The sequence below is a fragment of the Pseudoalteromonas sp. APC 3495 genome (assembly GCF_030407645.1).
Taxonomy (GTDB): domain Bacteria; phylum Pseudomonadota; class Gammaproteobacteria; order Enterobacterales; family Alteromonadaceae; genus Pseudoalteromonas; species Pseudoalteromonas tetraodonis.
Map to the genome: position 1 here is coordinate 1 of NZ_JASDDA010000025.1, position 57671 is coordinate 57671.

Consider the following 57671-nt stretch of genomic DNA (forward strand, 5'->3'; position numbering starts at 1 on the left):
TAAAAGATCAGTTCGGGGTTCGGGGTTCGGCAGTAGGGTAAAACGTAGCGTCTCATACAAACATACCTTTATTTTATTGTAATCGAGAGTTTATCTCCCGCATATTTAGGGTCTAGGTTAAAGATCAAAGGTTTTAAGCCCGTTGCTCATTGCTCGTAGCCCGCCGACACCAAGCTAAGCACAGTGCTTGGCTTAATTTCTACCTAATACCTAGAACCTAACCACTGCTTTTTAACTTAAACCACCAAATAAAGTCATTAAGGCAATTAACACTAAGTAAAAAAGTACATTTCGCTTAACCAGTTTGATCATACAGGTGGCTTCAAAGGTGCAACCATAATAGCGCTCTTCAACTTGCTCGGCGGCCAATGCAGTATAAGTAACCACCTTGCGATTAGGACTTGAAAAGTCAAACACGTAATGTAGCCAACAGCTAGTCCCTTTATTAAAGTTACCAATCACTAAATAGCCAAAACTGGTAATACGCGCTGGGAGCCAATCAAGCCAAAATAGTAAACGGTGGAGGAGTTTAAAGTGCTTAGCAATGACTTCATCACGATTGTCACTGACTAAGTCGGCAAGGGTGCGCACTAGCGCATAAAAAACAGCTCCGGCAACACCCAACACCACAAACCAAAATATAACCGCACAATAAAATCGAAAGTTAACCCAAGCCAGCGTTTGCCCTAAGGTTTCGCCGCCTTGTTGCTCTTGGGTGCGTTTTTGCCCTAATTGCAAAGCATATAAAGACGCAGCGGTTTGATCCCCTCGAGTCAGTGCATTTAAATACGACTTATACAAAGCGCGTTGCTTAGCACAACCAAAACAAACGAGTAACACCGCCACATTAAAAACAAGCTGCCAAAGTGCAAAGTCAGATAAAAAATACACACACCCAACAGCAATCACAGGCAGTAATAGCCAAATTAAAAAACCTGTTGCTGTGCCAAATAAACCTTTGTTGGTCAATAAATTAACAGAGCGAGTTAAGTAGCCATTAGCGTAATAACTCATTTGCCAATGCGCAGAGCGAGCACCTAAACGCTCAAGTATCAGTGCAATTATTATTGAAACCAAAATCATGTTGTTACTCGCTTAATTTAGGGTCTGTTGACCCTTGCGGATTATAATTTGTTCAAACTAGGGGCGATTTAATCGCGGCGCGAGGTTTGTAACCTAGTGGGCTAAGTCAAAACCGAGCAACAAAGAGTAAATCGTCCCTAGGCAGAACCCGAAGGGCAGCGCCTGTTTGGCATTGATGCTACGTTATCGCCTATTTATGGGGAATAACCACACCACATAGGCGCTGCCTTGCCTAAATACCAAACAGACTGCTGCAAATTTAACCTTGAAAGGTCAACAGACCCTAGTTATTTAATTAGGTTAAAAAACTTACGCCAGTTAAAACTCGCTCCAGGGTCGGTTTTTCGCCCAGGGGCTATATCGCAATGCCCAACTATATTACTGGCTGTTATTTTTGGATAGCGCTGCATAATAGCCTGCGCCAATGCAGCTAAACTTTGATATTGCGCATCGGTATAGTTAATTGTATCTGTGCCTTCAAGCTCTATACCTATACTAAAATCATTACAATTTTGTTGCCCAGCAAAGCAGGAGCGCCCCGCATGCCATGCACGTTTTTCAAAAGGCACATACTGTATAACTTCGCCGCAGCGCTTAATAAAACAATGCGCTGACACCTTAAGTCCCTCTAGGTCACTAAAGCTAGAATGTGCATTACAATCAATACACCCCATAAATAAATCATCAACGTACGGAGTGTTAAACTGCCCTGCGGGCAATGAAATATTATGAATAACCAACAGCGAAATATCGCACTGAGCAGGTCGCTCGTCAAAGTGGCTACACGCCCGCTGGCTAATATTAGTTATAACGCCTAAAGAATCTATTTTCATAACTAACCAAAATTGATGTATATCAAGATGCTAATAGATTTAACCCTATAAAGATAGCGTAATACTAAACGATAAAATATGATCAACGTGTAAATTAAGCGCTGGCTGATTAGTTTAGTTGTTAGCTGCTTCTATTTAGTAATTAAACAGAGTAAAATTTAGTTAATTTATTATCTATTATGAGCTTTTTCATGTCTATTTCGCATACCCTAATTAGTCAACTTGTTACCTTAGCACTTGATGAAGATCTAAATTACCAAAGCGCTGAACAAGGCGATATTACCGCACAGCTTATTCCTCAAGCAGAGCAAGCCAATGCGAAAGTGATCACCCGTGAAGACTGCATCTTTTGTGGTAAAGACCTAATCATTGAAGTGTTTAAACAAGTCGACCCAAGCGTGGTTGTAAATATATGCGTGAACGACGGCGACTTTGTCAGTGCCAATAGCACTTTATTTACTGCCTCTGGTTCTGCTCGCGCTATTTTAACAGCCGAGCGCACCGCACTTAACTTTGTACAAACGCTTTCTGGTACGGCCACCACCACAGCGCACTATGTAAAAGAGTTAAGCGGTACTAGCACGCAACTGCTCGATACCCGTAAAACTATTCCAGGGCTTAGAGCGCTGCAAAAGTATGCAGTTAAATGTGGCGGCGGTGCAAACCACCGAATTGGTTTATTTGATGCGTTTTTAATTAAAGAAAACCACATAGCGGCCTGTGGAGGAATTAATAACGCGGTTACTCAAGCTAAGCTAAATCATGCCGATAAACCTATAGAGGTTGAAGTTGAATCGTTTGATGAGCTAGAGCAAGCCATTAGCGCAGGCGCCGACATTATTATGCTAGATAATTTTAATCCTGAGCAAATACGCCAAGCGGTTAGCATTACAAATAAGCGCGCAAAACTTGAAGTGTCGGGCAATATGACCTTGGAAACGCTCAAAGCATACTCGCAAGCAGGCGTGGACTTTATCTCAAGTGGTGCGCTTACAAAAAATTTACAATCAATCGATTTATCGATGCGATTTGAGTAAATAATGTAAAAACTATTTATAGTTTCTTGCGCTAATTGATTGACAGCTTTTAAAAAAGGGCATTAAATAATCCAAAAGGACTATTTGTAACAAGTTATTAAATTAATGCGTTTTTTATAAAGTTTTTACATACAAAAGCGCAATAAACAGTGTTAGACTCATTCATATTGACTAGTTTTAAATATTTAATTAGTTAAAAAGAGTGAAAAAGCATTTATAAGGGACAGAGTAAAAATAAGCGATAGGGTTTATTTTTATAATTAGCTTGTAACTTACGCGGGTTATAACTAACTTTTAATAGTTAGGTTTATGCTCAAGTAAGGGATAAATTAACGAATAACCGCCATGCAGTGCGATATCTTTGCGGCCAATATTTTACCGCTTAAACACAGCACTAAATTTGGCAAAATGATTTTATTTTTGTAGTAACAGGTTAAGTAAACAACATAAGTTAAATTTAAAAACTTATACCCGTTTGGCTTACCACAACATTATCCTTTAGGAGAGGAAACATGCAAACAATGACACAACAAAACCAAAAGGGTTTCACCCTAATTGAATTAATGATTGTAGTAGCAATCATCGGTATTTTAGCAGCAGTCGCACTGCCGCAATATCAAAACTATACCGCAAAATCCCAAGTAACCGCTTGCTATCAAGAAATTACGCCAGGTAAAACACAATTTGAAATATTAACCCTCGAAGGTACTGGTGTAACGGCGAGTACAGATGACGCAAAAGAAATAGGCTTAAGCTCTGCAGCGGCTTGTTCAAAACACGCCGTTACTTCTGATAGCATTATTGGTACGTTAAAAGGTAGTGCGCCAATAAACACAAAAACAATTACACTTAAACGAGCAAGCGATACCGGAGCTTGGACTTGTGAGTCGACTGTAACCGATAAAGACCTTCTGCCAAAAGATTGCTCAGCAGGCTCTTAAACATAAAAACAGAAACCCTCCAAGCTTAAATGTTATAAAGGTAGCTTTTGCTACCTTTATAACTTATTAGAGACCATTCATGGAAAAAAAACAGGAAAATAAAGGCTTAGATACTTTCCAATGGGTAGGTGTAAGCGCACGAGGCAAGAAGCTTGAAGGTGAGCTTACGGGATCTAGCATTGCATTAGTCAAAGCGCAGCTTCGTAAACAAGGTATTACCCCCTCAAAAGTAAAACGTAAAGCGAAGCCTTTGTTTGGTTTCCAAAGCGTGCAAAAAATCACTCCCAAAGACATTGCTTTAGTGACTAGGCAAATAGCTACTATGCTCATGGCCGGTGTACCTCTGATTCAGTCGATTGAAATGATAGGCTCAGGCTCGACCAATAAAAGCGTGAGTAAGCTGATGGAAACCATTGGCGATGAAGTAAGAGCTGGCCAGCCCTTATCAACAGCACTGAGAAAGCACCCCCGTTATTTTGATGATTTATATTGCGATTTAGTGGCCTCTGGTGAGCAGTCAGGCTCTTTGGATAAAATATTTGACCGCGTCGCCCTTTATAAAGAAAAATCAGAAGCGCTTAAATCAAAAATTAAAAAAGCCATGTTTTACCCGATTGCAGTATTGGTGGTGGCGCTGATTGTAACCTCCATATTACTGATATTTGTAGTGCCGCAATTTCAAGATATTTTTGCCGGCTTTGGCGCTGAGCTCCCCGCCTTTACTTTATTTGTCATCGCCATTTCTGAATTTATGCAAGCCAACTGGTGGATAGCGCTCATTGCAGTAATTGCCTTTGGTTATATATTTAAAGAAGCACATTTAAGAAGTTTAAAACTGCGTGATGCCACTGACCGCGCCATACTTAAACTCCCAGTTATTGGCATGATACTCAATAAAGCAGCGGTCGCGCGCTATGCGCGTACTTTATCGACCACCTTTGCTGCGGGTGTACCGCTGGTAGATGCGCTTGATTCTGCAGCTGGAGCATCAGGTAATGCGGTTTATCGTTATGCTATTTTAGAAATAAAAGCCGAGGTAAGTTCAGGTAATCAAATGAACTGGGCGATGCGTAATTCAAAAATATTCCCAGATATGGTAATACAAATGGTTGCCATTGGTGAAGAGTCAGGATCGCTTGATGGCATGCTGGCTAAAGTTGCCACAATTTATGAGCAAGAAGTAGATGACGCCGTAGATGGCCTATCTAGCTTACTTGAGCCGTTAATAATGGCAGTGCTCGGTGTATTAGTCGGTGGCTTAATTGTCGCCATGTACTTACCTATATTCCAACTAGGTTCAGTTATTTAGCTTCGAGCTTCGAGCTTCGAGCTTCGAGTTTCGAGTTTCTAGGCCCGTTACCCGAAGCTCGTTGCCCGCAACTAAAGTGCGCGGCATAAAGCCTCGCCTACAGAACAATTAAAGCGCAGTGGTTCCACGCAACTCGTCGCTCGAACCTCGAACCTAACATCCTGCCCCCTAACTTTGCACTTATATAAAACCACTGTATTATCAACACAGAATTTAGTTTTAGGTAAAATAAATGCATACTTTTTTTATTGATATCACCGCTGCGATGCAAAGCCACTTATGGTTTTACTTAACCACGATTGGCCTAGTGAGTTTATGTATTGGTAGCTTTTTAAATGTGGTGATTTATCGCTTACCGCTGATGATGCAAAAAGAATGGCAAACTGAATGCCGTTTGCTATTAGCCGATGAACTAACCAGCTCCCATACTCACCATACAGCCGCTACTGACACGTTTAACTTAGTTAAACCCAACTCATGTTGCCCAAAGTGCAAAGCAGCCATTAAGCCATGGCAAAATATTCCCATTATTAGTTGGTTATTTTTAAAAGGTAAATGCGCGACCTGTGATAACCCAATTTCAATTCGTTACCCTCTCGTTGAAGCCATTACCGCTATTTTAAGTTTAGTGGTTGCCTTCACCTTTGGCGCAACAGAGCAGGCTTTATTGTACATTGTAGTTACTTGGGCATTGGTAGCACTGACTTTTATTGATATTGATCACATGCTACTGCCGGATCAGCTTACTTTGCCACTTTTATGGTTAGCGCTAATCGCCTCTGTTATGGGTTATACCATTGCCCCTAGCGATGCCATTATTGGCGCAGCATGTGGCTATTTAAGCTTATGGAGTGTGTTTTGGTTGTTTAAATTAATAACCGGTAAAGAAGGCATGGGCTATGGCGACTTTAAATTACTTGCCGTATTTGGAGCCTTGCTGGGCTGGCAATCGTTATTGACCATTATTTTGCTCTCAAGCGTAGTTGGCGCTGTAATTGGCATTGCTCTACTGAGTATTCAAGGTAAAAACAAAGCAACGCCCATTCCTTTTGGCCCTTACTTAGCAATAGCCGGCTGGATCACTATGCTATGGGGTACACAACTGCAAAACAGCTATTTTAATTTTATTGGCTACTAATTATGAGCAATACACAACATCACATAAGAAATTGGGTATTGGGGCTAACCGGCGGGATTGGCTGTGGTAAAACCGCAGTTAGCGATATGTTGGCAGAGCTAGGCATTACTATTGTGGATGCAGATATTGTGGCTCGCCAAGTGGTTGAACCCGGCACTGAAGGCCTAAAAGCGATTATTGCGTATTTTGGCAATGATATATTAGATGAGCATGGCGCTTTAAATCGTGGCGAGCTAAGAGCGCGCATTTTTAGTAACCCTGAGCAAAAAACATGGCTCAATGCCCTGCTGCACCCATTAATACGCACTCAGCTTATTATTGATTTAAAAAACGCGCAAAGCGACTACGTGGTGTTAGTTGCCCCACTATTATTTGAAAATGGGCTTGATGGCTACTGTCATCGTACTTTGCTAATAGATGTTCCCAAAGAGGTGCAAATTGCACGTACTACACAGCGCGACAATATAAGCATTGAACAAGCAGAGCAAATTATTGACGCACAAATGTCTCGAGAGCATAAACAACAAAAAGCGGATGATATTTTAAATAATAACCGCGACCTAAGCGATGTAAAACAAGACTTACTTAAACTGCATAATTATTATTTACAGCAAGCTAAGTCTACAATATAAATAAATTAACCCAATCGCAGCGCAATAAACTGATATTTTTATCAGTAAATTGTCTGCTGCGTTGGTACGATTAATGTATTCCTTTCTTTTTTCTGATAAATTGCTGACTAAAGAAGGATTAAATCAGGTGCGCAATGAATATTAACTCACCGTTATTAAGAAAATTTATTACCCTCGGCCGGGTTGATACTGATACCGTAAAAACACGGCAGCAAGATTTTGCGTCAACTGCAGAGCTTATATCTAAATGTGGAAAAATAGACAGTAAAGATTTAGCTGAGCAATGCATTGATTTATTTAGAGTGCCTTTTTTTGATTTAAAAGATTTTAATGTTGCACAAATATCAGCTGAGCTGGTTAAAGAAAAACTGATCCGCAAACACCATATTTTGCCTTTGGTACAAAAAGGCAGAAAAGTGTATATTGCCGCCTCAGATCCTACCGATTATGGTGCCTTCGAAAACTTTGAATTTAGCACGGGTTTATCGTGCGAAGTAGTTGTGGTTGACTACGTCCAGCTCGATAACAAAATTGAGCAATTACTCGATGCCACTGGCAGTTTAAATTTAAGTGAAGACGAATTTAAAGAGTTCGCTGAACTCGATTCTGAGCAGCACAAAGAACACACTCCTAAAGACGATGACAAAGACGACGCCCCGATAATTGTCTACATTAATAAAATTTTAATGGATGCAATAAAAAAAGGCGCCTCAGATTTACACTTTGAACCTTATGAACACAAATACCGTATTCGCTTTCGTATTGATGGTATTTTGCACGAAGTAGCCAGCCCGCCAAATACATTGGCCAGTAAGCTATCGGCGCGAATAAAAGTAATGTCGCGACTGGATATTGCAGAAAAGCGTAAACCACAAGATGGCCGTATTAAGCTTAAGGTAACAGAGCGTAAAAGCATTGATTTTCGTGTTAGTACCATGCCAACTTTGTGGGGCGAAAAAATTGTAATGCGTATTCTTGATTCATCCAGTGCCATGCTAGGTATTGATGTATTAGGCTATGAACCCGAGCAGAAAAAACTATACCTCGATGCACTTGAGCAACCGCAAGGAATGATTTTGGTTACCGGCCCAACCGGTTCAGGTAAAACGGTTTCTTTGTATACGGGCTTAAATATACTCAATCAGCCGGAGCGGAATATTAGTACCGCTGAAGATCCGGTAGAAATTAACCTCGAAGGGGTTAACCAAGTACAAATAAATACTAAAGCAGATATGACTTTTGCTAATGCACTGCGGGCGTTTTTACGTCAAGATCCCGATGTGGTGATGGTGGGTGAAATACGTGATTTAGAAACTGCGGAAATATCAATTAAAGCGGCGCAAACAGGTCACTTGGTGCTCTCAACACTGCATACCAATTCAGCGCCAGAAACGATTACTCGTTTGTTAAATATGGGTGTACCCGCGTATAATGTGGCCAGTTCTATTAGTTTAATTATAGCTCAGCGTTTAGCCCGAAGATTATGCTCTAAATGTAAAATACCAGAGCAGTTACCTCGCGAAGAGCTTATACGCCAAGGCTTTAGTGAACAACAAATTCAAGACATGGTTTTATACGCACCTAAAGGCTGTGAAAACTGTACCGATGGCTACAAAGGCCGTGTTGGTATTTACGAAGTAATGAAAATTACGCCTGAAATAGCACAAATTATAATGCGCGGCGGTAACTCATTAGAAATTGCTGAGGTATCACTTAAAGCAGGATATAACAATTTGCGTTTATCGGGTATTCGTAAAGCCGCAGAGGGTGTGACCTCACTTGCTGAGATTAATCGTGTCACTAGTTTTTAAATAGAAAGCTTAGCTGTTTATTATAAATTGAGTCGCAAAGCCTATATTAATGTGAGAGTAAATTATGCCAACAGTGGTTAACTGCCCAACCTGTAAAGCAAAAGTAGAATGGTCAGAACAAAGTCCGAATCGCCCTTTTTGTTCAAAACGTTGCCAACTTATTGATTTAGGTGAATGGTCGTTTGAAAATAATAAAATTTCAGCGCCGATTACATCTGCAGATGAGTTCAGCCAAGACATGATTGAAGATATTGAAGCAATGATGGCAAAAAACGAAGATGACTTTTTTAAGTAATAAAACGACTTAAAAACAAAAGCCAGCTAAAAGCTGGCTTTTTGCTTTACTTGAAAGCGCTATGCTCTTTGTTTGCGATGCTTTTTATCTTTACGTTGTTGCATTTTTTCAAGCTGTTCACGTTGCTCAGCATTTAAGACCTGCCAAATTTGATGTTGCGTTTTAAGTTTAATTAACCCCATTTGCTCAGCTTTTACTTGGCGCTCGCCAAGTAGCTCTTTGGCTGCGTTTTCATCAAATGTTGATGCTGATAATAACACCTCTTTTTTTTCTTTGTACGCTTCACGTATTGCTTTACGGGCTTCTTTATTAGCCCCTCTTAGAGCTTGGAGCTGTGTTTTTTGTGTTTCAAAAATCGCTTTTAGTTGTGTTTGTTGATCTTCAGTAAGCGCCAGTTTATCTGCTGCTCGCTCAGAGAGTAAAAAGCGTGCTTGAGAGTGGCCTTGTTTATGGCCATCACCTTTTGCAAGTGCGCTGCCCGCACTGAGCGTTGCTACTGTTAAGCCACATATAAGTACTAATTTTGATAGCGTGTTTATCTTAGTCATAATCATCACCTTAATATTGAGTTGGTTGTTGGCTGCTAGCCAGTGTGTTCACTATAACCGGCTCAATGCAAAGTAACGCAAAGCAGTGTAAAGGTTATGTAAAGACTAACTTTTAGTACATTAAACGCGTAAAATAAAACCATAAAACAGCGCGTAAGGCTTAATGTATGAAACTATTAATGATTGATGATGACACAGGTTTATGTGAGCTATTAAGCGAGTATCTGAGCGCACAAGGCTTTAGCATACAAACCGCACATGATGGCCAACAAGGCTTAGAGCTTGCTTTACAAAACGATTACGCGCTTATATTACTTGATGTTATGTTGCCCTCTATAGATGGCTTTGAAGTACTCAAACAACTCAGGCAAAGTAAATTAACGCCGGTGATTATGTTGACCGCTAAAGGTGAAGACTTTGACCGTATTTTTGGTTTAGAGCTCGGCGCTGATGACTATATTCCAAAACCGTTTAACCACCGCGAACTCCTTGCCCGCGTTAAAGCCATTACCCGCCGTATTGAACACATTAATAGTGTAAGCAATAACAATAATAAAAAGCTCTCTTTAAACGGTATTACTATTAACTTTGCCACGCGTGAAGCCAGTGTAAATAACACCACACTCACGCTTACGGGTACCGAATACGAAATATTGGCTTTATTAGTAAAACACGCTCCTGATGTTATAAGCAAAGAGCAAATAAGCGAAGAGGTACTAGGACGGCGTTTAGCGTCATTTGATCGCTCTATTGATATGCATGTGAGTAATATTCGAAAAAAAATAGCCGAGCATATCGCGGGTGAAAAAATTAAAACTATTCGAGGGACGGGTTATGTCTTTATCCAAGGAGAGTAAATTAACGCGTTTTAGCTGGTTAAGACACCCTCGACATTATTTGTTTTTTAAAGTCTTTGCTTGGTTTTGGCTAACGATCATTGGCACTTTTACTGCGCTATTTTTCTTAAGTAATATTTCGCTGATCAATGCTATTAGCCATGACCCACTGCAAGGACCAATGCAGAAAAACCTAGAATACCTAGCACGAGCTATCGAGCGCAGCGCACATAAACACAAGCGATCTATTAATGACATTATTACTCATCCGCGTTTAACTAAACGTAAATTACTTTATTTAAATTCACAAAACAGCGATGAGGTTTTGATCAGTAAAGATGTTGAGAACAATATTGATTTAAGCTTACTTAACTTTAGCAAGGGGATGCCTCCACAAGTTATTTTTACTGAATACTACCAAGCTTTTGGCCCTGTGCGCATTCGAGTACCTGAAGGCGAATTTGCGTTATATGAAATCGATATAAATCAACAGCGACCGCTCTTTATTCGCTTAAGATTGTTGCCGGTTTGGTTAAAAATTTCTATCGCCATTATCGCCTCACTTACATTAAGCTTTTTATTTAGTCGTAACTTAATTGCCCCTATAAATAGCTTAAAACAAGCTGCAATTAGGCTCTCAAATGGCGATTTAAGTGCGCGCGCGGCAATAAATAGTCAACGAAAAGATGAGCTTGGAGTTTTAGGACGCGATTTTAACCGTATGGCAGATCAATTAGAGCAACTACTTAGCGCTCAAAAGCGTTTACTTGCCGATATATCCCATGAATTGCGCTCCCCACTAACACGCTTAAAAATGGCCACAGGGCTGGCGCAAATGCAAGCGAGTGAGGCCAGCCAATCGTATTTATTGCGTATTGAAAAAGAAGCAAATCAACTTGATAAAATGATAGCCGATGTATTGCAGGTATCGCGCTTAGAAGCCAATAGCCAACCTTTATCACTGCAAGCGCAGTCGTTACAAGTTATTGTTGACCATGTGATTAACGATGCTCAGTTTGAAGCAAAACAGCACAATAAAACGCTGCATATTCAAGGTGATGCTGAGGTAAATATAGAGTGCGACGAAATGCTGATTGCCAGTGCTCTAGAAAATATTTTACGTAATGCAATTAAATACGCACAACATACTATTAGCATCACCTTAAAACACAGTGATATCATCACTATACAAATATGTGATGACGGCCCTGGCGTTCCCGCAGCGCAACTTGATAAACTATGTGAGCCATTTTTTAGGCAATCAGACGCACGCGACCGAATCAGCGGCGGCACTGGGCTGGGTTTAGCCATTGCAAAAAATGCGGTGATTGCCCACGGCGGAAATTTAGCTTTATCAAATAAGGACGCTGGCGGGCTATGCGTTGAGATAAGCTTACCAATACAAAAGAGAGACCATGTTTTATAGCAATGAAAGCGAGCTTGAAAATAACCTGCCTGCCATTAATGAGTTTTATACTAATACACTCAAAAAAGCCTATTTAAGCACGGCTGCCGGTAAATTATTTTATGCTTACGCTAAGCCTAAACAGGCTCACACTGCCATTGTTATTAGTTCTGGGCGCATTGAAGGACTCGATAAATACAAAGAGCTGCTTTGGGAGCTTTATTGTAATAATTTTGCTGTTTTTATTGTTGATCACCAAGGCCAAGGGCGCTCTTATCGGTTATTAAAAAACCCACATAAAGGCTATGTCAAACAATTTGAAGATTACAGTCACGATCTTAACCAGTTTAATGAAAAGGTGGTGCAGCAGCACTGGCAAGGTAAAAAACTACTGCTTAGCCATTCAATGGGCGGCGCCATTGCGTTTGATTACTTAGCACGTTACTCACATGACTTTAGTGGGGCGTTTTTATCTGCGCCCATGTTTGATATTCATACTAAAGGAATACCAAAACCCGTAGCACAGTTTATCGCTGCCAGTGCGTCATTATTAGGGTTCTCAGGGTGTTATGCGTTAGGACAAAGCGATTATACACCTGAAGAGTTTGCGCTTAACACTTTAACCAGTAGCCAAATACGCTATGATCAATTTAGGGCAACTTATCAGCAAACGCCACTATTACAATTAGGCGGTGTTACCTATGGCTGGCTGCATACTGTTTTTTCATTTATTAAAGCGCTCGATAAACTATCCATAACAACCCCGTTATTTATAGCCAGCGCAGAAAATGACGAAGTGGTTGATAACCAAGCTCAGCATAAGCTTGCAAGCCGACATAAAAACACCCTAATAAAGCAGTTTAAAGGGGCTAAGCACGAGCTGTTTTTTGAGCGGGACGAAATTCGCCAACCATTGCTAACAAGCCTTTATAAATTTTGTGATTCAATAGGTTAACTACTAAGCGACAGCGGATCTAGGTGAATCAAAATATCAACTTCAGATTCAAATTGCTGAGTGATCATCAGCTCCACTTCATCTGCCACTTTATGGGCACGAATAAGCGGTAAATTGTCATCAAGCTCTAAATGCAGTTGAATAAACTTAACTTTACCGCCCTGTCGAGTGCGAATACCGTGCACCCCATAAACATCATTATGGTTACGCGCTATTTCAAAAATACTTTGCTTTTCTTCATCGGGTAGCTCTTTGTCCATTAAATGCGAGGCACTTTCGGTTGCTATATCCCAACTGTTATACAATAAATAACCTGCCACACAGATAGCAAACAATGGGTCGGCATACAGTACGCCATAGTAGGCGAGTAAAATAGCAAGCAATACCGCCGCATTTAAAATTAAATCGCCCTTGTAATGAACGGAGTCGGCTTTTATAGCGATTGATTCTGTGTGCTTCACGACTTTATTTTGCACATATACAATTACCAAGGTACAAGCAATGGCAAAAATACTCACCCATACACCTAATAATGAGTGCGAAAGCTCTACTGGGTTTATTAATCGCTCGATACCGTGAAACATTAATAAACAGCCCGAGCCCGCAATAAATGCGGCTTGGCCTAACCCTGCAAGCGCCTCCGCTTTACCGTGACCAAACCGGTGGTCATCATCCGCAGGACGCAGTGCATACGATAAAACTAAAAAGCTCATTAGCGTCGCGGTAATATCCATTAATGAATCAGTGAGTGAGCCAAGCATCGACGCCGAACCCGACGCCAGCCAAGCCCATGCTTTGGTCGCAATCATTAGGCTAACCATGACCATGGTCACTATGCTTGAAGCTTTGACCCAAAATTCATAACTGCGATTATGCACGTATCTGTCCAAGTGTAAGATGTATTTAATGTTTGTAGTATATCATTTTTTATTCATTGTTCGTGTATACTGAGCCAGTCAAATTAAAGATTTTATAGGGCTTATTGTGCTGGATATTGTTTTATACCAACCTGAAATTCCGCCTAATACCGGGAATATCATTCGTTTATGTGCCAATACTGGCTATTCATTGCATTTAATTGAACCGTTAGGGTTTGAGTGGGATGACAAACGTGTAAAACGCGCTGGACTTGACTATCACGAATTTAGCCATGTACAACGCCACGCCTCATTTGATGCTTACTTAGAAAAGTGCCAACCTAAAAAGGTGTATGCTTGCACCACTAAAGGTAGCCAATTTCATCACCAAGCACAGTATGAAGCGGGTGATTGCTTAGTATTCGGACCAGAAACCCGAGGCTTACCTGATGACATGATTCAAGCACTGCCAAACGAGCAACGCGTGCGTATACCTATGCAAGCCGATAGTCGCAGTATGAATCTGTCTAATGCAGTAGCTGTGTTTGTGTATGAATCTTGGCGCCAGCTTGGCTTTGTAAACGCGCAGTAATTATTTACCAATAATAAAAAACCGACATTATGTCGGTTTTTTAATTTTTAAAGAATAGTGAAGCATTTATTCTGACTTTTGTTCACGACCTAATAACGCCATAGCAGCTGCTTTCATGTCTTTATTTTCATAGAGTACTTTGTATATTTGCTCGGTAATTGGCATTTCCACACCAGCGCGTTGAGCTAGTAAGTACACTTCTTTGGTATTTCTAAAGCCTTCAACTACTTGGCCGATTGATGCAATGGCATCATCAACACTCTCACCTTTGCCTAAGGCTAAACCAAAACGGCGATTGCGCGATTGGTTATCGGTACAGGTCAGAATTAAATCACCTAACCCGGCCATACCCATAAAGGTTTCAGGTTTTGCACCCAGTGCACACCCTAAACGCGACAACTCTGCTAAACCACGAGTAATAAGCGCGGTACGAGCATTTGCACCAAACCCCACTCCATCAGAAATTCCCGCACCAATGGCAATCACGTTTTTAACCGCACCACCTAGCTGTATACCAATAAAATCATCATTGTTATACACCCTAAACGAGCGCCCGCAATGCAATAAATCGGCTATTTGTTTAGCAAATGCCGATGATGTTGATGACACCGAAATTGCAGTTGGTGATCCCATCGCCATTTCTTTGGCAAAGGTTGGCCCTGAAAGCACCGCTAATGGCACCTCTTCACCTAGCTCTTGCACTGCTACTTCTTGTAACAAACGCCCAGTATTTGGCTCTAGTCCTTTGGTGGCCCATGCTATTTTTGCATTTGGGCGCAAAGCAGGTTTGATTTGCTTTAATGTGTCAGCAAATGCGTGGCTTGGCACAACAACCAAAACAATATCGCTACTTTGCGTTGCACGCTGTAAATCTGCTTCAAGGATTAAGGTGTCAGGAAAAGGAATATCAGGTAAGTAACGTTGATTTTTTCGCTCAGCTGCAAGCGTCGCAACGTCTTGGCTATTGCGTCCCCATAAAGTCACTTTGTGACCATTTCGGGCTAAACAAATAGCAAGGGCGGTGCCATACGACCCCGCCCCTAAAACAGTAACAGCTGATGTGGCTGTATTCATAAATTAAGCGTCTGCTGTAGCCTGCTCAGCTTGCGCTGTGCGTTGCTGCATGTACTGTGCAAATAATGCGTCAAAGTTAACTGGCGCAAGATTAAGTTGTGGGAACGTACCACGATTTACTAAGTTAGATACCGCTTCACGTGCATACGGGAATAACACGTTAGGGCAAAATGCACCTAGCATGTGCGCTAATTGCATTTCTTCAACGTCAGCAATCGTAAAGATACCGGCTTGTTGAATTTCACATAAAAACGCAGTTTCTTCACCGATAGATGCCGTTACAGTTAGTGCAAGCACTACTTCGTAAACACCTTCATCAAGTTTGTTAGAGCGTGTATCTAAATCTAATTTTACTTCTGGAGCCCACTCTTTTTGAAAAATAGCTGGCGAATTTGGCGTTTCAAACGATACATCTTTAGTGTAAATACGTTGGATAGTAAACTGTGCACCTGCATCAGCTTCTGCTGCTGCGTTTTGATTTTGTTCGTTCATTGTTATTCCTAACCTGTTATTTATTATAATTAATTAAATTAAGCACTGAGCTTAGCATCAAGGTGACCTTGCGCTTCTAGTGCCATCATGTCGTCACAGCCACCGATGTGTTCATCGTTGATAAAAATTTGTGGAACCGTGCTTGCGCCACCGGCTTTGGCGATCATTTCATCGCGAAGCTCTGGCTGAACGCCAATATCAATATTTGTGTATTTTACACCTTTGCTGTCTAACAGCGCTAATGCGCGATGACAAAAAGGACAATATCCTTTGGTGTATAAAACAACGTTACTCATAATTAATCCTTAATCGGTTTAGCTAAGAGATATTAGCGACCGCTTGTTGTTGGCAGACTTGCTGATTGCCACGCACCCATACCGCCAGATAAAACATAAACTTGTTCATAGCCTGCTTTATGCATTGCGGTTGCAACACCTGAGGCAGTCATGCCTGCAGCACATACCACTATAATGGGTTTGCTCTTATACTTTTCAAGGGTTGAGAAATCAGATTCTTTAGCTTTTTCTGGGTTTAAGTGCACAGCACCGGCAATATGGCCGGTTTTAAACTCTTTTTGCCCACGCATATCAACAACCTGGCCGTCTTCGCGGTTAATAAGTAACGTTAACTGCTGAGGATTGATTTGACGAATTGCTGAAAATTTACTTTTTATTGCGCCACTAATAATAAGAAACGCAATCGCAACCCAAGCTAGGCTTAGAATTGGATGGTTTGAGACAAATTCAATATATTGATCCATTCGACTTCCACTATAAAGTTACATACTAAAACGGATGTTTTAGATATTTTAAATTCTTACCAATTGCACTTGCACAATGAGCAGTTACTCATCAGCAAATCAATAGAGCGCTGTTAGGCTACTCTGAATTTTCACCTACAAGATAGGCTTAACTTACCCCACAACCCTATTCAATACTTGAATAAAATAGAGATTAGCCGCGCAAGTATACCCAAATCAGCTAAAAATGCGAGTTTAAGCACGCTTGAAAGCCACAATGCCCTGCTCTTTTTAACTGAAAAATAACCTAGCCCTTTAAAGCTTTCAATTTAGCCAATCCTAATTGAAAATTTTTAATATCTTCTTTTCATTGCTGATCCTAGCTATAAAACGCGGTATGCTAAGACGTGGCATGTTGGCATTAATGTTAGCGTGTATTTTAGCAACGCTAATTTTTCAGGAGTGACTATGACAGAGCATAAAAAACCACTGGTATTAATGATTTTAGATGGCTGGGGATACAGAGAAGATGAGCAAAGCAATGCTATTTTAGCTGCTAACACCCCTGTATTAGATGAGCTTTGGGCCACACGTCCTCATACATTAATTTCAGCATCGGGTTTAGATGTCGGTCTTCCTGATGGCCAAATGGGTAATTCTGAGGTGGGCCATGTTAATTTAGGCGCAGGCCGTATTGTGTACCAAGATTTTACCCGTATCACCAAAGCCATTGCTGATGGCGAATTTGATACAACCCCCGCACTTGTTGAAAACATTGATAAAGCCGTTCATGCCAACAAAGCCGTACACATTATGGGACTGTTAAGTCCAGGTGGCGTGCATAGCCACGAAGATCATATTGTTGCCAGTATACAACTGGCTGCAAAACGCGGCGCTAAAGAGGTGTACTTTCATGCCTTTTTAGATGGACGCGATACACCACCGCGTAGTGCTAAAGCGTCTATTGAGCGTATTGAAGCCTTATTTAGCGAACTTAAATGTGGCCGTTTAGCCTCACTAATTGGCCGTTACTATGCCATGGACAGAGACAACCGCTGGAATCGTGTTGAAAAAGCCTATAATTTAATCACCTTAGGTGAAGGCGATTTTGATTATGAAGAAGGCGTAAGTGCACTAAATGCCGCTTATGAGCGCGATGAAAATGACGAATTTGTAGCAGCCAGCACGATCACTCCTAAAGGCAGCGAATCTGTAAAAGTAAATGATGGCGACACCATTATATTTGCAAACTTTAGAGCAGACCGCGCACGCGAAATAACCCGCGCCTTTGTAGAGCCTGACTTTGACGGCTTTAATAAGAAAAAATCGCCTGAGCTTAGCGGCTTTGTGATGATGACTGAATACGCAGCCGATATAGATGCGCCTGTTGCTTTTGGCCCCACGCCGCTTAATAACGTACTTGGCGAATGGTTTGAAAAACAAGGTAAAACTCAACTGCGTATTTCTGAAACTGAAAAATATGCTCATGTTACCTTTTTCTTCAGTGGTGGACGAGAAGATGAGTTTGACGGCGAAACCCGTGAACTTATTCCATCACCTCAGGTTGCAACTTATGATTTGCAGCCAGAAATGAACTCAAAAATGCTTACCGATAAGCTAGTAGAAGCAATAAAAAGTGGAAAATACGATGCCATTATTTGTAACTACCCTAATGGCGACATGGTCGGTCATTCAGGTGTATTTGAGGCTGCAGTTAAAGCCTGTGAGGCAGTAGATAACTGTATTGGCCGTGTAGTGGATGCATTGAAAGAATATGGCGGCGAAGCACTTATTACCGCCGATCATGGCAATGCAGAGCAAATGGCAAACCTTAAAACAGGCCAAGCGCACACAGCACATACCAGTGAGCCCGTGCCGTTTATTTATGTAGGTCGCGATGCACAAGCTTATTCAGGCAAAGCCTTGAGCGATGTTGCCCCAACCATGCTGCATTTAATGGGGTTAGAGCAACCTGCAGAAATGACAGGGTCGCCAATTATGGTGTTGAAATAACCTATGAAAAAAAGCGCATACCGCGTCATTGCGTGTATCTGTGTACTGCATTCATTAGTCACTGGCGTTGCCGTGGCTAATGAAGATCGTACTAAAAAAGACCTATCCCAAGTTCAAGTGGCTTTAGAGCAAAGCCAAGCTGAATATCAACAACAGCAAAAAGAAATAGCTAAACAGCAGCAAAAGCTAAAAGCACATGAACTCGCTATAGCGAAAAACGCTAAAGCACTCAATATAGCTGAGCAATCCGTTAAAAAAACACAACAACAGCAAGCAGAGCAACAACAACGCGCGGTAAAGCTTGAAAAACAACAAGCCCAATTTCAGCGTGTGTTAGCAGCACAGTTAAAAAGTGCTTATATGGCAGGTAGTGATGACTATTCAAAAATGCTGCTTAACCAAGAAGATACCGCTAAATTTGAACGTACGCTTAGCTATTACAACTACTTAAATAAAGCCCGCATAAAGCAGCTTGATGAACTTAAAGCGCTGCAAATAGAAATTGCGAAAAACCAAGCTGAGCTTGAAAAAACAAAAGAAAAGCTAGTTGCTTTATTTGATGAACAAAAAAGGCGACAAGCAGCGCTTCTTGACGCTAAAAATGAGCGCCAAGCCAGCCTAAAAAATCTAAAAAAGCAGTTAAATAAAACAAAAAAATCAATTAGTTACTTAGAAGAGAACGAACAAACGCTGATCGCAACTATTAAAGAACTTGAAGAAGAAAAAACCACAAAAATTGAGCTATTGGGCCTAAATAAAAATAAAGGAAGATTAAGCTGGCCGAGTAAAGGCAAACTAACGCACAAGTTTGGCCAACGTAAGCACGGCGGAATTAATTGGAAAGGCGTGTTAATTTCTGCTGCAGAGGGCACTTCAGTAAATAGCATTCATAACGGTCAGGTGGTATTTGCAGATTGGTTAAAAGGTTACGGCTGGGTGATTGTTGTGGACCACGGTGAAGGCTTTATGAGCTTATACGGGCATGCACAAACCTTACTCAAAGATGTGGGTGATATGGTCAGAGAGGGTGAAAGCGTTGCTTTAGTTGGGCAAAGCGGTGGACAAGCCGATTCTGGTCTATACTTTGAAATACGCCACAAAGGGCGTGCTGTTAATCCCATAAAATGGTGCAGACGTATTTAATCTTAAAATAACTGCATCCTAGTAGAGGCAGTTATGATAAACACACACATTTGCCAAAAAAAAGTATCGCAAAAAAAATCAATATTTTGGTTTTGTTTGCAGGTATTTTTTTTATTGGCACTTTTTGGCTTTATAAATAATGCTCATGCCAGTTCGGTCAAAGATTTAGAAAGCCAAAAAATAAATGAAATACTGTTTAATATTCATACCTACTACGTTGATGATTTGGCACTGCATAACAGTGAATACATTGAATACAACACCTCTCAATTTGAACGCTTATACTCTAAACTCGATCCCTACTCTAAATATTTAGATAAAAATGAGCTAAATGCGTTATTTGATAATACCAATGGTCGCTATACTGGCTTAGGCATTGAGGTCAAAAATATTGAGCAGCGCACCACGATTGTTAAAGTAATTAATAATTCGCCTGCTAAACAAGTCGGCCTGCGAGCTGGCGATATTATTACAGCAGTTAATAATCAGCAGATTAAAAATAGCCCTATTGATATAGTCGCGCAGCAAATTAAAGACAGCCCCAACAATAAAGTACAACTAAGTATTATCCGAAATAACAATCTAAAACCGCTCATATTTAACCTCAGCAGAAAACAAATAAAACTGGCCAGTGTAACTAAGCAACTACTTGATGCTGGTAGCGGTTATATTGCTATAAATACCTTTTCAAACCACACCTTGCATGAAGTTGCCTTACAGATAGCCGCTATGCAAAACCATTACGGCCACGCATTAAAAGGCCTGATTATTGATTTACGAGATAACCCTGGCGGGACTTTAAAAAGCGCGGTTGCTGTGGCAGATCTCTTTTTACAAGATGGTCTAATAGTAACAACCAAAGGACGTTTTTATGATTCTAATCAGTCGTTTTACGCTAAACGCGGCGATATTTTAAAAGGCGCACCTATTGTTGTACTGATTAACGAAAACTCAGCCTCTGCAGCAGAAATACTGGCTGCAGCACTAAAAGAAAATATGCGTGCAAAAATAGTGGGGAGTCAGTCATTTGGCAAAGGGTCGGTACAATCACTCATTCCATTAGGCGATGGTGATACCGCCTTAAAACTAACTACCGCACGCTACTTTACGCCATCAGGTGAATCGATTGAAGGTATTGGCGTGACCCCGAATGTGGCGATTAATCAAACAACGCTTCCACAAACAAATAAAGCCGTTATAATAAAAAATGAACAATTAGAACAAAACACCGTTTTTAGCACTGAAGATTTAGCCGATATCCAGTTAACTAAGGCAAAACAGCTACTCAACATGCACTAAAACCGGTAAATTATTTTAAACACGACAAAGATAATAAAAATTATAAAACGTGAAAACTATAAATTTAATGGTGTTAGCAGGGCTGTTTTTAGCCTTATTTGCAACATCGAGTGCTGTTAAAGCCAAGCAAATAGCCATAGTGATCGATGACATAGGTTATCATCAACGTGATTTAGAATTCCTGAGTTTACCTGGGCAGTTGTCCTATTCAATATTGCCCCACACCCCCTATTCTCAAATATTTGCAACCCTTGCTAGTCAGTCAAATAAAGAGCTCCTGTTGCATGTTCCTATGCAGGCTTTAAATGGTAAAAAACTCGGCCCTGGTGCGCTCACTTTAAATATGGATAAAGCACAACTTCAACAAACGCTCGGGAATGCGCTGGCGAGTTTACCGCAAGTTAAAGGAGTTAATAACCATATGGGCTCTGCGCTGACTCAACAAAGCCAAGCAATGAAATGGACCATGGAAGTACTCAAAAAACGCCAGCTGTATTTTCTTGATAGCCGTACAACTGAATTAAGCCAAGCTCAGAATGCAGCCAACTTTTTGGGAGTGGAAAACATTAGCCGACATGTATTTTTAGACAATATAACGACCACAGAGCAACTACAATTAAGATTAGAAGAGCTAAAATCAAAAGCAACTAAGTATCAATTTGCCATTGCAATAGCGCATCCCTATCCCGAAACCATCGATTTTTTACGCCACGCTTTGCCGCAACTAAGTGAGCAAGGATTTGAACTGGTGCCAGTATCGCAACTGGTCGAACGTAAATATGTACAAATAGCTCAGCAAGAAGCTATTTCATTAAACTGATGGGGTAAGTAAACCCCCTAACCCATCAGTTAATTTAACTCACTTAAACGCATTATATTTATAAAATAAACGTCGCTACTTTGGCATTTAAATCTGTAGCTCTGTCTTTTAATACTTCAGCTTGGCTTAAATGCGCAGTGGCTGAGGTAGTAATTTCATCGGTTACATCTTTAATGGCGACCGTATTTCGAGTAATTTCATTAGTCACTTGCGTTTGCTCTTCTGCTGCAACCGCTATTTGACCCGCCATATCAGAAATTTCATTCACTGCTAAGGTGATTTCCTCTAGTGCATGAGCTGCTGCATTAACATCATCCACACTATTGTTAGCATACCCCTTACTGCTGTCCATCAAGCTCACTGCTTTTTTGGTCGTACTTTGTAAGGTTTCTATGGTGGTGTAAATTTCTGCTGTGGAGTTTTGCGTTCTTCTTGATAGTACACGCACCTCATCGGCAACCACTGCAAAGCCACGCCCTTGTTCACCAGCACGGGCAGCCTCTATTGCGGCATTGAGTGCTAAGAGATTTGTTTGCTCAGCAATTTCTTGAATGGTAGTCAAAATACTCGATATAGCCTGAGCATGTAAGCTTAGTTCGCCAATGACGGTGGTTGTTTGGTCTATTTCACCCGCAAGTGAATTAATCGTATTTCTGGTTTTATCAACTAACAGTTTACCTTCACGACTACTTTGCGCTGACTGCTGTGATGCCGTCGCGGTATTTTCGGCATTAGCAGCAATCTCATGGGTTGCACTTGCCATCTCTGTGACCGCAGTGGCAACCATCGCTACTTCTTGTTGCTGACGCTGCAACTCACTGACACTGTTTTGATTGGTGATTAAGCTTTTCTCTGCATCAAAATCTAAATCAGTAGCTAACTGGCGAATATGGCTTATAAGCTCATGCTGGCTGCTTACAAAGCGATTAAAACTATCAGCCAGTACCCCAACTTCATCTTGTGTATCAACACTAATACGCTGGGTCAAATCACCGTTACCATCAGCAATTGTTGATAACGCTTGAGATACTCTGCTTAACGGCGCAAGCAACACACTTAATAACCATGAAATAGCCAACACGCTCAATAAAAGTGCCACACTGACTAATACGAGTTGAGTTACTAATAAACTAATTAACGGTGCCTCTAAGGTTTCTTTATCCAATACAAATAGCAACTGCCAATCGGTATTATTTATATTTTCACCCCAAACAAGCTTCTCTCGGCCTTCATCTTTAAAATAAAGGGGAGTAAATTCACCGTTTTGACTATTAGATAAAATGAATTGGTGATTTATTTTCGAGTCAATATGCGTAATATCTGCCATTACTTTTTTAGTGTCTTTATAGGCAATCACAGTGCCATCTTGATGCATCATGATGGCATACCCATTTGCCGGTAAAGACATAGTATTAACATCATTAACTAAAGACTCAATCGATAAATCACCCGCTACCACGCCACTTTGTGTGGTTTTAGCAATAGAAACAACCAACTGATTAAACGCAGTATCTAAATAAGGTTTGGTAATTACGGTGCCATTTTTCAGCTGTGCTTGTTTATACCATGGACGAGTGCGCGGGTCGTAGCCGGTTCGATCAATACTTGGATCAGAGTCAGTCATTTTCCCGATACTATCTCCAAAGTAAGTTAATTGAAAACCACCAGACACTTGAGCTTGCTGTAATGCGCTGAGCGTATTGCCCTCAACCTTACTCGCAACTGACTCTATGATCTGCTGACGACTAGCTAGCCAATCTTCAATACTCGCAGCTTGTTGCTTACCAGACTGACTTACATTATCAATACTGCTTTTTAACAGTAACGCTTTTTGAGAGGTGTAGCTATTCCACGATAGCAATACAATAATAACGGCTAGGGCAAGAACCACCGATAGCAAGATCTTTTTCTTTAGTGAATATGAGTTCATATTGAGTGTAAATACTCGCGTTAAATGAAATTGAAAGGCAATAAGCACAGCAATTAATAATTTAATTTAGGCTACGGTTTGAACGACAAGTCGCTCAGGTGCGCGAATATTTTCATATGTCCAAATTAAAAACAAACTAAAATCATGTATTTAAATTAAAACCAAACTTATTCATTAACTTTAACTAGGGTATATTTAATTAAAAGATATACAGATGTGACTAGAGGTAAGCAAAATAAGAAAAACGATACTTTTTGTTAACCTCTTTTTTTTAACTAAAAAAAAGCCCCGCATTTTCATGCAGGGCTTTATAACTTTTTAAGTACGATTAACTCATCGCGCTTTGTAATTTTTTCATTGCTGTTTTTTCCAGCTGGCGAACACGCTCTGCTGATACGCTGTATTTTTCAGCCAACTCTTGCAGTGTTGCTTTATCATCTGACAACCAGCGTGCGCTAACGATATCTTGAGAACGCTCATCGAGGGTTTTCAAAGCGCTAAATAATCGCGTATGCGACTGCTCTTGCCATTGTTGCTGTTCAATGTCGTCAGCTAGGTCAGCAGAACCATCCGTTAAGTATTGCACTGGTGAGTAAGAACTCGTTGGCGCATCGTCGTTATCGTCGCCTGTTAAGTCAAAGCCCATGTCTTGGCCGCTCATACGCGACTCCATTTCACGAACTTCTTTTTCACTCACACCTAGCTCGCTCGCTACTGTGCTAACTTCGGCTTGGTTAAACCAGCCTAAACGTTTTTTGTTTTTACGAAGATTAAAAAACAGTTTACGTTGCGCTTTGGTTGTCGCAACTTTTACGATACGCCAGTTTTTAAGCACAAACTCATGAATTTCGGCTTTGATCCAATGAACCGCAAATGAAACCAAACGTACACCCACTGATGGGTCAAAACGTTTTACTGCCTTCATCAGTCCAATGTTACCCTCTTGAATTAAATCAGCTTGTGGTAACCCATAACCCGAGTAGCTTTTTGCTATGTGCGCTACAAAGCGCAAATGCGACATAATGAGTTGCTTTGCAGCACTAAGATCGCCTTCTTCCTGAAGTTTTTTTGCAAGTTCCTGCTCTTGCTCAACTTTAAGCATAGGAATAGTACTAACAGCTTGAAGATAGCCATCCATACTTGCGCTTTGTTGCCCAACTGTAAGTGCCATTGCGTATAAATCTTTACTCATTTTTCACCTCGGTGATAAACATTTGAAACCATCTTAGCACTCTTTTAGTAAGAGTGCTAACTTGAATTTAAAACTTTTTTGAATCATAAATCAAGTGGTTTTTTTAGTGTTAAGTCAGTCTACACTAGGCGACTGAATAACCTATGAATTGGTTTAGCCAAAGCAAAGATTAATCTTTTTGCTTTGGCTTTTTTATAATTTTAAACTTAAAACATGACAGTTTTAAGAATTATATTAGGGCCCTAAACCTTATCGGGTTCTATTTCTGAGATGTAACGGTTAACCGATAAGTAAGAACCAATAAAGCCTAAGCTAGTGGCCAACAATACCAACGCGCCAAATTCATTAAGGCTAAGCCCTATTAGCGTAAAGCTGGTTTGATATACCCCTGCAACACTGCTTACCGCAGCAGATAGCCACCACATCATTAATGCTACGCAAATAAAAGCAAACAATCCGGCAATCACGCCATACCAAATGCCAGTCCATAAAAAGGGGGCATGAATAAAGGTATTAGTTGCCCCTACGAGCTTCATTACCTGTATTTCTTCTTTTTTATCCATAATAGATAAACGAATTGTGTTGCCTATAATAAGCGTCACTGAGGTAAGTAATAATAGCGCAATCGTAATTACACTTTCTTTTAACAAACTGAGTAATGCATTTAAACGTTCAAGCCAAGCAATATCAAGCTTACCAAAATCAACTTCGCGTTCACCTTCAAGTTTTTTAAGCAATAGCTTAGCCGCATTAGGTTGGCTATGTCGCTGGGTTGGTGTAACTAAAACTACATTCGGTAATGGGTTACTATCTAGGTATTCTAAAGCCTGACCAAACCCAGACATTTCTTTGAATTCATCCAAAGCCTCAGTGCGAGAAATAAAAGTCACACTTTGTATTTCAGGATATAGCGCTAAGCGTTTAACTAAAGTTTGCGTTTCTTGCTCACTCATATCCTCTTTTACAAACAAGGATATTTCGCTGGCTTGCTCAAAACCACTGCTCACTTGCTGCACATTTTTAACCACTAAGTATAACGTTGCGGGCAACGTTAAACTCAAACCCAGTACAGCAATGGTCATCATAGAGGCCAATGGCGTGCGCCACATTTCCCCAAGACTGTACACACCTTGGCGAAAAATATTAATAATGAAAAAGTAACCGCCAGAGAATACGGATTTTTTTTGTTTATCATTACTATTTTGACGGCTTTTGAACAGTAAACTCATAATACACCCTCAGCCAGTGGATCTTGGCTCATCCGCCCATCATGAAGCGTTAAGCTACGATACTTCATTCGTGATACTAACCCCAAGTCATGGGTGGCAATTAAAACCGTGGTGCCATGCTTATTAAAATCTTCGAACAGGCGTAATATTTCCATCGATAACTCAGGATCAAGATTACCGGTAGGTTCATCAGCTAATAGTATAGGAGGAGAATTAACAATGGCTCGTGCAATCCCTACACGTTGCTGCTCACCGCCAGAGAGTGTGGAGGGATGACAGCGTACTTTATCTAACAAGCCCACTTTATCGAGCGCACCATGCACACGCTTGGCAATTTGCTTGTGGTGAGTCCCTTCAATAATTAAGGGCAAAGCAACGTTATCGAACACCGTGTATCGTTCTAATAGACGATGATTTTGAAAAATAATACCAATGTCGCGGCGTGCATACGGAATTTGTCGTGAATTTAACTTATTTAAATCCACGCCATTGATAAACACATTGCCCGCAGAAGGGCGTTCCATCAAGCTAATAAGCTTTAAAAGTGTACTTTTACCGGCACCACTGTGGCCCGTTAAAAAAGCCAGTTCGCCTGGTTTTATATGAAAACTCACTTTTTCAAGCGCGCGATGCCCACCGGCATAGGTTTTACTTACTTGCTGAAAATTTATCATTTTTTTATTATGCCAACCTCATTAAACGTCCTAACGCAATTGGTATTCCTTGCAATTAAAAAGGGAGCAGGCTCCCTTTTGGTAAATTAAACGTCGTCCTCATCTTGGCTAAATAGCGCATCAATAAAGTCATCGCTCTTGAAGGTGCGTAAATCATCAATACTTTCACCTACACCAATGTAACGAATAGGAATATTAAACTTATCAGCAACGGCAAAAATAACCCCGCCTTTAGCGGTGCCATCAAGCTTTGATAGTGTGATACCTGTTAAACCTACACATTGGTTAAATAAGTTTACTTGGCTAATAGCATTTTGGCCTGTGCCAGCATCAATTGTCAGCATCACTTCATGCGGTGCATCTGGGTCTACTTTTTTCATCACACGGGCTATTTTTTCAAGCTCTTGCATTAAGTTATCTTTATTTTGCAAGCGCCCTGCTGTATCGGCAATTAACACATCAACATTACGCGCTTTAGCGGCTTGAAAGGCATCAAATACCACTGAGGCGCTATCAGCACCAGTGTGCTGAGCTATAACAGGAATACTATTACGCTCACCCCAAACTTGAAGCTGCTCTACTGCTGCGGCTCTAAATGTATCACCGGCAGCAAGCATTACCGATTTACCTTGGTTTTGAAATTGTTTCGCCATTTTACCAATGGTGGTGGTTTTACCTACGCCGTTTACACCTACCATAAGGATAACGAAAGGTTTTTTGTCTGCTGGTATTTCTAAAGGCTGCTCTGCTGTTTTCAGCATAGTTGCCATTTCTTGCTTCATTAATTCATAAAGCGCATCACCATCTTTAAGCTGCTTGCGATCAGCGGCGTCGGTCAGGCTATCGATTAGCTTCATTGTGGTATCAACACCAAGATCGGCAGTGAGTAACTGAGTCTCTAATTCTTCAAATAACTCATCGTCAATTTTTTTACCGCTGAAAATTGAGGCAAAGCCAGAACCAATATTAACGCGTGTTTTCAGTAAGCCTTTTTTGAGGCGAGAGAAAAAACCTTCTTTTTTAGGTTTTTCCGCTTTTATAGCTTCTTCCTTTGCAAGCTCTGCGGTCAGTCGCTGTTGCTCTAGGCGTTCAGACTCCTCTTCAGCAGCCAGACGCTGTTGTTCTAAACGCTCATTTTCAGCTTGCTCTGCTGCAATGCGCTGTTGTTCTAAACGCTCGTTCTCAGCTTGTTCTGCTACAATGCGCTGTTGTTCTAAACGCTCGTTCTCAGCTTGCTCTGCTGCAATACGCTGTTGTTCTAGACGCTCGTTCTCAGCTTGTTCTGCTGCAATACGCTGTTGTTCTAAACGCTCGTTCTCAGCTTTTTCTGCTGCAATGCGCTCTTGCTCTAACTGCATTTGCGCTTCTTGTTCTGCTAAACGTTTGGCTTGCTCTTGTCTTTGTTGCTCTGCATCTGCCTGCTGTTTAGCTAATAGCTCTGCATTAGCGTGTTCAATCGCTTGTTTTTCTTCTGCCGCTGCGCGCTGTGCTTGCGCCTGTTTCTCTTGCTCTAAACGCTCGGCCTCTGCTTCAGCTTGTAAACGCTCTGCCGCAGCTTGCTCTGCAGCTAAACGTTCTTGCTCGGCTTTTTCTGCCTGCTCTTGTGCTAAACGATCTTGTTCAGCTGCAATTCGAGCTTGTTCTATACGCTCGGCTTCTGCTTCAGCCTGTAAACGCTCTGCCTCAGCTTGCTCTGCAGCTAAACGTTCTTGCTCGGCTTTTTCTGCCTGCTCTTTTGCTAATGCTTGTTGTTTATCAGCTTCTGCTTGTTTTTTATCTGACTTGCCAAAACCGAGCCACGACATGAATTTACTTTTTTTTGCCATACTTGCTAATAACCACTTATAAAAATCTGATAAACTAACGATAATGATAGCGTGCTTTTAAGCCTAAATAATTGCTTTTAGCAACACGTTATCCTCGAGGGTGCATAATAGTAACACTTTTAGCGCAGTTGAAAAATGACACGCCGTGATATGATTGCAATATTATCTGAGCTAGATCATAGATACCAATTTTTAGTGAGTTAAATGAGAAAAAAAACCACACAAAATAACACCACTCATAAATCAGCTGATGGGGTTATTAGAATCATTAGCGGCCAATTTCGCGGTCGAAAACTGCCAGTAAAAGATGTTCAAGGTCTGCGTCCTACAACCGACCGAATTAAAGAAACGGTGTTTAATTGGTTGATGCACGATACCCGCGATGCGCACACTCTCGATTGCTTTGCCGGTTCCGGTGGATTGGGATTTGAAGCATTGTCGCGTTTTGCAAAACACACCACATTCATAGAGCTTGATTCACAAGCAGCAAAACAATTAGAGCAAAACATTGCGACGCTTGATGCACAAAACGCGCAAGTCGTTAATACCAATACACTGACGTTTTTAGAGAGAAAAAACACCAGTGACACATTTAATTTGGTTTTTATTGACCCGCCATTTCGCAAAAATTTAGCTCAATCATGCTGTGATTTATTGGAAAATAATCAATGGCTCGACCCCGAAGCATTGATATATGTTGAAGTAGAAACTGAGCTAACCTCGTTTAAAGCACCAAATAACTGGTTGTTAATTAAAGAGAAAAAGGCAGGTCAGGTTTTTTGTAGGCTGTACCAACGCCATATAAATTAACACTGTTTTAGCTGCTGTGTTTCTGTTAATATTATCCTTTACATGTGGTGTTGCTTCGGATTACAATACCGCACCATTTTTGAACCACTTGATCAATGTTTGATCAACTTGAGCAACGCTCATAATTTAGGTAGGTGAATTTTTAATGCCAGTAATTAAAGTAAGAGAGAACGAACCGTTTGACGTAGCACTTCGTCGCTTCAAGCGTTCATGTGAAAAAGCAGGTATCCTTTCAGAAGTTCGTCGTCGCGAGCACTATGAAAAACCAACAGCTGAGCGTAAGCGTAAAAAAGCAGCTGCTGTTAAACGTCACATGAAAAAACTTTCTCGTGATAACGCTCGTCGCGTTAAATTATACTAATATATTAGGTCTTGTATAAATGAGCCTTTTAATAACGCTAAAAGATGCGCAAAAAGATGCGATGAGAGCTAAAGACAAACAACGTCTTAATCCTATTCGCATGGTACTTGCTGCAATCAAGCAACGTGAAATTGACGAGCAAATAACACTAGACGACGCAGGTATTACCTCCGTTATAGTGAAGCTTGTTAAACAACGTCGCGACTCTTACACTCAGTACAAAGATGCTGGGCGTGATGATTTAGCTGAAATTGAAGCCAATGAGATTACAGCACTTGAAGCTTTTTTACCTCAACAATTGAGTGAAGAAGAAATCATTGCTCTCATTGACGCGGCTATTGCTGATACTAATGCAGCAGGTATGCAAGACATGGGTAAAGTAATGGGTATAATCAAAAGCAAAGCCGAAGGTCGTGCCGATATGGGCAAAATCTCAGGTTTAATTAAGCAACGATTAACTGCCTAATACCCCCACATACATTTAGTATGATTGAAGTAAACCGAGCCTTGAGCTCGGTTTCTTCGTTTAGATATTTAGTACTTCAAAAAATTATGCATTTGTGTTCAAATCTTTGCGTATTATAATTCGTTTTCATCACTTTTCTATTTATCTTAGGGCTGTACTTTAAACAATGGCTGGAAAGATCCCACGCAACTTTATCGATGATTTATTGGCACGAACCGATATTGTCGACCTGATTGACTCAAAGGTAGGGTTGAAAAAAGCGGGCAAAGACTATCAAGCTTGCTGTCCTTTTCATAATGAGAAGTCGCCTTCATTTACCGTATCGCAAGATAAACAGTTTTATCATTGCTTTGGCTGTGGCGCTAACGGCAATGCTATTTCTTTTGTAATGGAGTATGACAAACTCGAGTTTGTTGATGCAATTGAGGAACTAGCCAGTTTACTTAACCTTGATGTTCCTCGCGAACAAGGGAGCAGTAATGGACCAGAGCGCACAGCGGCACAAAAACGTTCAGACTATGATCTAATGCTGCATGCAGCACGCTTTTATCAACATCAGTTAAAACATCACAGTAACTCTAAAGCGGTAATCGATTACGTTAAAGGTCGCGGCTTAAGCGGTGCAACCGTTAAAAAGTTTATGATAGGTTATGCGCCCAGCGAATGGGAAGGGCTCTGCCAACAACTTGGGCGAAACCAAGAACAAAAAGAACAATTAGTTGAGCTTAAACTCGCATCTGAGAAAACCCCAGGCAAACAGTTCGACTTTTTCCGTGATCGCTTAATGTTTCCAATTCGTGATAAACGCGGCCGCGTTATTGCTTTTGGTGGGCGAGTAATGCAAGCCGATCAAGGGCCTAAATATTTAAACTCTCCGGAGACGCGCATATTTCATAAGGGCTTTGAACTCTATGGCCTTTATGAAGCTAAACAAGCACACAAGAAGCTTGACCATGTACTGATTGTTGAAGGCTACATGGACGTAGTAGCGCTGGCAGAACAAGGTATTGAATATGCCGTAGCAGCCCTTGGTACAGCGACAACCAGCGAGCACATGCACACTTTATTTAGAACCACAGATAAAGTTATTTGTTGTTACGATGGTGACCGTGCAGGTAAAGATGCTGCGTGGCGCGCACTCGAAAATGCGTTGCCTTACTTAAACGATGGCAAAGCACTGCATTTTGTATTTTTACCCGATGGTGAAGACCCTGATTCACTCGTACAACAAGAAGGTAAAGCAGCTTTTGAGCAACGCCTTGAAAACGCAGATGACTTCACTAAAGTGCTGTTTAATAAACTAAGTAAAGAGATTGATTTAACACTAGATTCCGGTAAGGCTAAGTTACTCAGTGCGGCACTGCCCCTGATTGAAAAGATCCCAAGTGAGTTTTACCAAGAAAATATCCTAGAGCAACTTGGGCGATTGATTGGCCGCACCCGTGAGCAACTCAATAATCACTTAAAAACGCCAAAACAGCAGCAAGCAATTGAACGAAAATTTAAAATTACACCCATGCGCCAAGCAATAGGGATTTTAATTCAGCACCCTAACTTGGCTAAAAGTGTGCCCTATTTACCCGATTTAGCTCAAATGAATATTGCGGGTATTGGCTTATTATTGCGACTACAACATCAAGCATTACAAAAAGATGGCATTACCACCGCACAAATTCTTGAATCATTTCGGGACACCGATGACTACGAGCCATTAACTAAGTTAGCGACATGGCAACATCAAATAAATGAAGAGCGTTTAGAGACTGTTTTCCAAAATACTTTCAAATTTATTGAAGATCAGTGTTTAAATTATCGACTAGAGACCCTATTAATAAAAGACAAGACACAGGGCCTAAATAGCGACGAACGACTAGAATGTCATTTACTAATGACAGCGTTAAAAGCAACGAACAGCTAGTCAGATTTGATTTAGGCTGTTATACTGTGCTATTCACTGCGTCACATTATTCTGGTTAGCCTTTGAGCAAACTCCATGATGGCGCCTGTTGTATCAACTTATCAGAGTGGAAGAAACAATCTCTATGGATCCAACTCCTCAGTCACAATTAAAACTTCTGATTCAAAAAGGTAAAGAGCAAGGTTATTTAACTTTTGCAGAAGTTAATGATCACCTTCCACAAGATATTATCGACTCAGATCAAGTAGAAGATATCATTAGCATGATTAATGACATGGGTATCAAGGTTAGCGAAAACGCGCCTGATGCCGATGAATTAATGATGCAAGAAACCACGACAGACGAAGACGCAGCGGAAGCTGCCGCTGCAGCCCTTGCTACTGTAGAAAAAGAAATTGGCCGTACAACTGACCCTGTTCGCATGTATATGCGTGAAATGGGTACTGTTGAACTTCTTACCCGTGAAGGCGAAATTGTTATCGCTAAGCGTATTGAAGAAGGCATTAACCAAGTTCAAATTTCGGTTGCTGAATACCCAGAAGCGATCACTTACCTACTTGAACAGTGGGATAAGTTTGAAGCAGAAGAGATGCGTCTTAGCGATATTATCTCTGGCTTTTTCGATCCTGATGCAGAAGAAGCACCACCTATTGCTGCCACCAACATTGGTTCTGAATTAAGTGAAAAACAACTTGATGACAGCGACGATGATGACGATGACAGCGATGATGAAGACGAAGAAGAAGTAGATACAGGTCCAGATCCTGAAGAAGCGCGCATCCATTTCGAAAATTTACGTGATTTATACACCAAAGCACGTGAAACATTCGATAAGAAAGGTCGCTCTCATCCAGAGTCTCAAGCCGCTATTTTAGAAATCGGTGAGCTGTTCAGAACCTTTAAACTCGTACCTAAACAGTTTGATCGCATGGTTAATAACATGCGTGAAATGATGGACAGAGTTCGCGTTCAAGAACGTCTTATCATGAAGCATGCAGTTCAAGTTTCAAAGCTGCCAAAGAAAACCTTTGTTAAGCATTTTGCAAACAACGAAACTGACACAGCATGGCTTGATATTGAAATTGCAGCAAACGAAAAGCATTCAGCTAAACTTGAAGAAGTGAAGCCTGAAATACTTCGTTGTATTAGCAAACTTACTTCAATGGAAGAAAGCACTGGCTTAAGCATTGAACGTATTAAAGATATAAACCGTCGCATGAGTATTGGTGAAGCGAAAGCGCGCCGTGCTAAAAAAGAGATGGTAGAAGCAAACTTACGTCTTGTAATTTCAATCGCTAAAAAATACACCAACCGTGGTTTACAGTTCTTAGATTTAATCCAAGAAGGTAACATTGGTCTGATGAAAGCGGTTGATAAGTTTGAATACCGTCGTGGTTATAAGTTTTCAACTTATGCTACGTGGTGGATCCGTCAAGCAATTACGCGCTCTATTGCTGACCAAGCAAGAACCATCCGTATTCCAGTACATATGATTGAAACGATCAATAAATTGAACCGTATTTCACGTCAAATGTTACAAGAAATGGGTCGTGAGCCAAATCCAGAAGAATTAGCTGAACGCATGATGATGCCTGAGGATAAAATCCGTAAGGTACTTAAGATTGCAAAAGAGCCAATTTCAATGGAAACACCTATTGGTGATGATGAAGATTCGCACTTAGGCGACTTCATCGAAGATACCACTATTGATTCGCCAATCGATTCGGCAACAATGGAGTCTCTTCGTGGCGCAACTAACGACGTGCTCGCTGGCTTAACAGCCCGTGAAGCGAAAGTACTACGTATGCGTTTTGGTATTGATATGAATACCGACCACACGTTAGAAGAAGTAGGTAAACAGTTTGACGTAACACGTGAACGTATTCGTCAAATTGAGGCGAAGGCACTGCGTAAATTACGTCACCCTTCTCGCTCTGATTTACTGAAAAGCTTTTTAGACGCTAAATAATCTAGCGTTACATTATAAGTTAATTTAAAAGGCCGCTGTAGCGGCCTTTTTTCTATTTCAAGGAAATAAACATGGCTTGGATCCAAATCCGTATCAATGCCAATGCTGCAACCGCTGATGCAGTAAGTGACCTATTAATGGAAGCAGGCAGTGCTTCTGTTACTTTTATTGATGCTAAAGACACGCCTATCTATGAGCCTAAAATTGGCACTGTTGTATTTTGGGCTGACACCACAGTAATTGGCTTGTTCGAAGCTAATCACGATATGAACGCAGTGGTTGCGTTATTAAAACGCCATGATGAGCTAAAAGACAATTTAGTTTACAAAATTGAGCAACTCGAAGATAAAGACTGGGAACGTGAGTGGATGGATAATTTTCACCCTATTCAATTTGGCGAAAAACTCTGGATTTGTCCTAGCTGGCGCGATATTCCAGACTCAGACGCAGTCAATGTACTACTTGATCCAGGTCTTGCTTTTGGTACTGGCACACACGCCACCACGGCACTGTGTTTAAAATGGTTAGAAAGCCAAGACTTAACTGGTAAAACCGTGGTCGATTTTGGCTGTGGCTCAGGCATATTGGGTATTGCAGCAATAAAATTGGGTGCTGAGCGCATGATTGGGATAGACATTGACCCACAAGCGCTGGAAGCAAGCCTAGATAATGCTAATCGCAATGGTGTTGCTGACAAGCTTGAAGTGTACCTGCCAGAAAACCAACCTGAGTTTACTGCTGACATTGTAGTAGCTAATATTTTAGCGCAACCACTGCGTGAGCTTCATAGTGTTATTTTAGGATTATTAAAGCCAGGCGGTAAAATTGCGATGTCGGGAATTTTAGAAGAACAAGCACAATCGGTTGTTGACATATACGCGCCCTTTATTGAGCTCGATGAAATTGCCATTGAAGGCGATTGGACCCGAGTAAGTGGCATTAAAAAAGCGTAATAGTGCGTTATTAAAAAATTTAGAGTATTAACTCAAAAGTCGTATCTAAAGCCTGTATTTAACAGGCTTTACTATTTTTTTACATAATAAAAAATAAAGATTTTTTATTATAAAAGTAACAGCCGTTCAAAATTCACACAAATAAACCGCTTCGTCATACGGTTATCAAATGTCAATACGAAAAGAGCAAAAAAAAGTCACTTTTGTTCAATTTATAGCCTTTGATTTTTGCGTAAAAAGCCGTAAACTTAGCGCCCCTTGAAAAGAGGCCTATTGAATATCGTGCGTATCGGTTCATACCAACTTGAGAATAATGTCATTGTCGCGCCTATGGCGGGCATAACGGACAGACCATTTAGACAGCTATGTCGTCGTTTAGGCGCTGGCCTTGCTGTGTCTGAAATGCTGTCGTCTAATCCGAAGGTTTGGAAAACCGAAAAGTCGATGAACCGAATGGATCATTCTGGTGAGTCGGGTATACGTGCGGTGCAAATTGCAGGAGCAGACCCTGAGCTTATGGCACAGGCCGCACAATTCAATGTTGCAAACGGTGCACAGATCATAGATATCAATATGGGGTGCCCAGCAAAAAAAGTGAACAAGAAACTTGCAGGCTCAGCCTTATTACAGTTTCCAGAACTCGTGGAAGAGATTATTGATGCCGTAGTAAACGCGGTTGATATACCTGTGACACTTAAAATCCGTACCGGATGGGATCAGGACAACCGTAATGGTGTAGAGATTGCAAGAATAGCTGAACGTTATGGCATTGCATCACTGGCTGTACATGGGCGCACGCGCGCATGTATGTATAAAGGTGATGCTGAGTACGCCACAATTAGGGATATAAAGCGTTCAGTGTCGATACCTGTCGTTGCTAATGGTGATATTACATCACCTGAAAAAGCAAAGCAGGTTTTGGACTATACGGGTGCAGATGCCATTATGATTGGTCGAGCCGCCCAAGGTCGCCCTTGGATATTTAGGGAGATAGACCACTATTTGCGAACTGGTGAACATATGCAGCCACCTGCTATTGCAGAGGTGCGCAGTATTTTAATGGAGCATTTAACCAACCTCCATGTGTTTTACGGTGAGCCAATGGGAGCACGAATCGCTCGCAAACATGTATCTTGGTATTTGCAAACCCATGACAGTGACGGTCAGTTTAGGCGAGTATTTAATGCGCTCGACAATTCAGAGGCACAGGTCGTCGCATTAGAGCAATACTTTAAAACACTAGCAGCTAACTAAGAAAGAAAGAGACTTTATAATGTTCGAACAAAACGTGACTTCTCCATTTATCACTAACCCTCATGTTCAGTCACACGAGAAACCGCAGCCATTGCGTGATGCAGTGAAAAAAGCTGTTCACCACTACTTAAAGCAGCTTAACGGTCAAGATGTGCAAGACGTTTACGACCTTGTTCTTTCTGAGCTAGAAGCGCCATTGCTTGAAGAAGTAATGACTTACACACGTGGCAATCAAACTCGTGCGGCAATTTTACTAGGTATCAACCGTGGTACTTTACGTAAAAAGCTTAAAAAATACGGTATGAACTAATACCAGCTATATTGAAACCGTAATCATTCTAACGAGCTAAATAAGCCCCTAACTGCGTTAAAAATTTTTTATGTAGAATAACTACACAGCAAAATTTTTGCCTTGTTATTAACTTATTTCTTTGTCGTTATAATTGCTTACTAATCCAATACAGCTGGTATAAAGTATTTTGAGTAAAAAGCACCTTAGGGTGCTTTTTTTATTTGTAAAATTTATTAACGAAATTGCAAAATGCTCACGCTTTATGGGTCGTTATAAGTCGTTTTTTGAGTCGTAATCAGTTAAAATACGCGCTTCTAAGCTAGCTCATTAACTGAGGAAATCAAACTACAATGGATACACATCGTCCTATACGTCGCGCACTTTTGAGTGTGTCAGACAAAACCGGTATTGTTGAATTTGCCCGTGCACTAGAAGCACAAGGTGTTGAAATACTTTCAACTGGCGGCACGTGTAAACTACTTGCTGACAATGCAATTAAAGTAACTGAAGTATCAGATCACACCGGTCACCCTGAGATCATGGATGGTCGCGTAAAAACCCTACATCCAAAAATTCATGGCGGCATTCTTGCTCGTCGTGGCCAAGATGAAGACGTAATGGCAGATAACAATATCTCTGCTATCGACATCGTTGTAGTTAACTTATACCCCTTTGCGAATACTGTCGCTCAAGAAAACTGCAGCCTTGAAGATGCTATTGAAAACATCGATATTGGTGGCCCAACGATGGTACGTGCGGCAGCTAAAAATCACAAAGATGTGACGATCGTTGTTAACGCAAGCGACTACGACCGTGTTATTAGCGAAATGCAAAATAACAACGGCTCAACAACCTACAAAACACGCTTTGACTTAGCTATTGCAGCGTATGAGCATACAGCGCAGTACGATGGCATGATTGCTAACTACTTCGGTAAAATGGTTCCTGATTACACAGAAGAAGCCGCTATCGATACTAAGTTCCCGCGTACTATTAATATGCAATTCACTAAAAAGCAAGATATGCGCTACGGTGAAAATTCGCATCAAGATGCCGCGTTTTATGTTGAGAACGACATCACTGAAGCGTCAGTGGCAACAGCCACTCAACTGCAAGGTAAAGCATTATCGTTTAACAATATTGCCGACACCGATGCTGCACTTGAGTGTGTAAAAGAATTTGATGTACCTGCGTGTGTTATTGTAAAACACGCTAACCCATGTGGTGTTTCAATTGGTGATAATATCTTAGAAGCGTACGAGCGCGCCTTTAAAACAGACCCAACGTCAGCATTTGGCGGCATTATTGCTTTTAACCAAGAACTTGATGCTAAGACTGCACAAGCGATTGTTGAACGTCAATTTGTTGAAGTTATTATTGCACCAAGCGTAAGTGCAGAAGCCGCTCAAATAGTATCAGCTAAACAAAACGTGCGTTTATTAGAGTGTGGTGAATTCTCAGCTAAAGGCACAGGTCACGACATTAAGCGTGTAAATGGCGGTGTACTTATTCAAGACCGTGATTTAGGCATGGTAACGCAAGGCGACTTAACGGTTGTGTCTAAGCGCCAACCTTCTGAGCAAGAGCTTAAAGATTTATTATTCTGCTGGAAAGTGGCTAAATTTGTTAAATCAAACGCCATTGTTTATGCCCGCGACGGTATGACTATAGGTGTAGGTGCGGGCCAAATGAGCCGCGTTTACTCAGCTAAAATTGCCGGTATTAAAGCCGCTGATGAAAGCCTTGAAGTAAAAGGCTCAGTGATGGCATCAGATGCATTCTTCCCATTCCGCGATGGTATTGATGCAGCTGCAGAGGCTGGCATTACTGCTGTTATCCAACCAGGTGGTTCAATGCGCGATGAAGAAGTGATTGCGGCCGCTGACGAAGCTGGAATGGCAATGGTGTTTACCGGTATGCGCCACTTCCGTCATTAATCGCATAAAGAGCTAACGGGTTCAGTTAGCTCTTTTTGTTTGCACCAAATTCACGTATTCTGCTTATTCTATAACCATGACTAACAATTATAATGTGAAGGATTAGACGATGAAATTTGCACTAAAATCTCTACTGGTTGCCACACTGTCATTAAGCTCAACAATGGCGTTGGCACATAACCATGGCCACGACTCAGCATTAACAAAAGCAGTTAAAGCAAGCGAGCGTAGCAGTGAGCGCGATCAATACCGCAACCCTGTAGAAACACTCGAATTTTTTGGCTTTAAACCATCTATGACCGTGGTAGAAATTGCCCCAGGTGGTGGTTGGTACAGTGAAATTTTAGCGCCAGCGCTGAAAGAGCAAGGCACCTATTATGCTGCGCACTTCCCTGCTGATTCATCGGTTGGTTATTACCAACGTTCTCTTGCTGGCTTTAAGGCTAAAATCGCTGAAGATGCCCGCTTTAGTCACGTTAAACTCACTGAGTTTGCCCCATCTACACATTTAGATATTGCTCCTGCGGCTAGCGCCGATATGGTACTGACTTTTCGTAATGTCCATAACTGGTACATGAGCAAAGATAAAGAAGCTGCAAGCAATGCGTTTAAGTCTTTTTACAAAGCACTTAAACCAGGCGGCACTTTAGGTGTGGTTGAACACCGCCTACCAGAAGAGCAAGATGATGAGATGCAAAAATCATCAGGTTATATGAAGCAAAGTGTGGTTATTGCACTTGCTGAACAAGCTGGTTTTGAACTTGAAGCAAAAAGCGATATTAATGCAAACCCTCTTGATACAGCCGATCACCCTAAAGGGGTATGGACCCTTCCACCGAGCCTTAGACTTGGCGAGCAAGATGCCGCTAAATATAAAGCCATAGGTGAAAGCGACCGTATGACGCTGAAATTTAAAAAACCGCTTTAAATAGGATATTCGCCATGAATGTATTAGTCATTGGCAGCGGCGGCCGCGAACACGCACTTGCGTTTAAGGCCGCTCAAAATACAAAAGTTAACACTGTTTATGTTGCTCCAGGTAATGCGGGCACAGCTCTTGAGCCAAAACTTGAGAACGTAGCAATTAACGTTGAAGACCTTGATGGACTGCTAAGCTTTGCACAACAAAATAATGTTGAGCTAACCATTGTTGGCCCTGAAGTGCCACTAGTATTAGGGGTTGTTGATAAGTTCCGTGAACACGGCTTAGCTATTTTTGGCCCAACCGCGGGAGCGGCACAGCTTGAAGGGTCTAAATCGTTCACTAAAGACTTTTTAGCACGTCATGCTATTCCAACCGCTGATTACCAAACGTTTGAACAAATCGACCCTGCGCTTGCTTATTTAAAAGAAAAAGGCGCACCGATTGTTATTAAAGCCGATGGTTTAGCGGCTGGTAAAGGCGTTATTGTTGCTATGGACGAACGCGATGCTGAAGAGGCTATTCGCGATATGCTTGCGGGTAATGCCTTTGGTGACGCCGGTAGCCGTGTAGTCATTGAAGAGTTTTTAGAAGGTGAAGAAGCGTCGTTTATTGTCATGGTTGATGGTAAAAACGTACTGCCGTTTGCAACCAGCCAAGACCATAAACGCGCTTACAATGGCGATCAAGGTCCTAACACCGGTGGTATGGGGGCATACTCACCAGCGCCTGTAGTAACCGATGAAATTCATCAGCGCATTATGAACGAAGTGATCTACCCAACGGTAGAAGGTATGGCTAGCGAAGGCCATCCGTACACTGGCTTTTTATATGCAGGCTTGATGATAGATGAGACAGGTACACCAAAGGTTATTGAATATAACTGTCGTTTTGGCGACCCTGAAACACAACCTATGATGCTACGCTTACAATCAGACTTAGTTGAATTGATTGAAGCTGCTAACCGTGTAGAGCTTGATAAAACCACCATTGAGTTTGATTCACGCGCTGCAGTAGGTGTTGTTTTAGCCGCTAAAGGCTACCCAGATAGCTACCCGAAAGGCGATGCTATTAGTGGCTTGAAAGTAACTTACCCTGAAGGCGAAAAAGTCTTCCATGCAGGTACTAAGCAAGACGGCGATAACGTAGTGACTGCCGGTGGTCGTGTACTGTGTGCTACTGCACTGGGTAATACAGTTACACAAGCGCAGCAGCGTGCCTATAAACTGGTTGATGAAATCAACTGGGATGGCATGGAATACCGTACTGACATTGCTTATCGCGCAATTGCTCGTGAACAATCATAACGATTGATAACTAACGAGTAAATTTTATAAAAGCGCAGATTATCTGCGCTTTTTACTGCTACACTATAAAAAAGTAATCTGGACATAGATTAATATTGGAATTTAAAACCTTGCGCTACCATGCGGTAGCAGTTGTAATACTTATTTTTATCTTTTTTATTATCAGCACATTGGCAACAAACTTTGTGATGCCATCACGCTATACCATAGATAAAATAACCCCTGTTTACCTCGATCATGCGTATTACATAGACAAAAGCAAAACACAAAGTTTTGAAGAAGTAATGACCAAGCAGGCGCTATTTACACAGCAAGAATTTAACGATATACCTTGGAGCTTTGAACAGCAAAATTATTGGTTACGCCTCGATTTAGAAAACAAAAGCAGCCAACAAGAAGATGTGGTTGCCCACTTTGATAACCCGATGGTAGATCATCTCACCATATATCGGCTCAATAGTAACAACCAACTACTCGACACTTATAAGCTTGGCGATAAAGAGCCACGTCTTACTTTATTTAAGTACAGCGTGCCCCACATTCGCTTTAACCTCGATGGCCAATCTACACAACGACTAATTATAAAAATAGATACTGTGGGGATCAGTAAAACTCCAATTCACTTATATCGCCATAATGTATTTGTTGACTTAGTTCGCTCACAAACAGGCATTTGGGGAATTTTCGCGGGTGTCTTATTAATGGCCTCACTATATAACCTATTACTCTATTTTGGCATTAAAGACCGCGTGTACTTAGTTTATATTGGCTACATTATTAGTGCTATAGCATTAATGGGCACCGTTCTGGGGTTTGGTTTTTATTTATGGCCGCTAGAATGGCAGTTGTTTATTCACGAAAAAATAATTGTCGTTAATTACACTATTGCGTTTTTCACTCTCGCTTTTTGCACCATGTTTTTGCGATATCATAAAGATCGTTGCTGGCGTTATAAATTAAGTGTTGGTTTACTCTGGCTAATGCTAGTGCTCGGTACATTAAGCTTTTTTATTCCCGAAAATATAGCTGCCCCCATATTTTTTGTAATTTTGGGATTACTTTATATCGTCTGCTTTATTTTAATTTATAACAAATTAAAAAGTGGCTTTAGATGGGCTAAGTTTTACGTATTTTCATGGGTGCCATTGATTATTGGTGCAGCCATTCAGCCTTTAGAGCTTACAGGCGTTATCACTTATAGCTTTTCAATACGTCATGCTTTTTTAATGGCCATTTTGTGTGAAATTGTCCTCATGGCCATGGCACTTGCCGATCGGGTTCGTTATCAGCGTGAGCGCGCTTTATATCATGCCACGCATACCCAGCAAACAAAACTGCTCAATAGCGCAAAGTTAAAGTATGCCTTTATGGCACTCAAAGCCCAGCAACGTTCCACCACTTTATGTTTGGTTAAAATACGTCATTTTAACTCGCTAAATACCATTATTACGCCCTCCCAAGGATATGAATTAATTAAGCATGTTGCGCACGAATTAGAATGCCAATTGAGCTTTGAGAGAGAATTTTTTAACTTAAGTAGTGGCATTAATCAACCCGCTAAAATTGCTGATTTAGGTAGCGGTGTTTTTGCCTGTATCTCGACTAAAAACCAAAGCCCGCACACGCTCGAAGAGTTATTAAAAAGGGTAGTAAATAAGTTACCAAAAACTTATCAAATCAAAGGGCTAGACTTACAACTCAATTACAGCGTGGGGATTAGTGCCTTTGGTAAACGTGATGACTTTGAATTTTGGTTGAAACGAGGCTACTTGGCATTACATAACGCTAAACATAGTCTAAGTAAGGTAAGCTCATCATCTGCGAACAGCAGTTTAGCTATGGACGTTGCGCTTGCTGCTAAGCTTCAACAAGCGATAAGAACGGATCAGCTCGCTCTGTTTTATCAACCACAAATTAGTTTAAAAGATAACAGTGTCAATGGTGCCGAAGCTCTACTACGCTGGCCTAATACTGAGTTTAAAAACATTTCCATAGAAAAACTAATTCTACTTGCCGAACACACCGGTATTATTAATGAATTAACACTTTGGGTGATAGAGCAAGCCTGCAAAGACATTGCAAAACTGGCAAATGAGGGCATAACTGAACATAGTATTAGCGTTAATTTAAGTGCAAAAAACCTAGCCATTGCCAATTTAACCGAAAAAGTAGAAAACCTTTTAATAAAGTATCAGGTTGCCCCTCATTTATTGAAGTTTGAGCTGACTGAATCAGCGTTTGTCGAAAATCAAGATGCGTTAGTCACTTTAGTTGGTGAACTTGCCACACTGGGCGTTAAGGTGGTGTTAGACGATTTTGGTACTGGTTATTCATCGCTTAGCTACTTAGTTAACTATCACTTTAGTGAACTTAAAGTAGATAAGTCGTTTGTGTTTGATTTAACCGATAACCGGGCTCATCAGGTCATTGTGCAAACAGCCATAGATATGGCACATAACTTGGGCCTTACTATCACGATTGAGGGCGTAGAAACTCAAGAAGTTCACCAGCTGCTCAACACCATGAAAGCTGACCGTACCCAAGGCTATTTGTACGCAAAAGCACTCTCTTATGATAATTATTTAGACTTCTTGAACAGCCAATACCGCCTAAAAATGTTAAGCTCCCCTTTTTAACATCTTTGGGGCCAAGTAAAGATGCAAGGTACACTGCGTAAATTAAAGTCGAGCTTAACAGAACCCGTTCAATATCATTTACCTGTAGGTGATGAACTGGTTGATTTAAATGCTTTAATAGGTAAACAATTGACTCTCACTTTTAGTGGCACAATTTTGTGTTCTAACTGTGGTAAAAAAACAAAAAAAAGCTATTCTCAAGGGCATTGCTTTGTATGTATGCGCAAGCTTGCAAGTTGCGACATGTGTATCATGAAACCTGAAACCTGCCATTACGATCAAGGCACCTGCCGCGAGCCACAGTGGGGTGAAGAAAACTGCATGATCCCGCATTATGTGTATCTAGCTAATACATCAGGGTTAAAAGTAGGCATTACTCGCCACACCCAAATACCTACCCGTTGGATTGACCAAGGGGCAACCCAAGCATTACCTATTTTTAAAGTACAAACTCGTTTACAGTCGGGCTTAGTGGAAGTGGCGCTCGCGCAGTTTATTGCTGATAAAACCAATTGGCGCAATATGCTCAAAGGACAAAACGACGTTCTTGATTTAAAAGCAGCGGCTGCTGAGCTTATTCCACAAATTAGCGAAAAACTAACCGAGCTGAGTGAATTATTTGGCGCAACCGCTATTGAACAGCTTGACCAAGACGTTGTGAATCTTGATTTTCCTGTAAGCGAATACCCAAGTAAAATTAGCTCATTTAACTTTGATAAAAACCCCGTTGTTAGCGGTATTTTACAAGGCATTAAAGGCCAATATTTAATTTTTGATAGCGGCGTTATTAATATTCGTAAGTTCACCTCTTATGAAGTGAGTGTAGGTACAGAGTAACCGTTAGTAGCTTGGTTATAAAATGCTATCCATTGCTGCTGCGTTAATGGATGGCAATAATAATAGCCCTGAATAACATTGCAGCCTATTTCGACTAAGTGTGCCTCTTGCGAGGCATGCTCAACGCCCTCAGCAACCACATCCAATCCTAAACTTGTCGCCATGGCTATAATGGCCGCCACAATTTGGCTATTGCCATACTCATCAGGAATCTTAGCAATAAAGCTCGCATCAATTTTTAATGTGTTAAACGGTAATTTGGTTAAATAACTGAGTGCAGAATACCCCGTACCAAAATCATCCAGCGCAATATGCACGCCCAGCGCTTTGAGCTGTTGTATTTGCTCTTTTGCCTGTGAAAACGAGCTAATAAAGCTACTTTCGGTCAGCTCAATTTCAAGTAAGCTGCCAGGTAATTGGTAACGAGTAAGCATCGCTTTAATATTATCAGCCAACTTACCTTGGCTTAAATGACACGCAGAGACATTAATCGCTAAACGTCCGGCATCAATCCCCTGCGCTTGCCAAAGGGTTAACTCTTTACCTGCTTGGTTTATAACCCATAAATCTAAACGCACCACTAAACCTAGCTCTTCAGCAAGCGGAATAAACTGCGCTGGTGAAATAGTGCCTAAATCAGGGTCATGCCAACGCAGTAGTGCTTCAGCTCCCATAATCAACCCTGTTTTTAAACATTGCTTAGGCTGAAAATAAAGCTCAAACTCATTATTTTCTAGCGCATGTTGAAAGCGACTCATCATCGCTAAACGCTCTAAAGATCGGGCATTCATTGAGGGTTGAAACAACTGAAACGAATTGCGACCGACATCTTTTGAGCGGTACATGGCAATATCAGCATGCTTTAATAATGTTTCACTGTCTAAGCCATCATCAGGGTAAACAGCCGCCCCTATAGACGCGGTAACACCAACCTCAAATCCTTCAAGCTTAAACGGTGTATTTAAGTGATTTAAAATACTCTCAGCAAGGGTGATAGCACCTTCTACATTGTTTATTTCGCACAATACAATAAACTCATCGCCCCCTAATCGCGCCAGCGTATCTCCCTCATTGAGGGTGTTAATAATGCGCTCAGAGACTAATTTTAATAAGGTATCACCGGCATTATGGCCTAAGCTGTCATTCACCTCTTTAAAACGGTCAAGGTCAATAAACATTACCGCTAGCATCTGTTTATCTCTGTGCGCTGAGGCGAGTGCCATAGAGAGTCTATCGTTAAATAAACGCCGGTTAGGTAAGCCAGTTAGCTCATCAAAATACGCTAACTGCACCACTTTTTCTTCTGCGCTTTTTCGCTCAGTTATGTCACTAAAAATAGCGGCGTAAATCACCTCACTATGACTTGGCTCTTTTATTTCTATAATACTGAGCCACTCAATATAAATATCACCACACTTTTTACGATTATGAATTTCCCCCTGCCATACCCCTGTTTTGGCAAGCGAATCCCACATTTTTATATAAAAGTTTTTATCATGACGCCCTGAACTCAACATATTGGGTCGCTTACCTATCACCTCATATTCTTTGTAACCGGTTAGATGAGTAAATGCAGGGTTTACTTGCATAATCACTCCATTCGAGTCGGTGATCATGATGCCATCTAGGGAGGAGTCGATAATTTTATTGGCTAAAAATAAGTTACGCTGCGAATGCTGCAATGCAATATCACGCTGCTGAAGTACTTTTTCAAGCTCACAACAATAAGCCGTTTCAATTTCATTAATTAAGTTTTCAAGCGATAATACACCGTTAATTTGATTATTTTCGCTAACCACCAAATGTCGAATGTTACTTTCAGACATCAACCTGTAAGCATCAAAAAGGCTGTCTTGGGGGCTTATCTGATAAAGGGGGCGACTGGCTAAATCCCAACAAACAAGATGATTGTGCTGCTCGGTGATGAGCTTTAGTAAATCGCGCTGGGTAATAATGCCATGGGCATTTTCATCCTCATTAAACACCAAAATCACTTTCTCTGCATATTCACGCATCATGCTCACCGCGTCATTGATTGCCAATGAACTCGGTACTATCCGTATGTTTTTATTATATTGATCATTAATAGGTCTAAATTGTAAGTAATGCTCTAGCCCTTGATTGTTTACAATATCTGTAATGCTGATCACGCCGCTGGGAACGTCATTTGTATCAGTGACTAACAAATGCCTTACACCCTGCTTATTAAACACCATGGCCGTCTCGGTTAATAATTGTTGGCTGGGCACACTTAGTACAGGGCTCGACATAACGCTTTCAATCGCTAACTGCCTAAGTGAGCGATTAGAAAAGTTAAGTGTTAAACAATCGGTTTCAGTCCATACGCCTATTATTTGTTGCTGTTGTTTTACAAAAATAGCGCTAACATTGTGCGCTCGCATTAGTTTCACCGCTTCAATTAAAGGGGTATCCTTAGCGCAGGCGATCACCTTATTGGTAAAAACATCGCATACTTTTTGATAGCGGCTAGTGTGAGGCATTGCTTCTACTTCCAAAATTAAACCAATTAATGATTATAAATTATTCAGTAAAAAAACAATTTGATTTAGGACAATAGATGAGCATCAGTTACCCACAAATTATTATTTATAATAATGAAATTGAGCTAATAGAGCACGCCAATGATTTACACGACTTTATTTACACTATGGAAGCAAGTGAACAGCAAAAAGTCATTATTTTAGATAAGGTTAGTGGCTATCAAAGCTTAAGCGGCCATTCGCTCACGGCGCTCAGTGCAAGCCAATTAGCAGAGCTAGTAAAAGAATATTTAGCAAAAGAAGGGCAATGCTGCTTAAGTAAAATAGAACAGCTCACACCAAGCCAAGCGTTTGCGTTACTCGCCGAAATCAACTAACGCTTTAACGTGTGCAATCGCGCTGCGCCCGAGGGCCGACAGTGAGTACCCTCCCTCTAAATAAGAAATAATACCTAAACAATGATGCTGTTGGCTAAATTGCGCTAACTGCTCAGTAAGCCATATATAATCACTTTCAACAAACTTAAGACTGGCCATGTCATCTTCTAAATGTGCGTCAAATCCCGCGCTTATAAAAAGTAGCTCAGGCTTAAATTCTGTTAATTTTGGTAGCCATTGTTGCTCATAAAGTGCTTTTAAATCAGCACCATCACTAGCTATCGGTAAAGGTGAATTTACCAGTGTGGCATTATTTTTAATGGCGGTATTAGGATAAAATGGATATTGAAATAACGAGCACAGCAACACATTTTCATCATCCATAAAAATATCTTGAGTACCATTGCCATGGTGTACGTCAAAATCAACAATGGCAATGCGTTTTACCCCTTTGCTTTGTGCATATTTAACTGCAATCGCAAGGTTATTAAACACACAAAAACCAGAAGAGCTATCTCGATTAGCGTGATGCCCTGGCGGGCGTACTGAACAAAACGCAGCGTCTAACTTACCTTCTAAAATCTCATCAACAGCGAGTAAGCCTGCTCCGACTGCACGCTCAATGGCCTTTAAAGAGTCGGGGCATAACCACGTATCTCCATCTAGATCGCTGAGCCCCTCAGTGGGGATCATGTCTTCTACATGCTTAATATGCTGCTCACTGTGCGCCAATAAATAATGTTCGCGCAGTGCTTTAGGGGCTTGTTTTTGCTCTATAGCCACATCCAGTCCACTAGCAAGTAAACGGTCATTAATCGCATCTAAACGCTCAGGGCATTCTGGATGATCTTCAATCATTTTATGTTTACGACAGTGAGGATGAGAAATAATCGCAGTGCGCATAGCTAACTCCAAAAATAAGTTGCTCATCAAGTATAACAAAGCCACCTTGTGGTGGCTTTGCGACTTTGGTTGATACTAAACGACTCTTTAACCAAAGTTATGGTTATTTAGCTTTTAAGTCGAGGTTTCTAAAATCAAAGCTAAAGTCGGTTACCTGCGTTGAAACTGCATTCATTTTCGCCGATTCCACGCGGTTATCGGCGCTCATAGAAAAGCGAATAAAGGCATCTGCCTCTAATAACTTTTCATCCCACTTCACAATAAAAGTATTACCTGTGTAATGCTTTAGCTCACCTTTAAGGCGTTTTGTATGGGTAAAATCAATGCGTAATTTACCATCTAGTTCTTCAACTATTACATCGCCATACCAATCATCATGTAATGTACCGGTGTAGTTTATATTAGGCAATTGCGGTTGAATATCTGTTGGCGCTTTTGGTACGGCATTAGCATAGGCTTTTTCTTTACCTGCAAAATGCTTTTTAGCTAACTCTTCAACCCAATCTTTATCTTCAAGCTCGAGTACATCTTCAAGTACTTCATGAGTCACTGCCGATAATGCAGAAAATGCTTGTTGGTTGCTTAATATCACAATCCCCACGTTTTTTTCTGGTAGTAAAGTCACCTGCGATACCATACCTAAAATGCCGCCACCATGTGCCAGCTTTTTAACGCCGTGGTAATCTTCTATACTCCAACCTAATCCGTAACCTCTAAATTGTTGATGATACGCTTCATAGGCACTTTTAGATGCCAGTGACGTAATATGTGGATGCCACATTTGTGCTTGCTGCTTTTCACTAAATAGCTGCTCGCCATTAGGCATTTTGCCACCCGCAAGTTGAGTACGGAGCCATTGGCTCATATCATTTACGCTTGATGCAACGGCGCCTGCCCCTCGAAAGTCTTCAAGGTAATTAACAAAAAAAGGATGCAATTTGCCATCCATTGGGATGTGTCCAATCGCCCAGTTTTTGTTATTTTTTGCGATACGCGAAAAGCCAGCGCGCGAGTTAGTCATATTTAGCGGCTGTAAAATATTTTTTTCAATGTAGTCGTTCCAGCTCATCCCCGATACACGCGCAACAACTTCACCAGCGGTAACAAACATTAGGTTGTTGTAAGCATATTGGCTACGAAAACTGCTCGCAGGTTTTAAATATTTCAGCCCAGATAAAATATCGGCTACCGATTTATCTGTACTTGGCCAAATCATTAAATCGCCTTGACCAAGCCCTAAACCGCTACGATGACTAAGTAAATCGCGTATGCGCATTTCACTAGTAACGTAAGGGTCGTACAATCTAAACTCAGGAAGATGGTCAATTACGCGGTCATCCCAGCTTAACTTGCCTTCATCCACCAGCTTAGCCAATGCTGCACTGGTAAATGCCTTGGTATTTGAAGCAATGCCAAATAAAGTGTCTTTATTCACCTTGCTATTCGTATCAAGGTTGGCAACACCAAAGCCTTTAGCGAATACAACTTTGTCATTTTCAACAATGGCAACGGCCATTCCGGGTACATCAAAACGTGTCATTGAGGCGTTGATCACCTCTGAAATTTTATCGGTATCAACCGCTGCAGAGCTCGTAAACGCCCAGCCAGCCAATAATGCGGCTGTGGCTAATTTTTTTAGTTTCATAGTGTTACCTTAGGTTATTATTTTTGTTTAGTCTTGATGAACCGCAAATTCTATTTCGGCGCGCGCTTTATTAGTATCTTGCTTACTCGGGTAAGCTAAAATGCGTTGACTGTAGTGTTCGGGTACGCCCGCCTCAAGTGCGCCGCGGTATACATGCTGCACGTACCAATCATAAGGTAGCAGTGTGTCGTCATGTGTGTTTGCTATGTAGCAGTGTACATTAATGTCATCGTCATCTAGAAGGCTCACGGTTAAATCAACACAGTCGTAATTAGGGCCTTCAATTTTATCTAAGATCTCTTTTTCGGCTTCATTAAGCTGATACACCACCCCATATACCACAGCATCGGGTTCATTGGTGGGCACAATAGTGCATTTACCTGAACCATCTGAAAAGGCCATATTAAAGGTTAACTTATAGCCCTTTAAAAGTGCCGTACCCACACGTTTTGCATTAGGTAAACGTGCCAATAAACGATTAGATGACATATTAGAGCCAAACGAAAAATTATATAACGCCATACTATTCCTTAGGGTCTATTGACCTTTCAAGGTTAAATCTACAAAGGTCAACAGACCCTAGTTAAATAACAACTCGCACAGCCAGTGCGATTAAAATAATGCCAATGCCGCGGTCGAACCAATAACCACTTTGCTGAAAAAAATCACGTACACGCGCTTTTGATAACAATAGCGATAAAATAGAAAACCAAGCCCAGGTAGCAAGCGCCATATAAACGCCGTATCCCATTTGTATTATTACCGGCGTAGCTGGGCTAATCACTAAGGTAAACAACGACATAAAAAATAACGTAGCCTTAGGGTTAAGTGCATTGGTAAAAAAGCCACGTCGAAACGCGCGCCATGGTGACTCAGCTGCAAGGCTGGGTTTTGCAGCCGGTTCTGATGAGGTATTTGTAGGTTTAGCAGCGCGCAGTGCCTGCACGCCTAAATACGCTAAATACGCGCCCGCTATATATTTAAGCGCCATAAACAACGCAGGTGATTGAGTTAACACCAGCGCAACGCCCAATACACAATAGGCTATGTGTAATAAAATAGCCGCGCCAACACCGGCACTTGTCCATAAGGCATTGCGCCTGCCGTGTTGTACACTTTGTTTAAGGACTACCGCAAAGTCGGGCCCAGGGCTTGCTACCGCAAAAAAATGAGCCACCGCAATTAATAAAAATTCATCGATATAGTTCATACTTAACTGGCTTGCTCTGGCGAAAAAGCCAATAATAATGGATTAGCCGATTGATTAACCAAGGCTTTTATTTCTTTTTGCGCTTTTTTAAATTGACCTCGTAAATGCGGTTTTAAATGTTTTTTGGAGTGTTTATCTTGCTTAAAGTAGCTCACTAACGCATGCATAAATACGGTATGCGTTTCACTGAGCGTCGCTTCGCGATTTGCATACGGGTTATAACATGAGCCACAGCCACCTTTAAACTGGTACACGGTATTGCTCATCATTACCCCAAAGCCTAAAAAACACGCTAAAGCATCAGTGGCTTGCGGTAAATACTCTTTACCACCTGGGGGTAATACCCCTACGTGATGAATTAATATGGTGGCAAGCGTACCGGCAAAACTCGCCACTAAATCTTGCGGTTGATTAATTTGATTAGGGTTAAACGACACATTAATAGTATGACTCGCTGGTACTATTAAATGACACTCTTCGCCACGTAAATGCTGACTAAATTCAAAGTGTGGAAACACCTGTGGTTGTAATTGTTGCGGTGCAACCAAGGTTACTGGCCATTCATTCATACCAGCGTATTGCTTAACACGCGCAAACACTTTGCTGGCCATTTCCTCAATACTTGAAACCGAGTCAGGAAAAAACTCAACCGTTGGCAAAATAACTTGGCTGTGTTTGGTAAAAAAATCCAAATCAAAGTTTTCTGCTGCCCATATAAAGGTATCAACCAGCCATTGTTGTTCTTGTTCTGCCAATAAGGGCTTTGATTTAAATAGAGTTAACATAAACTACTCTTGCCCCTTCGCCCATTGCCATGCTTGTGTATTGTATAAAGGCACCGTAGAGAGCGCATGATGATGACTGCCCGTAGACTCTTTCGTTGAGTATGATAAATATAATAATGTATGGGTTTTAGCATCATAAATACGGCGCACTTTTAATGACTTAAACAAAATACTCTTAGATGATTTAAACACGACTTCACCGGATTTACTGCGGTCGATAGACTGTAATTGGTCTGGCGTTATTGGCCCGGTTTGACGACAGGCAATCGACATATCTGATGGGTCTGAAAAATCTAAATTCGCCTCAATATGGCTAATATGACAGGTTACACCGGTCACTAGCGGGTCTTGCTGTGAATTAACCACCACATCTTTAGTGGTAAATAGCCCAAGACTCACTGAGGCAACATCATCAGAACACCCTGCAAGCCCTGCTAAGCATACAATTAAACCACCCATTTTGAGATACTTCATAGCAAGTCCTTCGTTCATATTAAAAATTAAGTTACGCCTTATACTAAACGCTTTCACCGCGATAAAACAAATTTTATCCACCAACTCAATACTGTAATGGTTTAAAGGGTATTTCGCAGCAAGATACACAATAAAAAAGGCACGCCCGAGGGAGTGCCTTTGCAAACAAATACAGCTAAAGGTTATTAAAAGCTATATTGTGCACCTAGATAAACATAACGACCGGCACCGCCGCCGTAGCCACTATAAAAGTTACCACGACCACTTGGGTAAAATGCCCCTTTGTCGTCAAATACATTGTTAATACCGCCAAATACACGTAAGTCACTTTTATCAGTCAGTGCCAGAGTGTAAGACGCTGATAAACTATGCTTTAAAAATGAGCCATAATCTTGATACGCAAGTGGCTCTGGGTTTGCAATACAACCGGCATCGCCCGCAGCACAGCGCTCATCGTTTGCAGCAACATACTCAAGGTAGTCTTTCTCATCTTCTTGGCTTGCTTTAAACGCGCCTACGTAATTTGTACGCCAGCGGATACGTAAATCATCCATTTTCCATACAATCGACATAGCGGCTTTATCTTTTGAGCGCCCATAACCTGCATACTGTGAAGTAACACTGTTACCATCTAACCCTTCATAGGTTTGCGAGTTTTCAATAATATGATTGTAATCAAGCTTAAATGACAAGTTGCCATAGCTGCCTATGTCATATTTGTAAGTTGCAACGACATCGTAACCGCGCGCAGTTAACTCATCCAAGTTATATTCACGCTGTAGAATTTTTACAATGTTACCTTCGTCGTTACGGGTAATATCGTTACAGTATTCGTTATCACTGCCCCACGCAGCCTCTGAGTCATAACATTCGCGCATGATGTTTTCGTTACTTATTTCATCAATTGCATCAACAATGGCAATATCGTAGTAATCCACCGCTAAGTTAAAGCCATCTAAAAACTCAGGAGATACAGTAATACCAAAGGTATAGGTATCGGCTGTTTCTTCTTTTAAGTTTGGATTACCTGTATTTGGCGAGTAGTTATTGTCTTCACTTTCAAATTCAAAGTTAGGATCATCAGCTAGCTTTTGTGCCAAGGTTGGCTCTAAACGACAGTTATCGTGTCCTGGGTTTGTTGATGTTGCTGTTAGACCATCACAAATATCATCAAATGAATCAAAATCGCCGCGAGGGGGTGATAATAATTCCGTGATAGTCGGCGCACGCTGTGCTCGTGCATAGTTGGCACGTAGCATGTATCCATCAATTGGTTGCCATAAAAGGCCTAGCTTATAACTGGCAACAGTGCTGATATTATCAATGCTGTAATTTGCTAAACGCAGCGACGTTTCTGCCGACAAACTTTTAGCAAATGGCGCATCTTTAAGTAGTGGCACCGCAAGTTCAGCAAATGCCTCATACACTTCTACTTCACCGTAAAAAGAAGGCACAACGTTAAACGTAATACCGCCCGCTTTCATATCATCACTGGTATCTAGGCTTTGTGAATCTTTACGATACTCTGCACCAAATACTGCAGACACATTACCTGCTGGTAATTCGTATAGGTCACCAGTGATATAACCCATTACCGTATATTGCTGAATCTCAGTATCAATAATCGGGTTTGTACGGATCCAGTCAGCCATTTCAGGGGTAATAGACCCTTCACCAAATAGATTAAGCGGGACACATCCTTGCGCTCGCGCTTCGGCGTCTTTACATTGAATAGTGCCATCGGCTAGCTTTTCAGCTTGCAGTGCTTGATTGACACGTACCGTATTTAACTCGTTACTACGGATTTGATGTTGCTTGAATTGCCCGTATCCAGCAGAGATATCCCAATCCCATGTATCATCAAACATCATGCCTTGCAGGCCTGCCCAAGTACGAATGGTCGTACGGTCGTTATCGGTGCTGATATTACCTACTTCACCAAAGCGGCGATCCCAGTAAATGCGGTCTTTGTATGGGTTGCTGTCAATAATTTCTTGTGGCACGTATGGGTTATCAATAGGAATGTAACCAGGGGCAATATCATCGATAGGATCGCCAGTCACTGGGTCGTAGCGAGGTACGTAAGCCCCTTCGTATTCATCTTCAGGTGACTTATCGTTGAACGAGCCACTTTTGCTGTATTGAATTTGGAAGTAGCTCATAATGTCGTCTGTTACATCATAATCTACTTTTATTGCGGTCGAAAAGTTATCACTAGGTACATCAAGCATGACGTATTGTGACGAATTTATACCATAAATTTCTTCATTGCCTTTCCAGTCATCACGCAGCGTTTGCCCGTCGTACCAAAACTGGGTATCGTTTCGGTTGCTTTCTAAAAATACACCGCCTAAGGTACCATCGCTTTTGCTTGCCCAATCAGCTTGTGTAATACCACTCATACACTGATAACCATCGGCAGTGTAAATTTGATTACACATCAACTCATCATCGTAACTATGCGCGGCTTCTATTTTGGCGCGGTCACGGTCGTAAAAGGTCATGCCAAAATCACGATCCCAGTTTGAGCTGACAAATACATAACCGCGATCATCAGCAAATGACGTTCCGTAGTTTAAATCAAGCGTAAACTCACGACCGCCACCATCTGTTGTTTCACCGCCACGGGCTTGAAATTCAAAGCCTTCTTTTTTTGACTGGGTAATAATATTCACTACACCGGCTACCGCATCAGCTCCATAAGTGGCCGACGCACCACCACTAATAATTTCAACGCGCTCTACCATGCCACTAGGAATGGTATTTAAACTCACATAATTACCACCGTAACTATTTGATACTACACGACGACCATCAATCAATGTAAGCGTTCTATTAGCGCCTAAGTCGCGAAGCTGCACCGTTGATAAACCCGTACCCGAAATACTTGATTGGCTGGTTGTGTTACCAATACTTTCGCTCAGTGCAGGCATGTTATCGATTAATACATCTGAAAGATTGCCTAAACCTGTATCCTGAATTGACGCTCTATCCATGGTTACCAGCGGGGTTGTTACCGAAAAACTATCACGCTTTAAACGCGAACCCGTTACGGTTATTTTTTCTGGTGCTTCTTGTACCACTTCTTCGCTTGCTTTAGCCGTTGATTGACGAGCAATAGCCTCGTCATTTGCTATTGCATGCCCAGATAAACTGGCTGTTATAGCCAATGCTAAAGCGCATTTTTTTGTTGATATATTACTCACAAACTTCCCTTATTATTTATTATTCCATTAGTACAAATCGTTTTTGATTAACTTTTTAGTTATTAAATTTGTTTTGTACCAATTGGTTTATTTTACTAATAACATGTTGTAAGTAATCGTGAATAAAAGCACAATGAGAGGTGTCTCGTTTATATCCCTATTTTATATCTATTTATAATCATACACTTAAGGTTTTCGTGTTAGAATGATGTAAAATCGAATGTTAACCAACTATCGCTTTATTTTGCATTAAACACTGCCTAGTAACGTAATTAATCAAGAGGTTTAAATACACAAACTATGAATACTCAACAGACATTTTCAATTGGAAAATGCCAAATATCGGTGTTTGAAAATAAGCTGTTTTGTGCCGATAAAACCTGTGTATTACAACCTAAATTTATAGAACTACTTGTTTACTTGGTAGAGTGTTATCCAAACGCAGTGACGCGTGAGCAACTAATAGAGAATGTGTGGGGTGGTAATCAATATGTGGGCGAAAAAGCACTGACAAATGCCATATGGCATCTTCGTAAAAGCTTTAAAGAACTCGACCCCGACAATACCTATATAGAAACACTGCGTAAAACGGGTTACCGCTTAGTACAAAAACCAACAACGCCAGAGCCTGTTAATAGCATTAACAATACGCCGCTTCGCTCTGGGTATATTTACGCTAGCGTACTTGCTATTGTTATATTATTAGGTAGCTATTGGGGTTATAGCGCCCTTTTTGAAAACGCAAAGCAGCCACTTGCTCAATCGCAACATGCAGCACGTTTGTACGATTACATTGAAACAATTACCACCAGCCCAGGAAGAGAGTTGTTTCCGGCTATTTCTAATGACAGTCATTTTTTAGCGTATTCGTGGCGTCGCCCAGGACACAAAGCTAATTTATACTTACGTGATCTTCATTTACCAGAGCAAGCTGCAATAGCACTTACCGACACCCCATTCATTGAGGGCAGAGCGGTATTTAGTCCTGATTTAACGTTTATTTATTATTACCGCCGTATAGCTGCTCAAGGTTGTGAAGTCATTCAGCAAAATATTGCCTCGGGCAATACCACTGTTTTAGGGCTGTGCGGTAGTAAAACAAGTACCGATATAGACATTAATGCCACAGGCACTAAGCTGGTTTATATTAGTGAAGATGAAAAAAATAATAATCTTACCCAGCTTAACATTGTCGATTTAACCTCATCGCCATACACAGTTACTCAAGTCCCTTGTACGTCGGCATGCCAATATACCGATGAGTCGGTCGTGTTTTCACCAGATGCGACACAGCTGGTGGTATCGCGTAATTTACCAACGGGTTTTGAAGAATTATTTTTAATCGACATAAAAACAGCTCATGCCAAGCAATTAACTTCAGGTTTTGTTGATATGAGAGGCGTTGATTGGCACCCTAATAAGCCACAACTCGTCTTTTCGGGTGTTAAAAAAGGCAAGCGCCAAGGTTATTTTTATAACCTTAAAACACAACAAATGATCAATGCGCACATCGATGGGTTAAGTTACCCAGAATATGCACATGATGGCAGTTTGTATTTTCATCAATGGAATATCGACTCTGCATTAATGCGTGTAGAAACCAGTAATGCGGTTGCAAGTTCCCCTTTTCCGGTATTATCAAGCGACTTTAATACGCGCTTTCCTGATTACAGTAAAGCCAGAAAAAAGTTAGTTTTTGTATCTAACGAATCGGGCTCAATGGAATTATGGACTGCAAATCAAGACGGCACCTCACGAAAACAGCTTACTAATCTCAGTGCAAATATTTACAACCCGGTGTGGTCACCTGATGGTAATTACATTGCCTTTGTTGCTTCTCATCTTGGTGAGCATGCGCTATACCTTTATGACTTTAACACCCAATCAAGTCAGTCATTACCCACAGGCTTTAGTTACCATGGAAAACCGAGTTGGGCTGCAGATAGTAAAAGCCTATTGGTAGCGAATGATAAACACGTTTATCGCTTCGACTTAAAGGGCAATAAACTCGCACAGGCCATAGATTCACCAACACTATACGCTTATGAAAACAAGCAAGGCGCTTTAATTTTTGCAAACCAAGCAACCAATCAGTTATGGATAAAAGACCCAGATAACCAAACTGAGCAACCACTTGTTAGCGAAATTAATTTATCAAATCATAATTCGTGGTATTTTTTTGAAGGCGACACCTTAGCGCAATCG

51 protein-coding genes (1 of these 51 running past the window's edge) are annotated in these 57671 nt (G+C 41.1%); 30 read left to right on the forward strand and 21 right to left on the reverse strand.

All coding sequences use genetic code 11. The features are described from left to right. Positions 1 to 231: 231 nt before the first annotated feature. Complete coding sequence (gene ampE / locus QL984_RS11175; protein ID WP_290172750.1) at positions 232 to 1083, reverse strand: beta-lactamase regulator AmpE; 852 nt, start codon at positions 1081 to 1083, stop codon at positions 232 to 234. 287 nt (positions 1084 to 1370) lie between these two features. Continuing rightward, entirely contained in the window at positions 1371 to 1916 is a 546-nt protein-coding gene (gene ampD / locus QL984_RS11180) for a 1,6-anhydro-N-acetylmuramyl-L-alanine amidase AmpD (RefSeq protein WP_290172751.1), read from the reverse strand. A gap of 191 nt (positions 1917 to 2107) precedes the next feature. Between ampD and nadC the strand changes: the two genes are divergently transcribed. The 7 genes from nadC to yacG all read left to right on the forward strand — a co-directional run bounded on the left by nadC (position 2108) and on the right by yacG (position 9079). Beyond that, positions 2108 to 2953 carry a carboxylating nicotinate-nucleotide diphosphorylase gene (gene nadC, locus QL984_RS11185; protein WP_290172753.1) on the forward strand — a complete coding sequence of 282 codons (846 nt, stop codon included), beginning with the start codon at positions 2108 to 2110 and terminating at the stop codon, positions 2951 to 2953. 512 nt (positions 2954 to 3465) lie between these two features. Next, on the forward strand, positions 3466 to 3894 hold the full coding sequence (locus QL984_RS11190; RefSeq protein ID WP_290172754.1) for a pilin: 429 nt from the start codon (positions 3466 to 3468) through the stop codon (positions 3892 to 3894). 79 nt (positions 3895 to 3973) lie between these two features. After that, on the forward strand, positions 3974 to 5203 hold the full coding sequence (locus tag QL984_RS11195; RefSeq protein ID WP_290172755.1) for a type II secretion system F family protein: 1230 nt from the start codon (positions 3974 to 3976) through the stop codon (positions 5201 to 5203). 232 nt (positions 5204 to 5435) lie between these two features. Continuing rightward, positions 5436 to 6341: an A24 family peptidase gene (locus QL984_RS11200; RefSeq protein ID WP_290172756.1), complete on the forward strand. Its 906-nt coding sequence runs from the start codon at positions 5436 to 5438 to the stop codon at positions 6339 to 6341. 2 nt (positions 6342 to 6343) lie between these two features. After that, positions 6344 to 6973, forward strand: coding sequence for a dephospho-CoA kinase (coaE, locus tag QL984_RS11205; protein ID WP_290172758.1), 630 nt, complete (start codon positions 6344 to 6346; stop codon positions 6971 to 6973). Between the two features lie 134 nt (positions 6974 to 7107). Beyond that, positions 7108 to 8784, forward strand: coding sequence for a type IV-A pilus assembly ATPase PilB (gene pilB / locus QL984_RS11210; RefSeq protein ID WP_290172761.1), 1677 nt, complete (start codon positions 7108 to 7110; stop codon positions 8782 to 8784). A gap of 64 nt (positions 8785 to 8848) precedes the next feature. Next, positions 8849 to 9079, forward strand: coding sequence for a DNA gyrase inhibitor YacG (gene yacG / locus QL984_RS11215; protein ID WP_008114915.1), 231 nt, complete (start codon positions 8849 to 8851; stop codon positions 9077 to 9079). Between the two features lie 59 nt (positions 9080 to 9138). On the opposite strand, the gene QL984_RS11220 is transcribed toward yacG, so the two are convergent. Beyond that, positions 9139 to 9627 carry a Spy/CpxP family protein refolding chaperone gene (locus tag QL984_RS11220; protein ID WP_036956691.1) on the reverse strand — a complete coding sequence of 163 codons (489 nt, stop codon included), beginning with the start codon at positions 9625 to 9627 and terminating at the stop codon, positions 9139 to 9141. A 167-nt stretch (positions 9628 to 9794) separates the two neighbouring features. Here QL984_RS11220 and QL984_RS11225 point away from each other — a divergent pair, with 167 nt between their 5' ends. Genes QL984_RS11225 through QL984_RS11235 form a run of 3 tightly spaced genes read left to right on the forward strand, consistent with a single transcriptional unit; the run spans position 9795 to position 12823 of the window. Beyond that, positions 9795 to 10484, forward strand: a complete 690-nt coding sequence (locus QL984_RS11225) for a response regulator transcription factor (RefSeq protein WP_016899750.1) — start codon at positions 9795 to 9797, stop codon at positions 10482 to 10484. After that, positions 10462 to 11889 (forward strand): ATP-binding protein, encoded by a 1428-nt coding sequence (locus tag QL984_RS11230; protein ID WP_290172765.1) that lies wholly within the window; start codon positions 10462 to 10464, stop codon positions 11887 to 11889. Before QL984_RS11225 ends, QL984_RS11230 begins: the two co-directional genes overlap by 23 nt. Continuing rightward, entirely contained in the window at positions 11879 to 12823 is a 945-nt protein-coding gene (locus QL984_RS11235; protein ID WP_290172767.1) for an alpha/beta fold hydrolase, read from the forward strand. The genes QL984_RS11230 and QL984_RS11235 overlap by 11 nt, the downstream gene beginning before the upstream one ends. Here QL984_RS11235 and QL984_RS11240 read toward each other — a convergent pair. Further along, complete coding sequence (locus QL984_RS11240) at positions 12820 to 13650, reverse strand: cation diffusion facilitator family transporter (RefSeq protein ID WP_290172792.1); 831 nt, start codon at positions 13648 to 13650, stop codon at positions 12820 to 12822. The genes QL984_RS11235 and QL984_RS11240 overlap by 4 nt on opposite strands. A 157-nt stretch (positions 13651 to 13807) precedes the next feature. On the opposite strand from QL984_RS11240, the gene trmL reads away from it, so the two are divergent. Beyond that, a complete protein-coding gene (trmL, locus tag QL984_RS11245; RefSeq protein ID WP_013465943.1) occupies positions 13808 to 14272 on the forward strand; it encodes a tRNA (uridine(34)/cytosine(34)/5-carboxymethylaminomethyluridine(34)-2'-O)-methyltransferase TrmL in 465 nt (154 codons plus the stop codon). A 66-nt stretch (positions 14273 to 14338) separates the two neighbouring features. On the opposite strand, the gene gpsA is transcribed toward trmL, so the two are convergent. From gpsA to QL984_RS11265, 4 genes are read right to left on the reverse strand one after another with little or no spacing between them, the layout of a single operon-like run. Then, a complete protein-coding gene (gene gpsA, locus QL984_RS11250) occupies positions 14339 to 15346 on the reverse strand; it encodes an NAD(P)H-dependent glycerol-3-phosphate dehydrogenase (protein ID WP_013465944.1) in 1008 nt (335 codons plus the stop codon). A gap of 3 nt (positions 15347 to 15349) precedes the next feature. Beyond that, positions 15350 to 15838 (reverse strand): protein-export chaperone SecB, encoded by a 489-nt coding sequence (secB, locus tag QL984_RS11255; RefSeq protein WP_013465945.1) that lies wholly within the window; start codon positions 15836 to 15838, stop codon positions 15350 to 15352. A gap of 38 nt (positions 15839 to 15876) precedes the next feature. Beyond that, entirely contained in the window at positions 15877 to 16134 is a 258-nt protein-coding gene (grxC, locus tag QL984_RS11260; RefSeq protein ID WP_016899746.1) for a glutaredoxin 3, read from the reverse strand. Positions 16135 to 16166: 32 nt separating this feature from the next. After that, positions 16167 to 16598, reverse strand: a complete 432-nt coding sequence (locus QL984_RS11265) for a rhodanese-like domain-containing protein (RefSeq protein ID WP_013465947.1) — start codon at positions 16596 to 16598, stop codon at positions 16167 to 16169. A gap of 447 nt (positions 16599 to 17045) precedes the next feature. Between QL984_RS11265 and gpmM the strand changes: the two genes are divergently transcribed. The 4 genes from gpmM (at position 17046) to QL984_RS11285 (ending at position 21852) form a co-directional block, all read left to right on the forward strand. Beyond that, positions 17046 to 18590, forward strand: a complete 1545-nt coding sequence (gpmM, locus tag QL984_RS11270; RefSeq protein WP_290172770.1) for a 2,3-bisphosphoglycerate-independent phosphoglycerate mutase — start codon at positions 17046 to 17048, stop codon at positions 18588 to 18590. Positions 18591 to 18593: 3 nt separating this feature from the next. Further along, on the forward strand, positions 18594 to 19733 hold the full coding sequence (locus QL984_RS11275; RefSeq protein ID WP_290172772.1) for a peptidoglycan DD-metalloendopeptidase family protein: 1140 nt from the start codon (positions 18594 to 18596) through the stop codon (positions 19731 to 19733). Between the two features lie 33 nt (positions 19734 to 19766). Further along, positions 19767 to 21032 (forward strand): S41 family peptidase, encoded by a 1266-nt coding sequence (locus QL984_RS11280; protein WP_215521860.1) that lies wholly within the window; start codon positions 19767 to 19769, stop codon positions 21030 to 21032. Positions 21033 to 21099: 67 nt separating this feature from the next. After that, positions 21100 to 21852 carry a divergent polysaccharide deacetylase family protein gene (locus QL984_RS11285; protein WP_013465952.1) on the forward strand — a complete coding sequence of 251 codons (753 nt, stop codon included), beginning with the start codon at positions 21100 to 21102 and terminating at the stop codon, positions 21850 to 21852. Between the two features lie 58 nt (positions 21853 to 21910). Here QL984_RS11285 and QL984_RS11290 read toward each other — a convergent pair whose 3' ends face one another. From QL984_RS11290 to ftsY, 5 genes are all read right to left on the reverse strand, one after another. After that, entirely contained in the window at positions 21911 to 23782 is a 1872-nt protein-coding gene (locus tag QL984_RS11290; RefSeq protein WP_290172775.1) for a methyl-accepting chemotaxis protein, read from the reverse strand. Between the two features lie 328 nt (positions 23783 to 24110). Further along, the gene (rpoH, locus tag QL984_RS11295) at positions 24111 to 24974 is read right to left on the reverse strand and encodes an RNA polymerase sigma factor RpoH (protein ID WP_290172777.1); all 864 of its coding nucleotides are present in this window, start codon (positions 24972 to 24974) and stop codon (positions 24111 to 24113) included. Positions 24975 to 25216: 242 nt separating this feature from the next. Further along, a complete protein-coding gene (ftsX, locus tag QL984_RS11300; protein WP_290172778.1) occupies positions 25217 to 26203 on the reverse strand; it encodes a permease-like cell division protein FtsX in 987 nt (328 codons plus the stop codon). Beyond that, complete coding sequence (ftsE, locus tag QL984_RS11305) at positions 26200 to 26877, reverse strand: cell division ATP-binding protein FtsE (protein ID WP_013465956.1); 678 nt, start codon at positions 26875 to 26877, stop codon at positions 26200 to 26202. The genes ftsX and ftsE overlap by 4 nt, the downstream gene beginning before the upstream one ends. Positions 26878 to 26963: 86 nt before the next feature. Further along, a complete protein-coding gene (gene ftsY, locus QL984_RS11310) occupies positions 26964 to 28703 on the reverse strand; it encodes a signal recognition particle-docking protein FtsY (RefSeq protein ID WP_290172779.1) in 1740 nt (579 codons plus the stop codon). A gap of 204 nt (positions 28704 to 28907) precedes the next feature. On the opposite strand from ftsY, the gene rsmD reads away from it, so the two are divergent. The 13 genes from rsmD (at position 28908) to QL984_RS11375 (ending at position 44365) form a co-directional block, all read left to right on the forward strand. Beyond that, entirely contained in the window at positions 28908 to 29513 is a 606-nt protein-coding gene (gene rsmD, locus QL984_RS11315) for a 16S rRNA (guanine(966)-N(2))-methyltransferase RsmD (RefSeq protein WP_013465959.1), read from the forward strand. A gap of 145 nt (positions 29514 to 29658) precedes the next feature. Beyond that, the gene (gene rpsU, locus QL984_RS11320) at positions 29659 to 29874 is read left to right on the forward strand and encodes a 30S ribosomal protein S21 (RefSeq protein WP_002957797.1); all 216 of its coding nucleotides are present in this window, start codon (positions 29659 to 29661) and stop codon (positions 29872 to 29874) included. A 19-nt stretch (positions 29875 to 29893) separates the two neighbouring features. Then, positions 29894 to 30340, forward strand: a complete 447-nt coding sequence (locus QL984_RS11325) for a GatB/YqeY domain-containing protein (protein ID WP_008114877.1) — start codon at positions 29894 to 29896, stop codon at positions 30338 to 30340. A 166-nt stretch (positions 30341 to 30506) separates the two neighbouring features. Next, positions 30507 to 32258: a DNA primase gene (gene dnaG / locus QL984_RS11330; RefSeq protein WP_290172780.1), complete on the forward strand. Its 1752-nt coding sequence runs from the start codon at positions 30507 to 30509 to the stop codon at positions 32256 to 32258. A 124-nt stretch (positions 32259 to 32382) separates the two neighbouring features. Beyond that, positions 32383 to 34227, forward strand: a complete 1845-nt coding sequence (rpoD, locus tag QL984_RS11335; protein ID WP_028835594.1) for an RNA polymerase sigma factor RpoD — start codon at positions 32383 to 32385, stop codon at positions 34225 to 34227. A gap of 71 nt (positions 34228 to 34298) precedes the next feature. Then, positions 34299 to 35180 carry a 50S ribosomal protein L11 methyltransferase gene (gene prmA, locus QL984_RS11340; RefSeq protein WP_290172782.1) on the forward strand — a complete coding sequence of 294 codons (882 nt, stop codon included), beginning with the start codon at positions 34299 to 34301 and terminating at the stop codon, positions 35178 to 35180. A gap of 282 nt (positions 35181 to 35462) precedes the next feature. Continuing rightward, positions 35463 to 36434, forward strand: coding sequence for a tRNA dihydrouridine synthase DusB (dusB, locus tag QL984_RS11345; RefSeq protein ID WP_024601713.1), 972 nt, complete (start codon positions 35463 to 35465; stop codon positions 36432 to 36434). A gap of 19 nt (positions 36435 to 36453) precedes the next feature. Beyond that, complete coding sequence (gene fis, locus QL984_RS11350) at positions 36454 to 36744, forward strand: DNA-binding transcriptional regulator Fis (RefSeq protein ID WP_002957804.1); 291 nt, start codon at positions 36454 to 36456, stop codon at positions 36742 to 36744. A gap of 332 nt (positions 36745 to 37076) precedes the next feature. Next, a complete protein-coding gene (purH, locus tag QL984_RS11355; RefSeq protein WP_028835592.1) occupies positions 37077 to 38663 on the forward strand; it encodes a bifunctional phosphoribosylaminoimidazolecarboxamide formyltransferase/IMP cyclohydrolase in 1587 nt (528 codons plus the stop codon). A 109-nt stretch (positions 38664 to 38772) separates the two neighbouring features. Further along, the gene (locus tag QL984_RS11360; RefSeq protein WP_058155290.1) at positions 38773 to 39591 is read left to right on the forward strand and encodes a class I SAM-dependent methyltransferase; all 819 of its coding nucleotides are present in this window, start codon (positions 38773 to 38775) and stop codon (positions 39589 to 39591) included. A 14-nt stretch (positions 39592 to 39605) separates the two neighbouring features. Beyond that, positions 39606 to 40892, forward strand: a complete 1287-nt coding sequence (gene purD, locus QL984_RS11365) for a phosphoribosylamine--glycine ligase (protein ID WP_058155291.1) — start codon at positions 39606 to 39608, stop codon at positions 40890 to 40892. A gap of 95 nt (positions 40893 to 40987) precedes the next feature. Next, positions 40988 to 43528 carry an EAL domain-containing protein gene (locus QL984_RS11370; RefSeq protein WP_058155292.1) on the forward strand — a complete coding sequence of 847 codons (2541 nt, stop codon included), beginning with the start codon at positions 40988 to 40990 and terminating at the stop codon, positions 43526 to 43528. Between the two features lie 21 nt (positions 43529 to 43549). After that, positions 43550 to 44365 carry a DUF2797 domain-containing protein gene (locus QL984_RS11375; protein ID WP_033103716.1) on the forward strand — a complete coding sequence of 272 codons (816 nt, stop codon included), beginning with the start codon at positions 43550 to 43552 and terminating at the stop codon, positions 44363 to 44365. On the opposite strand, the gene QL984_RS11380 is transcribed toward QL984_RS11375, so the two are convergent. After that, positions 44338 to 46866 carry an EAL domain-containing protein gene (locus QL984_RS11380; protein WP_167380513.1) on the reverse strand — a complete coding sequence of 843 codons (2529 nt, stop codon included), beginning with the start codon at positions 46864 to 46866 and terminating at the stop codon, positions 44338 to 44340. The genes QL984_RS11375 and QL984_RS11380 overlap by 28 nt on opposite strands. A 77-nt stretch (positions 46867 to 46943) precedes the next feature. On the opposite strand from QL984_RS11380, the gene QL984_RS11385 reads away from it, so the two are divergent. Continuing rightward, entirely contained in the window at positions 46944 to 47243 is a 300-nt protein-coding gene (locus QL984_RS11385; RefSeq protein ID WP_024601707.1) for a DUF4144 family protein, read from the forward strand. Here the strand turns inward: QL984_RS11385 and QL984_RS11390 are convergent. The 7 genes from QL984_RS11390 to QL984_RS11420 form a co-directional block, all read right to left on the reverse strand. Then, entirely contained in the window at positions 47223 to 48146 is a 924-nt protein-coding gene (locus tag QL984_RS11390) for a histone deacetylase family protein (RefSeq protein ID WP_024601706.1), read from the reverse strand. The two genes, QL984_RS11385 and QL984_RS11390, sit on opposite strands and share 21 nt — an antisense overlap. Positions 48147 to 48249: 103 nt before the next feature. Continuing rightward, positions 48250 to 49791, reverse strand: coding sequence for a serine hydrolase (locus tag QL984_RS11395; RefSeq protein WP_290172785.1), 1542 nt, complete (start codon positions 49789 to 49791; stop codon positions 48250 to 48252). A 27-nt stretch (positions 49792 to 49818) separates the two neighbouring features. Continuing rightward, on the reverse strand, positions 49819 to 50313 hold the full coding sequence (locus QL984_RS11400; protein WP_013465973.1) for a gamma-glutamylcyclotransferase family protein: 495 nt from the start codon (positions 50311 to 50313) through the stop codon (positions 49819 to 49821). A gap of 61 nt (positions 50314 to 50374) precedes the next feature. After that, a complete protein-coding gene (locus QL984_RS11405; RefSeq protein WP_290172786.1) occupies positions 50375 to 51001 on the reverse strand; it encodes a LysE family transporter in 627 nt (208 codons plus the stop codon). 2 nt (positions 51002 to 51003) lie between these two features. Next, positions 51004 to 51786: a hypothetical protein gene (locus QL984_RS11410; RefSeq protein WP_290172787.1), complete on the reverse strand. Its 783-nt coding sequence runs from the start codon at positions 51784 to 51786 to the stop codon at positions 51004 to 51006. A 3-nt stretch (positions 51787 to 51789) separates the two neighbouring features. After that, positions 51790 to 52260, reverse strand: coding sequence for a CreA family protein (locus tag QL984_RS11415; RefSeq protein ID WP_013465976.1), 471 nt, complete (start codon positions 52258 to 52260; stop codon positions 51790 to 51792). A 185-nt stretch (positions 52261 to 52445) separates the two neighbouring features. Next, positions 52446 to 55466, reverse strand: a complete 3021-nt coding sequence (locus QL984_RS11420) for a TonB-dependent receptor (protein ID WP_290172789.1) — start codon at positions 55464 to 55466, stop codon at positions 52446 to 52448. A gap of 300 nt (positions 55467 to 55766) precedes the next feature. On the opposite strand from QL984_RS11420, the gene QL984_RS11425 reads away from it, so the two are divergent. Then, on the forward strand, positions 55767 to 57671 hold the 5' portion of the coding sequence (locus tag QL984_RS11425; RefSeq protein WP_290172790.1) for a winged helix-turn-helix domain-containing protein. 216 nt of this gene lie beyond the right edge of the window; 1905 of the gene's 2121 nt are visible here — the first part of the coding sequence; the start codon lies at positions 55767 to 55769; its stop codon lies off the right edge, out of view.

Coding starts and splice junctions, on each gene's coding strand:
- purD (WP_058155291.1), top strand. CDS start 39,606: ATGAATGTATTAGTCATTGGCAGCGGCGGCCGCGAACACGCACTTGCG.
- QL984_RS11230 (WP_290172765.1), top strand. CDS start 10,462: ATGTCTTTATCCAAGGAGAGTAAATTAACGCGTTTTAGCTGGTTAAGA.
- rpoD (WP_028835594.1), top strand. CDS start 32,383: ATGGATCCAACTCCTCAGTCACAATTAAAACTTCTGATTCAAAAAGGT.
- rpoH (WP_290172777.1), bottom strand. CDS start 24,974: ATGAGTAAAGATTTATACGCAATGGCACTTACAGTTGGGCAACAAAGC.
- QL984_RS11325 (WP_008114877.1), top strand. CDS start 29,894: ATGAGCCTTTTAATAACGCTAAAAGATGCGCAAAAAGATGCGATGAGA.
- nadC (WP_290172753.1), top strand. CDS start 2,108: ATGTCTATTTCGCATACCCTAATTAGTCAACTTGTTACCTTAGCACTT.
- fis (WP_002957804.1), top strand. CDS start 36,454: ATGTTCGAACAAAACGTGACTTCTCCATTTATCACTAACCCTCATGTT.
- QL984_RS11380 (WP_167380513.1), bottom strand. CDS start 46,866: ATGCCTCACACTAGCCGCTATCAAAAAGTATGCGATGTTTTTACCAAT.
- ampE (WP_290172750.1), bottom strand. CDS start 1,083: ATGATTTTGGTTTCAATAATAATTGCACTGATACTTGAGCGTTTAGGT.
- QL984_RS11405 (WP_290172786.1), bottom strand. CDS start 51,001: ATGAACTATATCGATGAATTTTTATTAATTGCGGTGGCTCATTTTTTT.
- ftsE (WP_013465956.1), bottom strand. CDS start 26,877: ATGATAAATTTTCAGCAAGTAAGTAAAACCTATGCCGGTGGGCATCGC.
- QL984_RS11225 (WP_016899750.1), top strand. CDS start 9,795: ATGAAACTATTAATGATTGATGATGACACAGGTTTATGTGAGCTATTA.
- QL984_RS11265 (WP_013465947.1), bottom strand. CDS start 16,598: ATGGATCAATATATTGAATTTGTCTCAAACCATCCAATTCTAAGCCTA.
- QL984_RS11275 (WP_290172772.1), top strand. CDS start 18,594: ATGAAAAAAAGCGCATACCGCGTCATTGCGTGTATCTGTGTACTGCAT.
- purH (WP_028835592.1), top strand. CDS start 37,077: ATGGATACACATCGTCCTATACGTCGCGCACTTTTGAGTGTGTCAGAC.
- ftsY (WP_290172779.1), bottom strand. CDS start 28,703: ATGGCAAAAAAAAGTAAATTCATGTCGTGGCTCGGTTTTGGCAAGTCA.
- yacG (WP_008114915.1), top strand. CDS start 8,849: ATGCCAACAGTGGTTAACTGCCCAACCTGTAAAGCAAAAGTAGAATGG.
- grxC (WP_016899746.1), bottom strand. CDS start 16,134: ATGAGTAACGTTGTTTTATACACCAAAGGATATTGTCCTTTTTGTCAT.
- rsmD (WP_013465959.1), top strand. CDS start 28,908: ATGAGAAAAAAAACCACACAAAATAACACCACTCATAAATCAGCTGAT.
- QL984_RS11200 (WP_290172756.1), top strand. CDS start 5,436: ATGCATACTTTTTTTATTGATATCACCGCTGCGATGCAAAGCCACTTA.
- secB (WP_013465945.1), bottom strand. CDS start 15,838: ATGAACGAACAAAATCAAAACGCAGCAGCAGAAGCTGATGCAGGTGCA.
- QL984_RS11220 (WP_036956691.1), bottom strand. CDS start 9,627: ATGACTAAGATAAACACGCTATCAAAATTAGTACTTATATGTGGCTTA.
- QL984_RS11360 (WP_058155290.1), top strand. CDS start 38,773: ATGAAATTTGCACTAAAATCTCTACTGGTTGCCACACTGTCATTAAGC.
- QL984_RS11190 (WP_290172754.1), top strand. CDS start 3,466: ATGCAAACAATGACACAACAAAACCAAAAGGGTTTCACCCTAATTGAA.
- QL984_RS11375 (WP_033103716.1), top strand. CDS start 43,550: ATGCAAGGTACACTGCGTAAATTAAAGTCGAGCTTAACAGAACCCGTT.
- gpsA (WP_013465944.1), bottom strand. CDS start 15,346: ATGAATACAGCCACATCAGCTGTTACTGTTTTAGGGGCGGGGTCGTAT.
- ftsX (WP_290172778.1), bottom strand. CDS start 26,203: ATGAGTTTACTGTTCAAAAGCCGTCAAAATAGTAATGATAAACAAAAA.
- QL984_RS11410 (WP_290172787.1), bottom strand. CDS start 51,786: ATGTTAACTCTATTTAAATCAAAGCCCTTATTGGCAGAACAAGAACAA.
- dnaG (WP_290172780.1), top strand. CDS start 30,507: ATGGCTGGAAAGATCCCACGCAACTTTATCGATGATTTATTGGCACGA.
- QL984_RS11290 (WP_290172775.1), bottom strand. CDS start 23,782: ATGAACTCATATTCACTAAAGAAAAAGATCTTGCTATCGGTGGTTCTT.
- prmA (WP_290172782.1), top strand. CDS start 34,299: ATGGCTTGGATCCAAATCCGTATCAATGCCAATGCTGCAACCGCTGAT.
- QL984_RS11280 (WP_215521860.1), top strand. CDS start 19,767: ATGATAAACACACACATTTGCCAAAAAAAAGTATCGCAAAAAAAATCA.
- QL984_RS11415 (WP_013465976.1), bottom strand. CDS start 52,260: ATGAAGTATCTCAAAATGGGTGGTTTAATTGTATGCTTAGCAGGGCTT.
- QL984_RS11195 (WP_290172755.1), top strand. CDS start 3,974: ATGGAAAAAAAACAGGAAAATAAAGGCTTAGATACTTTCCAATGGGTA.
- QL984_RS11235 (WP_290172767.1), top strand. CDS start 11,879: ATGTTTTATAGCAATGAAAGCGAGCTTGAAAATAACCTGCCTGCCATT.
- QL984_RS11240 (WP_290172792.1), bottom strand. CDS start 13,650: ATGGTCATGGTTAGCCTAATGATTGCGACCAAAGCATGGGCTTGGCTG.
- QL984_RS11395 (WP_290172785.1), bottom strand. CDS start 49,791: ATGAAACTAAAAAAATTAGCCACAGCCGCATTATTGGCTGGCTGGGCG.
- coaE (WP_290172758.1), top strand. CDS start 6,344: ATGAGCAATACACAACATCACATAAGAAATTGGGTATTGGGGCTAACC.
- QL984_RS11285 (WP_013465952.1), top strand. CDS start 21,100: ATGGTGTTAGCAGGGCTGTTTTTAGCCTTATTTGCAACATCGAGTGCT.
- rpsU (WP_002957797.1), top strand. CDS start 29,659: ATGCCAGTAATTAAAGTAAGAGAGAACGAACCGTTTGACGTAGCACTT.
- QL984_RS11385 (WP_024601707.1), top strand. CDS start 46,944: ATGAGCATCAGTTACCCACAAATTATTATTTATAATAATGAAATTGAG.
- ampD (WP_290172751.1), bottom strand. CDS start 1,916: ATGAAAATAGATTCTTTAGGCGTTATAACTAATATTAGCCAGCGGGCG.
- QL984_RS11400 (WP_013465973.1), bottom strand. CDS start 50,313: ATGGCGTTATATAATTTTTCGTTTGGCTCTAATATGTCATCTAATCGT.
- pilB (WP_290172761.1), top strand. CDS start 7,108: ATGAATATTAACTCACCGTTATTAAGAAAATTTATTACCCTCGGCCGG.
- gpmM (WP_290172770.1), top strand. CDS start 17,046: ATGACAGAGCATAAAAAACCACTGGTATTAATGATTTTAGATGGCTGG.
- QL984_RS11390 (WP_024601706.1), bottom strand. CDS start 48,146: ATGCGCACTGCGATTATTTCTCATCCTCACTGTCGTAAACATAAAATG.